The sequence below is a fragment of the Pseudovibrio flavus genome (genome assembly GCF_009711345.1).
Taxonomy (GTDB): Bacteria; Pseudomonadota; Alphaproteobacteria; order Rhizobiales; family Stappiaceae; genus Pseudovibrio; species Pseudovibrio flavus.
In genome coordinates this window covers 1-57,671 of record NZ_SMMA01000056.1, presented here as the reverse complement: position 1 = coordinate 57,671, position 57,671 = coordinate 1, and the positions used below count along the sequence as shown (strand labels likewise).

Below are 57,671 nucleotides of genomic sequence, written 5' to 3'. Positions count from 1 at the left end.
CTCCCCGCAGAGCCGTCAGAAAATCGCGCTTAATGTAGTGCGAAAGGTGAGGGCTACCCTCTACTATCACTGGTAGAGTAAATTTCGTCATGCATATGTTGCTGGGAAAGTAGGTTAATGCGGCCGCCTAGGCACCCTTAAGCACGGCGGGTAACACTTTTTTCAAGCTCTGAATAAATTTACTTAGGTATACTGAAAAAGTTGACCACTTTTTTTGAATACATGACTAATTTACTCAAGAAATGGAATGCCTAGGTTTTTCGCCGATTTTGGCATGGCGCATGCTCATTCGGAGGTTTTCGTAGAACCTATAGCGTGCATATAGGGAAATTTACTCGTTCTTGGGGTCTTGCCTATAAGGTGAGCCTAAGCTAATCGTGCGTTGCAGAGCGATTATCTTTGTCGGTTTGCGGGTGGCTTGTTACTATATTGGTCGATTAGCCAACGTAAAACCTGAGTATCGTGGGCCAATGTCGGCCCCACGCGTAAGGACGCGAATAACCATGGAAGACCTGCTTCGGGAATATATTCCCATTGTCGTCTTTATAGGTGTTGCCCTCGTTATTGGTCTGGCACTGCTTATCTCCCCGTTTATCCTCGCCTTTAAAAATCCGGATTCTGAAAAACTCTCCGCCTACGAATGTGGTTTCAACGCCTTCGATGATGCGCGAATGAAGTTTGACATCCGCTTCTACCTCGTAGCGATCCTGTTTATCATTTTTGATCTGGAAGTAGCCTTCCTGTTCCCATGGGCTGTTGCCTTTGGTGATCTTGGCTGGTTCGGCTTCTGGTCCATGATGGTGTTTCTAGCCGTACTTACAGTGGGCTTTGCTTACGAATGGAAGAAGGGGGCACTTGAATGGGATTGAGCTCCAACAATAACGGTCCGCTTATCACGCCGCAGCCAAAGGGCATTATTGACCCTGTAACTGGTCAGCCGATTGGTTCTGAAGACAAGTTCTTCTTGCAGGTGAACAATGAGCTGGCTGACAAGGGCTTTCTGGTCACATCAACCGAGAGCCTGATTCATTGGGCGCGTACCGGTTCCTTGATGTGGATGACCTTTGGTCTGGCATGCTGCGCAGTGGAAATGATGCAGATGTCCATGCCGCGCTATGATGGCGAGCGTTTTGGTTTTGCGCCCCGTGGCTCTCCGCGTCAGTCAGACGTGATGATTGTAGCTGGTACGCTGACCAACAAAATGGCTCCTGCGCTGCGCAAGGTGTACGACCAGATGCCAGAGCCACGCTATGTGATCTCCATGGGGTCCTGTGCAAACGGCGGCGGCTACTATCACTACTCTTATTCCGTCGTACGTGGATGTGACCGCGTTGTGCCGGTAGATATTTATGTTCCGGGCTGCCCTCCAACTGCTGAGGCGCTGCTGTATGGCGTTCTTCTGCTTCAGAAGAAAATTCGCCGTACCGGAACAATCGAACGTTAAGGTTTGCCAGCGAACCTGACGAATTAAGAGACACGCATAGGGACGTTGTCTATGGACGATACATTAAACGAACTGGGTGAGTTTCTTGAGCTTGCACTAGGCGAAAGCATCGAAGAATGGTCTTTCGCTTATGGCGAGCTGACATTGCGCGTGAATGCGCAAAAGATTGTCCCTGTCATTCGTTTTCTGCGTGATGATGCACGTTGCGGCTTTGTTGCGCTGGTTGATATTTGTGGCGTCGACTGGCCGGGGCGTGAAAAACGCTTTGATGTGGTCTACCACCTGCTTTCACCCAAGCAGAACCTTCGCATTCGCTTGAAGGTGTCTTGCGGTGTCAACGAGCAGGTTCCATCCGTTACGCCAATTTTCCCGGGCGCGAACTGGTTCGAGCGTGAAGCCTACGACATGTACGGCATCTTGTTCTCCGGCCATCCAGACCTTCGGCGCTTGCTGACAGACTATGGCTTTGATGGCCACCCACTGCGTAAGGACTTCCCGCTTACGGGCTACGTTGAGGTGCGTTACGACGACGAGCGCAAGCGCGTTGTGTACGAACCTGTGCAGCTAACGCAGGAATTCCGTAGTTTTGACTTTATGTCTCCATGGGAAGGAACAGATTATGTTCTACCTGGCGACGAAAAAGCATCGAACTGAGGCGACGATTAATGGCTGAGGCTCAGGTACGAAATTTCAATATCAACTTTGGTCCGCAGCATCCGGCGGCACACGGCGTTCTGCGCCTTGTTCTTGAGCTGGATGGCGAAGTGGTTACCCGTGTGGATCCGCACATCGGTCTTCTGCATCGCGGTACCGAAAAGCTGATTGAACACAAAACCTATTTGCAAGCTGTTCCTTACTTCGACCGTCTCGACTACGTCGCGCCGATGAATCAGGAACATGCTTTTGCGCTAGCAGTAGAGCGTTTGCTTGGCATCACTGTTCCGCGCCGCGGCCAGTTGATCCGCGTTCTCTACTCCGAGATCGGGCGCTTGCTCTCCCACCTGCTGAACGTAACAACGCAGGCAATGGACGTTGGTGCGCTGACGCCACCGCTGTGGGGCTTTGAGCCGCGTGAAGAGCTTATGGGCTTTTATGAACGCGCATGTGGCGCGCGCATGCATGCAGCCTATGTGCGTCCGGGCGGTGTACATCAGGACCTTCCTGAGGATCTGCTGAACGATATTGAGGCATGGTGCGATCCATTCCTTAAAACGCTCGATGACATCGAGGGGCTTCTTACCGACAACCGCATCTTCAAGCAGCGTAACGTCGATATTGGCGTTGTTAAGCTGGAAGAGGCGTGGGCTTGGGGTTTCTCAGGCGTCATGGTTCGCGGTTCTGGCGCTGCATGGGATCTGCGTAAGTCGCAGCCATACGAGTGCTACGAGGAAATGGAATTCGATTTGGCGATCGGCAAAAACGGCGATTGCTACGACCGTTACCTCATTCGCATGTTCGAGATGCGCGAGTCAGTTCGTATCATGAAGCAGTGTCTGGAGAAGCTGAAGGTCGAAAAAGGCCCGATTTCCTCCATCGACGGTAAAATTGTGCCGCCGAAACGCGGCGAGATGAAGCGCTCCATGGAAGCGCTCATCCATCACTTCAAACTTTATACAGAAGGTTACCACGTGCCAGCAGGCGAGGTTTATGCCGCTGTTGAAGCGCCGAAGGGCGAATTCGGCGTCTATCTCGTTTCTGACGGTTCTAACAAGCCATACCGCTGCAAAATCAAAGCGCCGGGCTTTGCGCACTTGCAGGCTATGGACTTCCTGACCCGTGGACACCTTCTGGCAGACGTTGCTGCCGTACTGGGTAGCATCGATATCGTATTCGGGGAGATTGACCGGTAATGAGTGTGCGTCGTCTTCATCACGAGCAGCCTGAGAGCTTTGAGTTCACACCGGAAAATCTGGAGTGGGTGAAAAAGACAATCGAGCGCTATCCTGAAGGTCGTCAGGCTTCTGCTGTAATTCCCGTCCTTTGGCGGGCTCAGGAGCAGAACGATGGATGGGTTTGTGAACCTGCAATCCGCGTCGTCGCTGAGTTGCTGGGTATGCCGAAAATCCGCGTTCTGGAAGTGGCAACTTTCTACACCATGTTCCAGCTTCAGCCGGTTGGCAAAAAGGCCCACATTCAGGTGTGCGGCACAACGCCTTGCCAGCTACGCGGCGCAGAAGATCTTATCCGCGTATGTAAGCGCAAGATCGCTGAGAAGGCTCATGACTTGTCCTCCGACGGTGATTTTTCATGGGAAGAGGTCGAGTGCCTTGGAGCGTGCTCAAACGCGCCGATGGTTCAGATTTTCAAGGACACATACGAAGACCTTGATATCGAAACCTTTGAGAAGCTCATCGACGATATCGCAGCAGGCAATCCAGTAACGCCGGGTCCCCAGAACGGCCGTCGTTTCGCTGCACCGCTTTCTGGTGCAACAACGCTTACCGACATTGACGACAGCACCGTTGGCGGCGATCCAAAACCGTTTATCGTAGATGGTAATGAGAAAGCCTCCCACGAGTACGCCGGAGCTGCAATCAATGATGGCGGTGAGGGCTACACGGGTGTGCCACGGCCAGCGCAGGAAGGCGTAAACGACTTCCATGCTGCATACGCCAAGGCAAAAGCTGAAAAATCAGAAAAAGGTGAGGGCTAGGATGCTGCAAGATCAGGACCGTATCTTCACCAATATCTATGGTCTGCATGACTGGGGCTTAGAGGGCGCGAAAAAACGCGGCTCTTGGTCTGGCACGAAAGACATCATCGTCAAGGGACGCGACTGGATCATCGACGAGATGAAATCCTCCGGTCTTCGTGGTCGTGGCGGCGCGGGCTTCCCAACCGGCTTGAAGTGGTCCTTCATGCCAAAGGAAAGTGATGGCCGTCCTGCCTATCTCGTCGTCAATGCCGACGAGTCCGAGCCGGGCACCTGCAAAGACCGTGAAATTCTTCGCCATGATCCGCATCACCTCGTAGAGGGCTGTCTTCTGGCGGGCTTTGCAATGGGTGCAATCGCAGCATACATCTACGTGCGCGGCGAGTTCATTCGCGAGCGTGAGCGCCTTCAGGCGGCGATCGATCAGGCATATGACGCCGGTCTCATCGGTAAGAACAACGTTCACGGTTATGATTTCGACATCTATGTCCATCACGGGGCAGGTGCTTATATCTGCGGTGAAGAAACAGCGCTGCTGGAAAGCCTTGAAGGCAAAAAGGGCCAGCCACGCCTGAAACCTCCGTTCCCTGCGAATATGGGCCTCTACGGCTGTCCAACCACAGTGAACAACGTGGAGTCCATCGCAGTCGCGCCGACCATTCTTCGCCGCGGCGCTGCATGGTTCTCCGGTCTTGGTCGTCCAAACAACGCCGGTACCAAGCTCTTCTGCATCTCCGGTCATGTTGAAAATCCTTGCACCGTAGAAGAAGAGATGGGCATTACCTTCAAGGAGCTTATCGAAAAGCACTGCGGTGGTATTCGCGGTGGCTGGGATAATCTCCTAACCGTTATTCCCGGCGGCTCCTCCGTTCCTTGTGTGAAGGGCGAGGATATCAAAGACGCCTATATGGATTTCGACGGCCTGAAGGATGTTGGCTCATCTTTGGGTACAGCTGCGGTGATCGTCATGGACAAGTCCACGGACATCATCAAGGCGATTGCCCGTCTTTCCTATTTCTACAAGCACGAAAGCTGCGGCCAGTGTACGCCGTGCCGCGAAGGTACCGGCTGGATGTGGCGTGTGATGGAGCGCATGGTCAAGGGCGAAAGCTCCTATGAAGAAATTGACATGCTCTTCAAAGTTACAAAGCAGGTTGAAGGGCACACCATTTGTGCGCTCGGAGATGCTGCGGCATGGCCAATTCAGGGTCTTATCCGCAACTTCCGTCCTGTGATTGAAGATCGTATTGACCAATACGTTGCCCGAAGCAAGGCAGCCTCAACACTGGCTGCGGAGTAAGGCTATGAAGAAAATTATTGTCGACGGCAAAGAAATTGAGGTTCCTGCGGATTACACCGTTTTGCAGGCCTGCGAGGAAGCAGGGGCGGAAATTCCGCGCTTTTGTTACCACGACCGTCTTTCAATCGCCGGTAACTGCCGTATGTGCCTCGTTGAGGTAAAGGGCGGCCCGCCGAAACCAACTGCTTCTTGCGCAATGAATGTGCGCGATCTGCGTCCGGGGCCGGAAGGTCAGCCGCCAGAGGTGCTGACCAAGTCTCCAATGGTCAAAAAGGCGCGTGAAGGCGTTATGGAGTTCCTGCTGATCAACCACCCGCTTGATTGCCCTATTTGCGATCAGGGCGGTGAGTGTGACTTGCAGGATCAGGCCATTGCATACGGCGTTGATACATCCCGCTATCACGAGAACAAACGCGCGGTAGAAAACAAATACATCGGTCCATTGATCAAAACGATTATGACACGCTGTATTCACTGCACTCGCTGCGTACGCTTTACTACAGAAGTTGCCGGTATCTCCGAAATGGGCCTCATTGGTCGCGGTGAAGATGCTGAAATCACGACCTATCTGGAAAGCGCGCTGTCCTCTGAATTGCAGGGCAACGTGATCGACCTTTGTCCGGTAGGGGCGCTGACTTCCCGTCCATACGAGTTCAATGCGCGTCCTTGGGAGCTTACCAAGACCGAGAGCATCGACGTTATGGATGCTGTGGGATCCGCAATTCGCGTTGATAGCCGTGGCCGCGAAGTGATGCGCGTCATGCCGCGTCTAAATGAGGCTGTGAACGAAGAGTGGATTTCTGACAAGACCCGCTTCATCTGGGACGGCTTGAAGACACAGCGTCTTGATCGCCCATATGTGAAGCGTGATGGCCGCCTACAGCCTGCAACTTGGGAAGAAGCGTTTGCAGCTATTGCCGAGAAGGCGCAGGCAGCAGAAGCTTCCGGTACAGCAGCGATTGCCGGTGACCTGTGTTCTGTCGAAGATATGTATGCGCTGAAGTCCTTGATGGATAATCTGGGTAGCGCAAACTATGACTGCCGTCAGGATGGCTCAGTGCTTGATCCATCCTTGGGCCGTGCGAGCTACCTCTTTAACACTTCCATCGAAGCTATTGAAAATGCTGATGCAATTCTGATCGTAGGTGCCAACCCACGTCTTGAAGCATCGGTTCTCAATACCCGTATTCGCAAGACATGGCGTGCTAAATCCCTGCCAATCGCCGTTATTGGTGAGCAGGTTGATTTGACCTATGATTACAAATGGTTAGGCGCTGGTCCTGAATCACTTTCTGAACTCTCCAAGGGTAAGCTGGATTTCTACAGCGCTCTTGAGAAAGCTCAGAACCCGCTGATTATCGTTGGTAGCGGAGCGATTGCCCGTGAAGATGGCGAGCACGTTTTGGCGCTTGCAAGTGGACTGGCCAAAAAGGTTGGTGCACTGCGCGACGACTGGAACGGCTTCAACGTTCTTCATACGGCAGCAAGCCGCGTTGGTGGTCTGGATATCGGTTTCGTTCCGCAGGAAGGCGGCAAGGGTACCGGTGCTATCCAGCAGGCTGCAGCCAGTGGTGAAATCAGCCTCGTATTCCTGATGGGCGCTGACGAGCTGGATATGGCTTCCTTCGGTGATGCCTTCGTTGTCTACATGGGTACCCATGGCGACCGCGGCGCGCACCGTGCGGATGTGATCCTGCCAACTGCGACCTACACCGAAAAGCCTGGGACCTATGTGAACCTTGAAGGCCGCGTGCAGTACGCACCTCGCGCAACATTTGCGCCGGGTGAAGCGCGTGAAGATTGGGCGGTGCTTCGTGCACTTTCCAGCCATCTCGGTGCACAGTTGCCATTTGATACGATCCAGCAGCTTCGTGCAAAGCTCTATGAGGCTCACCCTCATATGGCAATGATCGACGAGATCGTGCCGGGCAGCGCTTCAGACGTTGAAAAGCTCGCCGGCAAGACCGATGCCGCTCTCGGCGGTGCCTTCGTATCTCCGGTAAGCGATTTTTATCTCACCAACCCGATTGCTCGCGCTTCTGCGGTCATGGCCGAATGTTCGGCACTGGCTAAAAGCCGGCAAGCCGTGGCAGCAGAGTAGGGGGAGGCTATGTCTGTTTTTTGGAGTGATTACGGCCTACCTTTCATCATCATGCTGGCGCAGAGCGTTCTGCTCATGGTGGTGCTGCTGGTTGTTATCGCCTACATCCTTCTTGCTGACCGTAAGATCTGGGCAGCCGTCCAGATCCGCCGAGGCCCTAACGTGGTTGGCGCGTTTGGTTTGCTGCAAAGTTTCGCCGACCTTTTGAAGTTCGTACTGAAAGAGCCTGTCATTCCGTCTGGTTCTGACAAGGTACTCTTCCTTGCGGCCCCACTCATCACAGTGATGCTGTCTTTGGCCGCGTGGGCAGTGGTTCCAGTGGCAGAGGGTTGGGTAATCGCCGACATCAATGTCGGAATTCTCTACGTACTGGCAATTTCGTCTCTGGGCGTTTACGGCGTGATCATTGGTGGTTGGGCATCCAACTCCAAGTATCCGTTCCTCTCTGCATTGCGCAGCGCAGCGCAGATGGTTTCCTACGAAGTCTCCATCGGCTTTGTTATTGTTACCGTTCTGCTTTGCGTGGGTTCGTTGAACCTGACTGCAATTGTACAGGCACAGGAAACAGGGCTGGCGACACGTCTGGGCGTGCCTTGGCTGTCGTTCCTTAACTGGTACTGGTTGCCGCTCTTCCCGATGTTCGTGGTGTTCTTCATTTCCGCACTGGCTGAAACCAACCGTCCTCCGTTCGATCTGGCAGAAGCTGAATCCGAACTGGTCGCTGGTTTCATGGTGGAATACGGCTCCACTCCGTACATGATGTTCATGCTCGGCGAGTACGTTTCCATCGCCCTCATGTGCGCGCTCACCACCATCTTGTTCATGGGTGGCTGGCTTCCGCCGCTAGACATCGCGCCGTTCACTTGGGTACCGGGAATTATCTGGTTTACGCTCAAGTCGCTCATGGTGTTCTTCATGTTCGCCATGGTGAAGGCAATGGTTCCTCGCTACCGCTATGACCAGTTGATGCGTCTTGGCTGGAAAGTGTTCCTGCCACTGTCTCTCTTCATGGTGTTTGCAACCGCAGCCTTGCTGATGGCAATGGGCTGGGCACCATAAGGCGAGGGCTTTAGTTATGATCTCGGTGGTTGGAGCAATAGGCGCCTTGATCGGAGCATACATAGGGTGGTTGAACTGGCAGATGGCCGTTGGCCGGATACAGGCAACCATCTTGAAAAAGCAGGAGGCGGGACAAACGGTTCCGCTCTGGCTCGTAAAACACGAGAACCACCTGCGAGGAATTTTATTAGTGGCCTTGATGGGCGGTATCGCGCTCATCGGCTATTGGGCGGGCGCCGCGCTTTAAAAAGCGGGCATCCGGTTTATTCTGCCAAGGAGAGGCATCGTGGCTATGCGACTAGAACAAGCCGCCAAATCGTTGCTTTTGAAGGAGTTCGTTTCGGCGTTCGCTCTTGCCATGCGCTATTTCTTCAAGCCGAAGCCAACGATTAACTATCCTTTCGAGAAAGGGGCTGTCAGCCCACGCTTTAGAGGCGAGCATGCGTTGCGCCGTTATCCTAACGGGGAAGAGCGCTGTATCGCTTGTAAGCTGTGCGAGGCGATCTGTCCGGCGCAGGCTATCACCATCGAGGCTGGCCCGCGCCGCAACGACGGTACCCGTCGCACAACCCGTTATGATATCGACATGACCAAGTGCATCTACTGCGGCTTCTGTCAGGAAGCGTGTCCGGTGGATGCCATTGTCGAGGGACCAAACTTTGAATTTGCGACCGAAACCCGTGAAGAGCTGTTCTACGACAAGGAAAAGCTGCTTGAAAACGGGGCGCGCTGGGAGCGCGAGATCGCACGGAACATCGAAATGGATTCCCCTTATCGTTAAGGGAAGTCCGCTAGGATTCACCGAGCCTGTAGCATCAAGCTGATACGGCAGGCTCAAACCGACAGACAAAAGGCGACCCTTCATGGTTTTGCAGGCCCTTTTCTTCTACCTGTTTGCCGGCGTAGCCGTTGCATCGGCCTTTATGGTCATCGCGGCGCGTAATCCCGTGCATTCGGTACTGTTTCTCATCCTGTGCTTCTTCAATGCAGCGGGCCTTTTTGTGCTGATCGGTGCCGAGTACCTCGCCATGCTTTTGGTCGTTGTGTACGTGGGCGCGGTGATGGTGCTGTTCCTGTTCGTTGTGATGATGCTGGATGTTGACTTCGCACAGATGCGACAGGGCGTGTTGCAATACCTGCCTATTGGCGCATTGGTCGGCCTTATCGTGCTGGTCGAACTGCTGATGGTCGTAAGTGGATGGGTTATTGCACCTCAGATCGTGGGTGAGGGCGCAGCGCCTATTCCTCCGGCAGGCGAGATCCAGAATATCGAGGCGATCGGCCTCCTGCTTTACACGCACTACATCTATTTCTTCCAGGTTGCGGGCCTTATTCTGCTGGTTGCCATGGTCGGCGCCATCGTGCTCACACTGCGTCACAAGCAGGGCGTACGCCGTCAGGACATTTCCCAGCAGGTTGCACGTAACCCGCAGACCTCCATTGAAGTGGTCAAGGTCAAGAGTGGTAAGGGGATTTAAGTCCCCTTCAAATTACAATTCCTCTCCGTAGCCATTGGCAATGCGGAACAAACTTGAATTTGAGGGAGCACAGCGAGGCGCCCATGGAAATCGGACTTTCGCACTATCTATCGCTTGCAGCGATTTTGTTCACGATCGGTATTTTCGGGATCTTCCTGAACCGTAAGAACGTGATCGTCATTTTGATGTCCATCGAACTGCTGCTTCTGGCAGTGAACATCAATTTTGTCGCGTTCTCGGTCTTCCTGAACGATCTTGTTGGCCAGATCTTTGCGCTGATGGTGCTAACCGTAGCAGCTGCTGAAGCTGCAATCGGCCTTGCTATTCTGGTCGTTTACTTCCGTAATCGCGGCTCTATCGCCGTGGAAGACATCAACATAATGAAAGGCTGAGTGGCGAATGTATTCCGCAATCGTTTTCCTACCGCTACTAGGCTTTCTGATCGTCGGTCTTTTTGGTCGCGCGCTTGGCAACAAAGCTAGTGAGTACATCACCAGCGGTTTTCTGGTTATCGCAGCGCTGCTGTCGTGGGTCGCATTTTTCAGCGTCGGCATTGGCTCCGGTCCGGCGGTTCAGTACAACATCTTAAGCTGGATCCAGTCCGGCAATCTGGATATCAACTGGGCTATCCGCGTTGATACCCTGACTGTCGTTATGCTGGTGGTGGTCAACTCGGTCTCTGCTTTGGTGCATGTTTACTCCATCGGCTACATGCACCATGATCCTGACCGTCCGCGCTTCTTTGCCTACCTGTCGCTGTTTACCTTCGCGATGTTGGCACTTGTAACCTCCGACAACCTTCTGCAGATGTTCTTCGGTTGGGAAGGTGTGGGTCTTGCTTCCTACCTGCTCATCGGTTTCTGGTTCAAAAAGCCATCTGCAAATGCTGCGGCTATTAAAGCGTTCGTTGTCAACCGCGTGGGTGACTTCGGCTTTATTTTGGGTATCGCGGGTGTCTTCGTTATCTTCGGATCGACGGACTTTAACAGCATCTTTTCTACGGCCGGTGCGATTGCACAAGGCCAGACGCCAGTGCTGGAGTTCTTGGGCTACAGTTTGGATCCAGACACCGCACTGACTGTTGTTTGTCTTCTGCTCTTCATGGGCGCCATGGGTAAGTCTGCGCAGTTCATGCTGCACACTTGGTTGCCAGATGCGATGGAAGGCCCAACGCCAGTATCCGCACTCATCCACGCTGCGACCATGGTAACAGCAGGCGTGTTCATGGTTGCGCGCCTGTCCCCGATCTTTGAACTGTCTCCAACAGCTCTTACGTTCGTAACGCTCATTGGCGGTACTACCGCGATCTTTGCGGCGACTGTTGGCTGCGTACAAAACGACATCAAGCGCGTGATTGCCTACTCCACCTGTTCCCAGCTTGGCTACATGTTTGTGGCTTTGGGTGTGGGCGCTTATAGCGTTGGTATCTTCCACCTGTTCACACATGCGTTCTTCAAGGCGCTGTTGTTCTTAGGTGCAGGTTCCGTAATTCATGCCGTGTCGGATGAACAAGACATGCGCAAGATGGGCGGTCTTAGAAAGCACATTCCATACACCTACTGGACCATGGTGATTGGTACACTGGCGCTCACCGGCTTCGGTATTCCGTTCATTTACATTTATGGAATACCGCTTGGTACGGCTGGTTTCATCTCCAAAGATGCGATTATTGAAGCTGCCTATGTCGGCCAAAATGCCTTCGCAGGTTACGCGTTCTGGATGACCGTTTTTGCAGCGTTCCTGACCTCGTTCTATTCGTGGCGTCTGGTGTTTATGACCTTCTTCGGCAAGCCAAAAGCTTCTGCCGATGTCATGAGCCACGTTCACGAAAGCCCGTGGGTAATGGTTGTGCCACTTCTCATTCTTGCAATGGGCGCGGTTTTTGCGGGGCCAGTTTTCAAAACGTTCTTCGCTGGTGATGCCTACGACGCGTTCTGGAAAGGCGCTCTGTTTACATCTGATGCAAATCACATACTGCACGAGATGCACAACGTCCCGAAATGGGTTATTGCCTCTCCGTTCGTTATGATGGTTTTGGGCTTCATCGTTGCTTGGGTGTTCTATATCTCCAAGCCTGATATGCCGAAAGCTCTGGCAGCGCGCCACGATGTGCTCTACCGCTTCCTTCTCAACAAGTGGTACTTCGACGAGCTTTATAACTTCCTCTTCGTTCGTCCGGCCTTCAAAATCGGACGGTTCCTATGGAAGTCCGGCGATGGATCGGTCATCGATGGCTTCGGCCCAGATGGTGTCGCCGCTCGCGTCCAGCAGGTTACGGCTCGTGTCGTTAAATTGCAGTCCGGATATATCTATCACTACGCATTTGCCATGTTGATCGGTGTTGCTTTCTTCATCACCTGGTCCATGTTTGCGGGCGGGGGAGCCCTGTAATGAGCGATTGGAGCATTCTTTCCATAACCACCTTCCTGCCGCTCGTTGGCGTATTCTTCATCATGCTCGTTCGCGGTGATGATGAAGAAGCAAAAACGAATATCCGTCGCGTGGCTCTGATCACAACATGCTTCACCTTTGTGATCTCTCTGTTCATCTGGGGCGGGTTTACCTATGAAAACCCAGGCTTCCAGATGGTGGAGAAGCATGACTGGCTCGGCGGCGCGTTCTCCTACCACATGGGCGTTGACGGCATCTCCATGCTGTTCGTCATCCTCACCACTTTCCTGATGCCGTTCTGCATTCTGGCAAGCTGGACAAGCGTAGATAAGCGTGTGAAGGAATACATGATCGCGTTTCTGGTGCTTGAAACGCTGATGATCGGCGTGTTCTGTGCGCTGGATCTGGTCCTGTTCTACGTGTTCTTTGAAGCTGGCCTTATTCCGATGTTCCTCATCATCGGTGTTTGGGGTGGCCCGCGCCGCGTTTATGCAAGCTACAAGTTCTTCTTGTATACGCTAACCGGTTCGGTGCTCATGCTCATTGCTATCATGGCAATGTACTGGCAGGCCGGTACGCTCGATATTCCAACGCTGATGACCTACAACTTCCCGGCTGGCATGCAGACATGGCTGTGGCTTGCCTTCTTCGCAAGCTTTGCGGTGAAGATGCCAATGTGGCCGGTGCATACATGGTTGCCGGATGCTCACGTGGAAGCGCCAACAGCCGGTTCTGTCGTGCTGGCAGCTATTCTTCTGAAAATGGGCGGTTACGGCTTCCTGCGTTTCTCCCTGCCAATGTTCCCGCTGGCAAGTGAGTTCTTTACGCCGTTTGTCTTCACGCTGTCGGTGGTAGCGATCATCTACACCTCGCTTGTGGCACTGGCTCAGGAAGACATCAAAAAGCTGATCGCTTATTCTTCTGTGGCGCATATGGGCTACGTGACCATGGGTATCTTTGCAGCAAACGCTCAAGGTATTCAGGGCGCTCTCTTCCAGATGCTCTCTCACGGAATTGTGTCGGCTGCGCTGTTCCTGTGTGTGGGCGTGATTTATGACCGCATGCATACAAGACAGATTTCGGCCTATGGCGGTCTCGTCAACAACATGCCGAAATACGCTGTCGCCTTTATGATTTTCACCATGGCGAATGTGGGCCTTCCGGGAACCTCCGGCTTCGTGGGTGAATTCTTGACCCTTATCGGCGTATTCCGCGTCAACACCTGGGTAGCGCTGTTTGCTGCAACCGGTGTCATCCTCTCCGCCGCTTATGCGCTTTTCCTTTATCGCCGCGTCGTTTTCGGTGTGCTTGATAAGGAAAGCCTTAAATCCATGCTGGACCTTTCCAGACGTGAAAAGGTCATCCTTGTTCCGCTTGTTGTTCTAACCATCTTCTTCGGCTTCTATCCAATGCCGGTTCTTGATGTGACGCAGGCGTCCGTGGATGCTCTGATTACTCACTACGAAGCTGCTGTGGAGGCTGGCGTGAATGCCGGTCAACAAGCTGCAGCAGTCGTTCAGTAGAGCGGGGGATCTGAGATCATGCAGGCTGAAATGTTCCAGTTTTCTCAATTGCTACCGATCCTGCCAGAGCTTTTTCTGGCTGGCGGTGCCCTTCTATTGCTTCTGTTCGGCGCGTTTGGCGGAGAGCAGTCCACACCGGTGGTTACCGGACTGTGCGTGGCTCTCATCGCTGCTGCAGCACTCATTTTGCTGCTTAGCCCAAATTACGGCGTTGTCTTCAACGGTGCGTTCGTTCAAGACGCTTACTCGGTTTATCTGAAGATACTAGTGCTCGCGGGCTCGGGCTTTGCCATCGCCATGTCAGTGGCGTACGCGCGCTCGCAGAACTTTGACCGCTTCGAGTATCCGATCCTCATCGTTCTTGCGACCATCGGTATGATGCTGATGCTTTCTGCGGGCGATCTGATTGCCATGTATCTGGCGATTGAACTGCAGTCTCTGGCGCTTTACGTGGTTGCTGCAATCAACCGTGACTCGGTGCGTTCGACAGAAGCGGGCCTCAAGTACTTCGTACTGGGTGCCTTGTCCTCCGGTATGCTGCTCTACGGTATGTCCTTCATCTATGGCTTTACCGGCCAGACAGAGTTCTCCGCAATTGCAAGCACTCTGACCGAGGAACGCGCTTCTATCGGCCTAGTATTCGGCATTGTGTTCCTGCTTGCTGGTCTTTGCTTCAAGATTTCCGCTGTTCCGTTCCATATGTGGACTCCGGACGTTTATGAAGGCGCGCCAACACCAGTAACAGCGTTCTTTGCAGCAGCGCCAAAAATCGCAGCGTTCGGCATGCTGGTTCGCGTGCTTGTTGATGCGCTTGGCGGCGTCGCAACTGACTGGCAGCAGATCATCGTCTTCGTATCCATCCTATCCATGGTTCTGGGTGCGTTCGCAGCTATTGGCCAGCGCAACATCAAACGTCTGATGGCATATTCATCCATCGGTCACATGGGTTATGCGCTGGTTGGTCTTGCAGCTGGCACACCTGTTGGTGTGGAAGGTGTCATAGTATACATGACTGCATACCTTGCCATGACCCTTGGTGTGTTTGCCTGTATTCTTTCCATGCGCCGCAAAACCGGCATGGTGGAAGACATTCAGGACCTTGCAGGGCTTTCCCGCACCAACCTGCCAATGGCAATTCTGCTTGCGTTCCTCATGTTCTCGCTGGCTGGTATTCCTCCGTTCATTGGCTTCTTTGCCAAGTTCTATGTGTTCATTGCAGCGGTTCAGGCCCAGCTTTATCCACTCGCCATTATTGGTGTTCTGGCAAGTGTCGTCGGCGCATACTATTATCTTCGCATCATCAAGGTTATGTTCTTTGACGAAGCGAATGATGTGTTCCTGCCGATGTCTGGCGAAATGAAGATCGTTCTAGGGCTTTCCAGCGCTGTTGTGGTGCTGTTCTTTGCCCTGCCGAGCGGCCTCATTGACGCTGCCTCTACAGCGGCAAATGCACTGTTTTAAAGTGAACTGAATGAACTACGCGAAATTTAAAGGCCCGGTGCCAAGCGCGCCGGGCTTTTTCTTGGAACACTACGAAGAGCTGGGCTCTACTAATACGCTGGCAATGGAACGCGCAAAGGCGGGCCATACGGGCGATCTTTGGGTACGGGCCGATAAGCAGACACTCGGGCGGGGGCGGCGTGGCCGCGCTTGGACTTCTGAAACAGGCAACCTGTTTGCATCCGTACTGCTTCAACTTCCAAGGGATGCTGAGCGGCTCATGCAGATCCCGTTCGTTGCTGCGCTGGCATTGGCGGAGGCGGTTGAAAAGACCATTGGGCAGATCGGCGTTGTTTCGCTCAAGTGGCCCAATGACCTGTTGGTGGACGGTGCTAAGATCTCCGGCATTCTTCTTGAGAGCGTTCCTGCAAGCGATAAGACTGCCTATGTTGTCTGTGGTTTCGGTGTGAACTGTCAGCATCATCCCGATATTGAAGACTACAAAGTCACATCCCTCCGCTCTCTTGGCTATCAGGTTGACACAGACCGTGTCTTCTTGGAACTTGCAGCGAGTTTGCAAAGCTGGATCGGTAAATGGGAAAGCACTGAGGGCTTTACTCTCGTGCGTTCTGCGTGGCTGGACAAGGCAGTTGGTAGAGGCAAGGAAATTCGCGTCAGATTAAGTGCAAGCGAATTTAAAGGTATCTTTATCGACATAGATGACTTAGGACGCCTGATAGTAAAGCGCGAAGATGGTACAACCACGCTGGTAACAGCAGGCGACGTATTTTTTACCTGATAGGCAACTGGCATTAAGCGACCCGATATCTGGGTTTAAGGAGATTTGAATGTCGAGCACCTCCCAGCTCGTATTTCTGCCGCTCGGCGGCGTTGGTGAAATTGGCATGAACCTTGGCCTTTATGGCTGGGGACCGGAAGACGACCGCACATGGCTCGTCGTTGACTTTGGCATCAGCTTCGCTGGTCCTGAGCTGCCGGGCGTTGATCTGGTACTGCCTGATGTGCGTTATCTGGAAGAGATCAAAGACCAGATCGCAGGCATTTTGATTACCCATGCCCATGAAGATCACTACGGCGCACTGAGCTATCTCTGGGAGCGGATCGGCGCGCAAGTCTACGCGACACCGTTTACTGCACGTCTACTTGAAGCAAAGCTTGCAAGTGACTCTGACGGCTTGGAAATCCCGGTTACCGTTGTCAATCAGGGAGACCGCTTCGATGTTGGTCCTTTTGACATCGAGCTGGTGACTATGACCCACTCCATTCCGGAGCCATGTGCGATTGCTATCCGCGTTGGCGGTCATATGGCGCTGCACACCGGCGACTGGAAAATCGACATGCAGCCGGGTATCGGCAAGCCGATTGATCTGGACCGCCTGGCTGAGATTGGTCGCGAGGGTGTGGACGTTCTTGTTTGCGACAGTACAAACGCCGTTCGCGATGGAACCAGCCCGTCTGAAGCCGACGTTCAAAAAGAGTTGACCCGCCTCATTAAAGAGGCAAAGAACCGCGTCGCCGTAACCACGTTTGCCTCCAACGTTGCACGTATGCGTGCGGTGGCAGAAGCAGCCCGCGCAGCAGACCGTGAGGTTGTTGTCGTCGGCCGTTCAATGGCGCGTATTACGGAAATCGCACGGGACCTTGGCTATTTTGATGGCCTGCCGCCGTTTCGTGAAGAAGAAGCTTATGCTGTACTACCACGAAACAAAGTGGTGGCGCTGTGCACCGGTTCGCAAGGTGAAAACCGCGCGGCAATGGCTCGTATCGCGACAGACAATTACCGTCAGATCAGTTTGACAGCAGGTGATACAGTAATCTTCTCTAGCCGCACAATTCCGGGTAACGAGAAGGCGGTAAACAGCGTCATCAACAATCTGGTGGGGCAGGGGCTGAACGTCATCACTGACCGTGATGCACTGGTTCACGTTTCCGGTCACCCGCGCCGCGGTGAACTGGAACAGCTATACAAATTGCTCAAACCAAAGCGCCTTGTACCAGTACACGGCGAGCCTCTCCATCTGGCCGCTCATAAAGCCTTCGCTCAGTCGCACGGCATTAAGGACACGGCGATCATTCGCGACGGCGATGTGATCAAGCTGTTCCCGGGCGTGCTTTCTGTTATCGACGAAGCTCCTGTGGGCTTCACCGTTAAAGATGGCAAGCTTATCGGCACACCGGAAGAGATGGGCGTACAAGAGCGCCGCAAGCTCTCCTTTGCAGGTTCTATCGTTGTCTCATTGGCTGTCACAACCAAGGGTGACCTCTATGAGGACATTGATGTTGTGCTGATGGGCATTCCAGAAGAAAACCTTGATGGTGACCCGATGGAAGAACTGGTGCGCGAAGCTGTATATGGCGCAGTGATCTCCATTCCAAAATCCCGTCGCAAAGATGTGGAACTGGTGCGTGAAGCATCGCGCAGGGCGGCGCGCTTCTGCGTGCTGGAGCATTGGGGCAAAAAAGCCCAATGCAAGGCGCTTGTGCGTAAAATCTAGCGCATAACAACAAAAGCCTGATCCATAGTCGGATGGACACCCCCTACGGGATCAGGCTTATATACCTCCGACTAAGAGGAGGAGTGCGGGGATGATTGGCCGGTTAAACCACGTTGCCATTGCTGTTCATGACATGGATGCAGCGTTGAAGGTCTATTGCGGGGCCTTGGGCGGTAAAGCTTCCGATAAAGTGGCGCAGCCTGATCATGGCGTAACGACTGTATTTATTGAATTGCCCAACACCAAGATCGAGCTTTTAGAGCCGTTAGGTGAAAATTCCCCTATCACTGCTTTCCTTGAGCGTAACAGCGCTGGTGGCATTCACCACATTTGCTACGAGGTGGACGACATCATTGCCGCCCGCGATAAACTTGTCGCGGAAGGTGCCCGTATATTGGGAGACGGAGAGCCGAAAATCGGAGCTCACGGCAAGCCTGTGCTGTTTTTGCATCCAAAGGATTTTCTCGGCACTTTGACCGAGTTGGAAGAAGCCTAATAAGCGAGGGGAGGTATTCGTGTCACTGCCACTGGCAATTGCACTCTATTTTATGATGTGGTGGATCCTGTTCCTGGTGGTCCTACCATTTGGGGTGAAAGCGCAGCACGAGGAAGGCGAGGTCGTACCCGGTTCCTCTGAAAGTGCGCCTGTTAAACCCAATATGCTGAAAAAAGTGGTGGCTAACACGCTTCTTACATCGGTTCTTTTTGCCGGACTCTACGCGTTTTTTGAAACAGGCATGGCGCGCGATATGCTGCCTATGGTTGATCAGTTTATCTTTCCAAAGAGCAGCTAAGCCCTCTGGAAGCTAGCGTTTTCAAACTGCGGACGAAAAAAAAGCAAGGCGATCAGCCTTGCTTTTCAGTTAACGCGTTCATTTACCCCAATACAGCTTTTCAGCCGGGCAGCAGCCTTTTAAAGCGCGCCTAAGGGCCATCCTCCCAAGACTCAGACCGCGATTCGAGACGATTAAAAATGGTCTCGTGCTTTTTATTGAGGCGAACCGTACATGAGTGTCACGGATTTGTCATTAATTTGTACCGAATTGCATAAAATTTTTGCTTGCATATTTTTTTTGCGATAAGGCTCACGAACTCAAATAATCCTAGGGTATTCCGCCTACCTTGAAATATTGAAGGACCCGAATTGACATGAGGGCTTGTAATTTGTAGGCCGGTTTGCTTTCACTGCAACGAAAATTCGTGACTTATCGAACCACAAGAGACTTAAGCGAATGCGTCTATCCCGTTATTTCCTGCCGATTTTGAAGGAAACTCCGAAAGAGGCCGAGATCGTTTCTCATCGGCTCATGCTCCGCGCCGGTATGATCCGCCAGCAATCCGCAGGGATTTACGCATGGCTGCCGCTCGGCCACCGCGTACTTGGCAAGGTACAGAAGATCGTAGAAGAAGAGCAGAACCGCTCTGGCGCTGTTCAGCTGCTCATGCCTACCATCCAGTCTGCCGACCTGTGGCGCGAAAGCGGCCGCTATGAAGCATACGGCAAAGAGATGCTGCGCATCGTTGACCGTCATGACCGCGAAATGCTCTACGGTCCGACCAACGAAGAGATGATCACCGACATCTTCCGTTCTTACGTGCGCTCTTACAAAGACCTGCCGTTGAACCTCTATCACGTACAGTGGAAATTCCGCGACGAAGTACGCCCTCGCTTTGGCGTTATGCGTGGCCGCGAATTCCTCATGAAGGATGCATACTCCTTCGATCTGGATCAGGAACGCGCTCGTGAAGCCTATAACCGCATGTTCGTTGCGTACCTGCGTACTTTCGCACGTATGGGCCTCAAAGCAATTCCTATGAAGGCTGACACTGGCCCGATTGGCGGCGACCTGTCCCACGAGTTCATCATTCTTGCTTCTACCGGCGAGAGCGAAGTATTCCTCGACAAGTCCATCCTAGACCTGCCAATTCCGGGCGAAGACACCGACTTCAACGGTGACCTCTCTGAAATCGTAGATGCATGGACCACTCCATATGCTGCAACCGACGAAATGCACGACGAAGCAGCATTCGAAGCGCTGCCGGAAGAAACCAAGGTTTCTGCACGCGGTATTGAAGTTGGTCACATCTTCTATTTCGGCACCAAATACTCCGACGCTATGAACGCGAAGGTGACCACCGCTGAAGGCGTGGACATTCCTGTTCACATGGGCTCTTACGGCATCGGCGTATCCCGTCTTCTGGGCGGCATCATCGAAGCAAGCCACGACGATGATGGCATCATCTGGCCAACCGAAGTTGCACCGTTCCATGTTGGTCTTATCAACATGAAGCCGGGCGACGAGTGTGATCCGGTTTGTGACAGCCTTTATGAACAGCTTGAAAACGCTGGCGTTGAAGTGCTTTACGACGACCGTAAAACCAGCGCAGGCCAGAAATTTGCGGGCATGGACCTTATCGGTCTTCCATGGCAGCTCATCGTTGGCCCACGCGGCCTGAAGAGCGGCGAAGTGGAAATCAAGAACCGTAAGACCGGTGAGCGCGAAAGCATGTCCCCTGAGGCAGCTGTCGCCAAGCTTGTTGCTGCCCTTAAGGGTTAAACCTGTTAAAACAGCTGGAAAATTAGATTCGGCGGATATTTCCGCCGGATCTACCATATTTTTGCTGCTTATTATTGAAAGAAGGGCGCACAAGACTGCCCGAATTTCCAAAGGGCTTTTTGCGGGGATTTTTAAAAAATGAAAGCAAACGCCGCCGACGCAAATCTGGGTCGTACGCGCCCATTTGCAGCGTTTGAATGGATGCTGGCCGGACGATACCTGCGCTCCAAGCGCAAAGAGACATTCATCTCCATTATTGCGGGACTTTCTTTCCTCGGAATTGCCTTGGGTGTTGCTACCCTGATTATCGTCATGGCCGTTATGAACGGCTTTCGTACCGAGCTTCTAACCAAGATCCTTGGCATCAACGGGCACGTTTTGGTGCAGCCGATTGACAGCAAGCTGGACGACTTTGACGACATCACCGCAAAAATCGGCAAGCTTGAAGGTGTAGACTTTGCTCTTCCGTTTGTTGAAGGGCAGGCGATGGTCTCTGGTCCGTCTGCCGATCTTGGCGCACTGTTTCGCGGTGTTCGTAAAGCGGATCTCGATAAGCTTCCGCTCGTTAGCCAGAACGTTAAACTCGGCACTCTAGAGAATTTCGATAATTCCGATGGTATTGCAGTGGGCACCCGCTTGGCTCGCGCTCTCGGTGTAACCGTTGGCGATACCATTCGCGTTATCACACCGCGCGGCGCGATCACTCCAATGGGTATGACGCCTCGTGTTAAAGCCTATCCGGTGGTTGCTATCTTCGAGATTGGCATGAGTGAGTACGATGGTTCCATCGCATTCATGCCATTTGAAGAGGCCCAGATCTACTTCAATCAGGAAGGCATCGCCTCCGGTGTTGAGGTTTATGTCGATGATCCCGATGGCGTTGGTCCACTGCGCGCAGCGGTAGAAGAGGGCGCTGGCCGCCCGGTATTCGTTTCCGACTGGCGTCAGCGCAATATGACGTTCTTCTCTGCCCTTGAGGTGGAGCGTAACGTGATGTTCCTCATCCTGACGCTTATCGTGCTTGTTGCTGCATTGAACATCATTTCCGGTATGACAATGCTGGTTAAAGACAAGGGGCGCGATATTGCGGTACTGCGCACCATGGGCGCAACCCGCGGCGCGATCATGCGTGTGTTTGTGATCACTGGCGCAAGCATTGGCACCTTTGGCACAATCGCTGGCGTTATTCTGGGCACGCTTGTGTGCTGGAACATTGAGGGTATTCGTCAGGCGATTTCGTGGCTGACTCGTACCGAGCTGTTCTCGCCAGAACTCTATTTCCTTTCCAAGCTACCAGCAGACATGGATAGCGGCGAAACCATTATGGTTGTCGTTATGGCACTGGCGCTGAGCTTCCTTGCAACGCTTTACCCGGCATGGCGCGCTGCGCGTCTCGATCCTGTGGAGGCTCTGAGATACGAATGATGAAAGCGTCCAACACAGTAAAGTCCGCTGGTGCTGAGCAGGAAGAGCGCGTTGTCGCGCTAAGCCTGAGAGGCGTTTACCGCACCTTTAGCGAAGGGCATGGTCAACTCGAAATCCTGAAAGGCGTTGACCTTGACCTCTATGAGGGTGAGGTCGTGGCTCTTGTTGCGCCATCCGGCACCGGTAAATCCACCTTGATGCATATTGCTGGCCTTTTGGAAAAACCGGATGCAGGTGAGGTTTATGTTGGCGGTAAGGCATGTTCCAGCCTGACCGATGATGAGCGCACCTATATCCGCCGTAACGAAGTTGGCTTCGTTTATCAGTTCCATCACCTGCTGCCTGAATTCACCGCGCAGGAGAACATTGCTCTGCCTCAGATGATCCGCGGCCTCGGCAAGCCGGAGGCTGATGAACGAGCATTGCAACTGCTTAAGTACATGCGTTTGGAGAACAGGGCAGAGCATCGCCCGTCCGAACTGTCAGGTGGTGAGCAGCAGCGTGTGGCTATCGCTCGCGCAGTGGCTAACGCGCCGCGAGTGCTTCTAGCTGATGAGCCGACGGGTAATCTTGATCCGAAAACATCCCATTATGTTTTTGACGCGCTACAGGCGCTTGTTCGGGCATCCCGCGTTACGGCACTGCTTGCAACGCACAATCTTGAACTTGCAGCACTCATGGATCGTCGCATTACGATCAGCGATGGCAAAATCGTAGAGATCTAGGCACCTGCAAAATACCAGTTGATATAAAAGGCCGCTGTTACCCGTGTAGCAGCGGCCTTTTTCGTGTGGTCGCTACGTCAACGTTATCCACCTGTTAACCTTGAATGTCGCTGGTCAAAAAAAGGAGTTGCGAAAAGGGAACAAAAAGCGAATTATAAGAGAACAAAACAAGATCATATGTTGGGGTTTATAGATATGGTCCACTTCGCAAAAGATTTGATCGCCTTCGCATCCGTTTGCACATTTGCTACCTCTTGCTATGTCTGGCTGCAGGCATTAACTGCGGGTCTCTAGGTCTCCACCTGTGGAACGTCATGGCGAAAGCACGCCAAGTACTCGACACAGCTAAGGCACTGCTGGAGACTGCCAGAGTTTTCTTTTCTGCATTCGAGGAGTTCGGCCAATGGCTGGTCCGGGGTTTGTTCATCTACGCGTCCATTCCGCCTATTCGTTGCTTGAAGGCGCTTTGCCGGTTGGCAAGCTTATCAAGATGGCAATGGAAGATGAGCAGCCAGCGCTGGCCATAACCGACAGCGGAAACCTCTTCGGTGCGCTAGAGTTTTCCGATAAGGCCTACGGTTCAGGCATCCAGCCGATTATCGGGTCGCAGGTCACCGTTGATTTTGGTGATATTGAAGGCGGCGCAAATGACGAGGCGCTGTGTGATCTGGTTCTGCTTGCTACCAGTGAGCAGGGTTACGAGAACCTCATGGATCTTGTCTCTCGTGCGTTCTTGGATACGGAGCCCGGTCACAAGGCCAATGTTGGTGTGGAGCGTCTGCGCCTCAAAGGGCAGGGTGTTATCGCGCTCACAGGCGCTAGTGAAGGTCCAATCAACAAGGCGCTTGAAGCGGGAGCGCAACAACTCGCTAGCAGCCGCCTAGATACACTTCATGATATTTTCGGTGATCGCCTCTATGTGGAGGTCCAGCGTCACGGCATGCCGTCAGAAGTAAAGGTAGAAGCGGCGCTTCTGGACCTGGCCTATGCCAAGAACATTCCAATTGTTGCGACGAACCAGTGTTTCTTCCCGAAAGAAGATGACTACGAGGCGCATGATGCGCTACTGGCAATCTCCGAAGGCCGTGTTCTCATCGAGACTGATCGCCGTCAGCTAACGCCTGAGCACCGTTTTAAGTCCCGTGAAGAGATGATCGAACTCTTTAAGGATTTGCCGGAAGCGCTCGACAATACAATCGAGATAGCGAAACGTTGCCACTACCGTACTCCAAAGCGCGCTCCTATTCTGCCGCGCTTTGCCGGTGCTGATGCCGACGCAGAGCAGGCAGAAAAAGCCGAGGCGGAAGAGTTGGCTCGTCAGGCTAAGGAAGGTCTGCGTGCCCGCCTTGATGCTCACGGTACAGCGCCGGGCGTTGAGGAAGAGGAGTACTGGACCCGCTTGGACTACGAGCTGGGCATCATCACCCGCATGAAGTTCCCGGGTTACTTCCTCATCGTTGCGGACTTCATCAAATGGGCTAAGGAGCAAGATATTCCAGTTGGTCCGGGTCGTGGTTCCGGTGCGGGCTCGCTTGTCGCGTGGGTTCTGACCATCACGGACCTTGATCCGCTCCGTTTCTCCTTGCTCTTCGAACGCTTCCTTAATCCGGAACGCGTTTCCATGCCCGATTTCGATATCGACTTCTGTCAGAACCGACGTGAAGAGGTGATCCGCTATGTGCAGCGCAAGTATGGGCGCGAGCAGGTGGCGCAGATCATCACCTTCGGTACATTGCAGGCCAAGGCGGTGGTGCGTGACGTAGGCCGCGTATTGCAGATGCCATATGGTCAGGTCGACCGTCTATCCAAACTCATTCCGGGCAACCCTGCAAACCCTGTGACGCTCGCTCAAGCCATCGAGCAAGAGCCGCGCCTTCGCGAATCTGCGCGTCAGGAGGAGGTTGTAGACCGTCTTTTGACTATGGCGCAAAAGCTGGAAGGACTTTACCGCCACGCATCTACTCACGCAGCAGGTGTGGTTATTGGTGACCGTCCGCTGGAGCAGCTTGTACCGCTTTACCGAGACCCGCGCTCTGATATGCCGGTAGCACAGTTCAACATGAAATGGGTTGAACAGGCCGGTCTTGTAAAATTCGACTTCTTGGGTCTGAAAACCCTGACTGTGATCGATACCGCGATTTCGCTAATCAAGCGCCGCGGTATTGATATCGATATGTCTACGGTTCCGCTGGAAGATAAGCCAACGTACCGCTTGCTTGCAGCTGGTGAGACAGTGGGCGTGTTCCAGCTGGAAAGTCAGGGCATGCGCCGCGCCATCGCTGGTATGCGCCCCGACGTTTTCGAGGACATTATTGCGCTGGTGGCGCTGTATCGCCCAGGTCCAATGGACAATATTCCGATCTACAACGCCGTTAAGCATGGCGAGCAGGAGCCGGACTACCTCCATCCTCTCCTTGAGCCGATCCTGAAAGAAACCAACGGCATTATCGTTTATCAGGAACAGGTAATGCAGATCGCGCAGGTTCTTTCTGGCTACTCACTTGGTGAAGCGGACTTGCTCCGCCGCGCGATGGGTAAAAAGATCGCCTCGGAGATGGAAATTCAGCGTGCCCGCTTCGTAGAGGGTGCTTCCAAAAACGGAATCGAGACCAGCCAGTCGGGCATGATCTACGATCTCGTGGCAAAGTTCGCGAACTACGGCTTCAACAAATCGCACGCGGCAGCCTATGCACTCGTCGCCTATCATACCGCTTGGCTTAAGGCGAATTATCCGGTCGAGTTCCTCGCCGGTATCATGACGCTCGATCTTGGCAATACCGATAAGCTCGGCGATTTCCGTCAAGAAGCCCTGCGAATGGGTATTGAGGTTGTGCCGCCAAGTGTGAACCTGTCCACGGTGCACTTCGACGTGCAGGACGGTAAGATCATTTATGCTCTTGGAGCTATCAAAGGTGTTGGCGAGCACGCCGTAGAGCACATTGTTGAAGTGCGTGGCGATAAGCCTTTCAAGGACATCGCAGACTTTGCGAACCGCGTTAACGCTCGCGTTGTAAACAAGCGCACCTTGGAAAATCTCATTGCTGCTGGTGCGTTTGACGAGCTGAATCCTAACCGCGCCCAGTTACTTGAAGGTCTGGACCGGATCGTCGCGACCTCGCAGCGCGCTGCGGACAACTCGGCTTCTGGTCAGAACGAGCTGTTCGGCGGTGCTGATGCACCTGAACCTCTTATCCTTCCAGATACCGACCCATGGCTTCCGGCAGAACGCTTGCAGCGCGAACACAGCGCCGTTGGCTTCTATATTTCGGCTCATCCGCTCGATGAGTACCGCGCGCTGCTTGAAAAACTGCGTGTGCAGCTTTGGAAAGGCTTTGAGCAATCTGTAAAGGCTGGTTCTTCTGTTGGCCGTCTTGCTGGTACGGTTACCAGTAGGCAGGAGCGTAAGACGCGAACTGGCAACCAGATGGGTATCGTTCGTATTTCCGATCCTACAGGCCAGTATGAAGCGGTGCTTTTCTCCGAGGCGCTCAACAAATACCGCGACCTGTTGGAGCCGGGTAACTCAGTTGTTCTGCTCGTGCAGGCTGATTTGCGCGAGGAAGAAGTGAGTGTGCGAATCCAGCAGGTAGATCCGCTGGAAACTGTTGCTTCCCGCGTTCATAAGACCTTGCGTATCTTTCTTGATAGCGAGAAGCCGGTTCGCTCATTGAAAAGCCAGTTGCGCCCGGGGGGAGATGGCGAGGTGAGCTGCATCATGCTTCTGGAGCAGGGAAAACGGGAAGTAGAGGTTAAACTACCCGGCCGTTACCAATTATCTCCGCAGTTAGGCGGTGCATTGAAGTCAATGCAAGGTGTCGTTGACGTCCAAATGTCATAGTGATTGGCGGATATCGATAGGGCCTGATAAGCTTTGAACTGCGACCTTGATAGAATTCTCTACGGGCGCTGTTGATTCCTTTTTTGCAGCGCTTGATCTTCGGTCAAATGGACTCTATAAGGCGCACATCCCGCACGCAGGGCTGGAAATGCGTTCGCGCACCTTCCATCCGGTTAGACCGCAGCTACTGCTGTCGCCCTGCGGAGGATTAAACCGGAAAACCATAGGAGTTTAGGGCATGGCATTGCCTGATTTTACCATGCGTCAGCTGCTGGAAGCTGGCGTTCACTTCGGACACCAGAAGCACCGCTGGAACCCAAAGATGGGCAACTACATCTTTGGCGTACGCAACAACGTACACATTCTTGACCTCGGTCAGACTGTTCCGCTTCTTCACCAGGCTCTTAAAGCAGTGTCCGACACTGTTGCAGCTGGTGGTCGCGTTCTTCTGGTTGGCACTAAGCGCCAGGCTCAGGACTCTGTTGCAGAAGCAGCACGTCGTTCTGCTCAGTACTACGTGAACGCACGCTGGCTCGGCGGTATGCTGACCAACTGGAAAACCATCTCCCAGTCCATCCAGCGCCTTCGTAAGCTGGAAGAGATGCTCGGTGGCGAAGCAAGCCGCATGACCAAAAAAGAGCGTCTGTTCTTGTCTCGCGAGCGTGAGAAGCTTGAGCGTAACTTGGGCGGTATCAAAGATATGGGCGGTATTCCTGACCTTATCTTCGTAATCGACACCAACCGCGAAGCTATTGCTATTCAGGAAGCTCGTCGTCTGGGCATCCCTGTTGCAGCAATTCTGGACTCCAACTGCGATCCAGCAGGCATCACTTACCCAGTTCCAGGTAACGACGACGCAGGTCGTGCGATCAACCTGTACTGCGATCTGATTGCTCGCGCTGCTATCGACGGTATTGCACGTGCACAGGGCTCCATGGGCTTCGATCTCGGTGAATCCGAAGAAGTAATGGAAGAACCTGCACTGGCTGAAGACGTTGCTGTTGAAGGCGGCGACGCTGCTCAGGCCGACGCTTAATTGCTTTCGGGTCTGATCTAATCAGACCCATTCAATTTGATGTGACGGCCGTGGCTTTTTGGCATGGCCGTCACATTTGCATGAGATAGATCGTTTCTCCGAAAAGGGAAGTTGGAGTTACGATTTCAGATTTACAAACTCCCGTCCATGAGGCGTTCAATGAGCATTACTGCTGCGATGGTAAAAGAGCTCCGCGAGAAAAGCGGCGCTGGCATGATGGATTGTAAAGCTGCCCTGAAAGAAACAGGCGGCGACATGGAAGCAGCAATCGATTGGCTGCGCACCAAGGGTCTGGCAAAGGCTGCTAAAAAAGCTGGCCGCGTTGCTGCAGACGGTCTGGTTGCTGTAGCTGCTGGCGATAAAGCTGCTGTAGTTGTCGAAGTTAACTCCGAAACCGACTTCGTTGCACGTAACGAAGGCTTCCAGAAGCTGGTTAAGGAAATTGCAGAGGTAGCTCTGTCCGTTAATGGCGACGTTGAAAAGCTTGCTGCTGCTGCTTACCCAGGTACCGGCCGTAACGTTGACGAAGAAATCAAGGAAGCTGTTGGCACCATCGGTGAAAACATGACCCTTCGTCGTTCTGCAGGCCTTCAGGTTTCTGAAGGTGTTGTTGCAACTTACATGCACAACGCTGCAGGCGAAGGCCTTGGCAAAATCGGCGTTCTGGTTGCTCTGGAATCTGCTGGCGATGCTGACAAGCTCAATGCACTGGGCCGTCAGATTGCAATGCACGTTGCTGCGACCAACCCAATGGCACTCAACGTAGAAGAACTGGACCCAGAAGCTATTGAACGTGAACGCGCTGTTTACGTTGAACAGGCTCGTGAATCCGGTAAGCCAGAAGCTATCATCGAAAAGATGGTTGAAGGTCGTCTTCGCAAGTTCTACGAGGAAGTAACCCTCGTTAAGCAGGCGTTCGTTCTGAACCCTGACCTGACCGTAGAAGGCGCTGTTGAAGCTGCTGGTAAAGAAATCGGTTCCCCGATCAAGCTGGTAGGCTTCGTACGCTTCGCTCTCGGTGAAGGTATCGAAAAAGAAGAATCCGATTTCGCTGCAGAAGTTGCAGCTGCTGTCGGTAAATAATAATTTATTAGGGGCGTCGGTTTTTTGAGTCGGCGCCCTTAGTGCATCCAAATGAACGAGTTGAGGAACAAAAATGTCTGACAATCTGCGCTGGAAACGGGTGCTGTTGAAGCTTTCCGGTGAAGCCCTCATGGGGGATCAGGAATTTGGTATTGATCCAAAGGTTGTAGATCGCGTTGCCGGTGAGATTGCGGAAGCAGTCCGGCTTGGTGCTCAATTCGGTATCGTTGTCGGTGGTGGTAACATCTTCCGCGGCGTTGCAGTTGCTGCAAAAGGCGGTAACCGCGTAACCGGCGACCACATGGGTATGCTTGCAACCGTCATGAACAGCTTGACCCTTGCTGACGCACTGCGCCGCTTTGGCGTACGCGCACGCGTGCTGTCTGCTGTGCCGGTTCCATCTATCTGTGAAACTTTTACCCAGCGCGATGCTGAGCTCTACATGGAAGAGGGCGATGTTATCCTGTTCGCTGGTGGTACAGGTAACCCGTTCTTCACCACAGACTCCGGTGCAGCTCTGCGCGCCGCAGAAATGCGCTGTGATGCCTTCTTGAAGGGTACTCAGGTTGATGGCGTTTATGACGCAGACCCTAAACTTGTGCCGGATGCAAAGCGTTATGAAACGCTGACACCGGGTGAAGTTCTTGAAAAAGGCCTGAAAGTCATGGATGCGACGGCAATTGCTCTTGCCCGAGATAACTCAATTCCTGTAGTTGTTTTCTCCATTCGGACCTCTGGCAGCCTAATGAACGTCCTAAGGGGCAAGGGTCTATTTACAGTTGTCAAAGATTAAGGCAACAGTAAGAAATAATTTGTCAGTGTAGCCACCACTGACGTGTTTTAGAGGAGCTGTGCGCACTTTGCGCTTACAGCTCCGCTTAACAGGTAATGAGGAAACTATGTCGGAGCTGGACTATAACGACCTGCGTCGTCGCATGAATGGCGCTATTAGCGCATTTAAGACCGAACTTTCCGGTCTGCGCACTGGCCGCGCCTCTGCATCTATGTTGGATGCCATCACTGTAGAAGCTTACGGTTCGCCGATGCCTATCAACCAGGTTGCAACTGTTTCTGTTCCAGAGCCACGCATGATTTCCGTGCAGGTTTGGGATCGCTCCATGGTTTCCGCCACAGAAAAAGCAATCCGTGAATCCAGCCTGGGGCTCAATCCGGTTGTTGATGGTATGGTTCTGCGTTTGCCAATTCCTGAATTGAACGAAGAGCGCCGTGTAGAGCTTGCCAAGATTGCTCATAAACATGCTGAAAGCGCTAAGATCGCTATTCGTCACGTACGTCGCGACGGTATGGATCTGATCAAGAAACAGGAAAAAGCAGGCGACATGAGCGAAGACGACAGCCGTGTTGCATCTGATAAAGTGCAGAAGATGACCGACGAAATTATCGCGGAAGTCGACGTTGTACTTGCGAAGAAAGAAGCGGAAATCAAGCAGGTCTAAGGCCTGTCTGGTTTCGCGAGGAGGGGGATACTGATGGCGATAGAGCTTAAAGAAGATGCGGTTACGTGTGTCCAAAGCGCTAGGGAACCGGGTCTTCCAAGGCACGTCGCCATCATTATGGATGGTAATGGTCGTTGGGCTGCCGAACGGGGGCTGCCACGTACCGAAGGCCATCGACGGGGCGTAAAAGTTGTTCGCGACAGCGTAGAATTTGCGCGTCAGCGCGGTATCGAATACCTGACGCTGTTCAGCTTTTCATCAGAAAATTGGTCACGCCCGCCAGCCGAGGTTAATTTCATCCTCGGTCTGCTAAGATCCTACATCAAGAGCGACCTTGATGATCTGCGCGATGCTAATGTGCAGGTCAAAGTTATTGGTGCTCGTGCCGAACTGGCAGAGGATCTGAAGAAACTACTGGATCTTGCAGAAGAAAAAACGCGCGGCTGCACAGGCATGACCTTGGTTATCGCCTTTAACTATGGAGCGCGTAATGAGCTGGTGAGGGCAGTGCAGTGCCTCGTTGCAGACGTGCAAAGTGGCTTGCTCCGCGCAGAAGATGTTGGCGAAGCAAGTTTGAGTGCGCGGCTGGATACCAAAGGCATCCCTGATCCAGATTTGATTATTCGCACAAGTGGAGAGCAAAGGCTCTCTAACTTCCTACTCTGGCAAGCTGCTTATGCCGAGTTCTTTTTCTCTCCGGTCAACTGGCCGGATTTCGATAGCAAGGCCTTTGAACAGGCGCTATTTTCCTATAAAGATCGAGAACGTCGCTACGGTGGGCTTGCTGTTAAGGCCGTATAATGAATTCTGAACCTAGTCCCGGTCCTGAGAATCTATCTTGGCTCGGGCGCATTTTGAAAAAGAACCCGGACCTTCTAACCCGTGCTTGGTCCGCATTGCTTCTTGCTCCCGCTGTTCTGGCGGTCACCTGGTACGGTGGTCTGCTGTTTGCTCTGGTTGTTCTCCTAGGCTCTCTCGTTCTGTTTTGGGAGTGGGGTATCGTTACCCAGCAAAAGAAGAGCGGCCCGCTATCTCTTTTGGGTTTTGCACTGCTGGTTGGCATTGGCGCGGTGTACATCTTTGCAGGTACGCTCGCAGCCTTGGCGGCCGTTGTGGTAAGCGCAACGCTTCTGTTTATCGCTGAAAAGCTGACAATTGGCACCAGATGGTTTGCTGCAGGCCTCGTTTATAGCTCTCTTGCCTGTATTTCTATCGTTGCCCTGCGTGAAGGCTCTCACGGCCTTGCGATTTTTCTTTATCTCCTGTTTCTGGTGTGGGCATCGGATGTCGCCGCCTACTTCTGCGGTAGAACGTTTGGTGGGCCTAAACTCTGGCCAGCAGTTTCCCCTAATAAAACCTGGAGCGGCGCTATCGGCGGCGTGATCTTTGCAGCTCTTGCAGGGGCTTTGGTCGCCTACGCCATGGGCGCTGAACATCTTTTATGGCTGTTCGCTTTGGCAGCTCTTCTTTCTGCGGCATCTCAATTGGGAGACTTGTTTGAGTCCTCCCTGAAACGCCGCTTTAACGTGAAAGATGCAAGCCAGCTCATTCCGGGTCACGGTGGCCTAATGGATCGTGTGGACGGGCTTGTTTTTGCCGCGTTCGTAGCGCTAGTTATCGGCGTAATCTTCGGTGGAAGCTTTGCAGATCCGGGGCTTGGTCTGATGAGCGTTCGCGCCTCTTAAAAATCAAAGAGCTTCAGGTTCTGGAATTGAAGGCATCCATGATGCAAAAGAAAGTCACACTCCTCGGTGCAACGGGTTCTATTGGCGACAGCGCACTGGACATCTTGTGCGCTAATCCAGATCGCTTTGCGGTTGAGACGCTGGTTGCAAACCAAAGTGTGAAGAAACTTGCCCAAGCAGCTGTAAAGACTCACGCAAAGCGGGCGGTAGTTGCTGATGAGAGTAAATATCAGGAGCTGAAAGATGTACTTGCAGGGTCTGGTATTGAAGTCGCTGCTGGTCGCTCTGCGGTAATTGCTGCTGGCGCGGATGATGCGGATGTCATCGTCTCCGCGATGGTAGGGGCCGCAGGTCTTGAGCCAACTATGGCAGCTGTTCAGGCAGGGAAGACAGTCGCGCTCGCCAATAAAGAATCTATCGTTTGCGCAGGTTCATTGGTTCGCAAAGCCGTTGCGCAAACAGGGGCTACTCTGCTTCCGGTCGATTCCGAGCACAATGCCATCTTTCAGGTGTTTGATGCTAATGCGCCCGAAAGCATCGAGAAGGTGATCATCACGGCCTCTGGTGGTCCGTTTAGAACTGCCAGCCTTGAGGAAATGCGTGTTGCTACGCCTGCTATGGCTCTTAAACATCCAAACTGGTCCATGGGCCAGCGCATCACTATTGATAGCGCGACCATGATGAACAAGGGGCTTGAGGTTATCGAGGCTTCCCACTTCTTCCCTGTCTCGGTTGATCAGCTCGAAGTGCTTGTCCATCCGCAGTCTATCGTTCATGGCATGGTGCAGTACAAGGACGGTGCCTTGCTTGCCCACATGTCCCCGCCAGATATGCGTACGCCAATTTCTCATTGCCTCGGCTATCCTGAGCGTGTCGAGATCAATGGTGCGCGGTTGGATCTTGCTAAGCTCTCTACATTGTCATTTGAAGAGCCGGACTTGGTAAGATTCCCTGGTTTGCGTCTCGGCTTTGCAGTCGCTCGCATGGGAGATATGGCCGGTACGGTATATAACGGCGCTGATGAAGTTGCTGTGTCTGCATTCCTCAGCGGTCAGATTGGCTTTTTGGACATTGTTGCGACGGTGGAAGAAACACTGGAACACTTTGATTCTAGAGGCCTACTTGTAAAGCCGGGCAGTCTGGACGATATTCTGGAGCTTGATAAGCAAGTTCGCGTAGTGGCGGGTGAGTTTGCCAGCCAGCGTAGCTCTGTTCTGTAAGAGCCAAGTTTAAAATTCGGGTAGCGCAGTTCGTAGAGGCTGCGTCCCATGAAAGGTATTGATTATGGAATCATTCGGCTCTGGTCTGATGGCGTCTTTTGCAACAATCATTCCGTTTCTGGTGGTTCTAACGGTCGTTGTCTTTATCCATGAACTTGGACACTTCCTTGTGGCCCGTTGGTGCGGCATCCGCGTGCTCGCGTTCTCCATCGGCTTCGGGCCTGAGCTTTTCGGCCGAAACGACAAGCACGGCACACGCTGGAAGTTGAGCGCAATTCCTCTCGGTGGTTATGTGAAATTCGCCGGAGATGAAAGCGCCGCAAGTACGCCTGATCATGATGCGCTTCAAAATATGAGCGAGGAGGAAGCCAAAGGCGCCTTCCATATGAAGAATGTATGGCAGCGCGCAGCCGTGGTTGCTGCTGGCCCTATTGCCAATTTTCTTCTCGCTATTGTTCTTTTTGCCTGTCTGCTGGGCTTCTACGGCAAGATGGAGACTGTTCCACGCGTTGATAGTGTGCGTGATGGCAGTGCAGCGCAAATTGCTGGCATTATGCCAGACGATGTCATCGTTGCTATCGATGGGACCGAGATCAAGAGTTTTGGTCAGGTTCAACGCATTGTTTCCGCAAGTGCAGATATGCCTCTTCAAATCGAAGTGAGTCGTGATGGGCAACTAGTGACACTCTCAGCTACGCCAGCGCTTCAGGAAATCTCTGATCGTTTTGGAAATAAGCAGAAGGTCGGCATCCTAGGCATCCAGCGTGATACCAAGCAAGGCGACTGGGTTGTTAAAGAATATGGCCCGCTTCAAGCTGTCTGGGGCGGCGTTAGCGAAACGTGGTTCGTTGTAGAGCGCACCGGCGCTTACATCGGTGGTCTGTTTGTCGGTAAGGAAGATACAGACCAGATTGGCGGCCCGATCCGCATCGCACAGATGTCAGGGCAGGTGGCTTCAATCGGAATCGTGCCTCTCATCAACTGGATTGCCGTCATCTCCGTTAGCATCGGTCTGCTCAATTTGATGCCCGTTCCGATGCTCGATGGTGGTCATCTCCTTTATTATCTAGTAGAAATTGTAAGAGGAAAGCCTCTCTCCGAACGGGTTCAAGAGGTTGGGTTCCGGATAGGAATCACGCTACTATTGCTGCTAATGGTTTTTGCAACCAGAAACGATTTGCTGCATTTATTTTTCTCTGAGTGACACTGGGAACTTTACGGATGGGCATTTTTACATTGAAATCATCTGTCAAGCGGTTGATTTCACGCCAAAACCTAGTAAAAAGTTTTTAAGTGTTTCAGATTCTATCCATAACCTTGGGCAGTAGGGGGTACTGCGGCCTAAGGCAAGATATAAAGGCATAGCATTTCTATGCAGCGTTTTAAGAGCTTGTCTCGTGTTTCCCTGATGGCGCTCGCTATCACCGGCGCGGGTGCTGCGGTTCCAGAAACCGCCAATATTTTCGGGGCATCGGTCGCAGAGGCCGCAGTTGTGAGTCGCATTGACGTGCGCGGCGCGACACGCATCGAAGATGATACCGTTCGCAGTTATCTGACGATCCAGCCGGGTCGGAACTTTACAGCCCTTGATATCGACGAGAGCCTTACAACTCTCTATGCGACAGGTTTGTTCGCTGACGTCTCTATTGCCCAACGCGGCAATACCCTTGTGGTGGACGTGGTTGAAAATCCTGTAATTGGTCAAGTTTCCTTTGAAGGCAATAAGCGTCTCAACGACGATGCGCTAAAGTCCGTGGTTCGTTCTACCGAACGTTCCATGTTGACCCGTGCGCGCGTTCAGAGCGATGTGCAGAACCTTCTTGAAGCCTATCGTCGCTCCGGCCGCTACCGTGCGTCCGTCGAGCCGAAGATCATCGAGCGCGAAAACAACCGCGTCGATCTGGTCTTTGAAATCGATGAAGGTGACAAGACCGGTGTTGCTCGCATCAGCTTCATCGGCAATCAGGCATTCAGTGATTCCCGTCTTCGTGACCAGATCAAAACCAAGGAAAGTGGCCTGCTCGGCTGGCTGCGTACTTCCGATGTTTACGATCCTGACCGTCTTGAAGCAGATCAGGAATTGCTGCGTCAGTACTACTATCAGCACGGTTATGCGGATTTCCGCATCGTATCCGCTGTTGCTGACCTCGACCGTGAACAGAACATTTTCTATGTGACCTTCACTGTGGATGAGGGCGAGAAGTACAAGTACGGTGATATCGATATCGACACGTCTTTGACTTCTGTTGACCCTGAAACTCTTCGTTCGTTCATTCGCACTCGTTCCGGCAAAACATATAACTCTCTGGATGTGGAAAAGACCCTTGAGGATCTGACCATTGAAATGTCCAAGCAGGGCTATGCGTTTGCGCAGGTTCGTCCTCGCGGTCAGCGCGATTATGAGAACAAGACGATCTCTCTGGCTTACTTCATTGAAGAAGGCCCGCGTGCATACGTTGAGCGCATCAATATCCGCGGTAACGATCGTACCCGTGAATACGTTATCCGTCGTGAGTTCGATCTCGCTGAAGGTGATGCCTACAATCGCATTCTGCTTGATAAAGCAGAGCGTCGTCTGCGCAACACCCAGTACTTCGAATCCGTTCGTATCACCCGTCAGCAGGGCAGCGCTCCTGACCGTGTGATCATCAACGTTGATGTTGTTGAACAGCCAACCGGTGAAGTTTCCTTCGGCGTGGGTTACTCCACTTCAGACGGTATCATCGGTGATCTGTCTATCTCCGAGCGCAACTTCCTCGGTCGTGGTCAGTATGTTCGTGCATCCGTTGGCGGTGGTACCGACTCTCAGAGCTACGACTTCCGCTTTGTTGAGCCATTCTTCATGGGTCGTCGCATCTCCGCAGGTGTTGATGTCTATCGCCGTGTTTCTGATGAAACCAGCACACAGGCATATGAAGAAACAACAACCGGTGGTGGTCTGAACTTCGGTTTGCCGCTTCGTGAAGACGAACTGACGCTGAACCTGTTCTATAAGATCTACGAGACTGATCTTGCACGTAGCGACTCTACCAGCATCAATAACTGTGCTAGCGATGTATCGCTCGCAGTCTGTGACTCCTTGGGCAGCTACCTGACCTCTATGGCCGGTTACTCCTTCGTGTACAACACGCTGGATAATAACCAGAGCCCTCGTGATGGTATCTACAGCCGCTTCGAACAGCAGTTTGCTGGTGTTGGTGGTGATTCCCAGTACATCCGTAACGAGTTTGAGGCTCGCGCATATCATGAACTGCTGCCGTCCATCGGTCTTGTTGGTTCCTTGCGCGGTAATGCAGGCTTCATTTCGTCCATCGGTAACCGTCTGCGTGTAACCGATCAGTTCCAGGCTAGCCAGAACCTGATCCGCGGTTTCGAATCCAACGGTTACGGTCCACGTGATGCCGCAAGTGGCGATGCCCTCGGTGGTACGACCTACGTTGCTGCATCTGCTGAAATGCAGGCTCCATTCCCGTTCCTGCCGCCTGAACTCGGCCTGTCCGGTGCCGCGTTCGTTGACGCTGGTTCCCTGTGGGGCGTTGATGATGGCTTGAAAGACGTGATTGGTGCGTCCTCCACTATTGAATCTGAAGACTTTGAACTGCGCGCATCTGTTGGTGTAGGCGTTCTTTGGAAGTCTCCATTCGGTCCTCTGCGTGCTGACTTTGCTTGGCCGATCATGAAAAATGATGCCGACGAAACGCAGGTATTCATGCTAAGCGGTGGTACCCGCTTCTGATTGGATCAAAAAGCTCTTATAATTGGCCGCCGATCGTGTTCGGCGGCCTTTTTTGTTTGTGTGAAGGGATCAATGACAAATCCAAAGTTCTTTAGGGATGCAGCGCCGGTTACCGTCGCCCAGATTGCAGAATGGGCAGATGCGGAAATCGTACGCGGCGATAGCGAACAGCTCATTCATGGAGTGGCGCCGCTTGATGCAGGCGGCTCTGAAATGCTGGTGTTCATTGATAACCCGAAGTATGTGGATCAGTTGGAAACAACAGATGCCACCGCATGCCTTGTAGCAAAGAAGTACGTGGACCGCGTACCAGAGGGCGTAATTCCTCTGCTTACAAAGGAGCCTTACAAGGCTCTTGCGAAGGTTCTTGCAAAGCTGCACCCAGAAGCAATGAAGCCGCTGCCGGTTACCCGTGAAACGGAAGTCTCCGACAAAGCAGTGATTGCACCAAGTGCTGTGATCGAAGAGGGCGCTGTCATTGAAGCTGGCGCCGTTATTGGCGAGCATGTTTCCATCGGTGCTGGCACGCATGTTATGCCTAATGCCGTAATAGGTGCCAACTGTGCCATCGGCCGTGATAGCACCATCGGTGCAGGTGCGTCCGTTCAGCATACCCTCATCGGTGACCGTGTTATTTTGCATCCGAACGTTTCAATCGGTCAGGACGGCTTCGGCTTTGCGATGGGGCCGGGCGGTCATTTGAAGGTGCCGCAGCTTGGCCGCGTTGTCATTCAAAACGACGTTGAAATCGGCGCAGGGACTACTGTGGACCGCGGTGCGAACCGTGACACGGTTATTGGTGAAGGCACGAAGATCGATAATCAGGTCCAGATTGGACATAACGTTAATATCGGTCGTCACTGCGTTATTGTCTCGCAAGTTGGTATTTCCGGTAGCGCAACGCTGGAAGATTACGTCGTCATCGGCGGCCAGAGCGGTGTCGCAGGTCATGTCACTATTGGTATGGCTGCACAGATCGCAGCAGTCTCTTCGGTCAATGAAAACCTGAAGGGCGGCGGTCGTTATGGCGGTACGCCTGCAAAACCTGTCCGTCAGTGGTTCCGGGAGATAACTGCAATCAAGCGCCTTGCCGAGAAAGGTGAGGACAAAGCGTAAGCTGCGGCGGGTCTTTCAGGCCCGCTTGCACTGACGAATTGCCCAAGTATTGTAGATCCTTTAAGAGGGGCCATTATTTTGCAAAACCCCAAGGATCCACCCAGAGTTAAAACCTGAGGCTTTTGATAATGAGTGAAACTGAAAAATCTACGATGGACTCCGCCGACATTATGCGGGTTATGGAGCTGCTGCCACACCGTTACCCATTTTTGATGATCGATAAGATCGTCGACATGGACGGTGACAACTCCGGCATCGGTATCAAGAATGTTACGATCAACGAACCGCATTTTCAGGGTCACTTTCCAAAACAGCCTGTAATGCCGGGCGTTTTGTTGATTGAAGCGATGGCGCAAACCGCAGGTGCGCTATGCATCAACGCACGCGGTACTGAAGATAGCCCATCTTTGGTCTACTTCATGACAATTGATAAGTGTAAGTTCCGTAAGCCTGTTGTGCCAGGTGATCAGGTGCACTTCCACGTGAAGAAAATCCGTAACCGTGCAACCATCTGGAAGTTCGATGCAGTTGCAATGGTAGATGGTGTGAAGGTCGCTGAGGCAGAAATCAGCGCGATGCTTGTAGATTCCGACAACTGAGGAAAAAAATGCAACAGATACACCCCACCGCAATTGTTGAGGATGGGGCGGTTCTTGGCAACAACGTCAAGATCGGCCCTTACTGCATGGTGGGCTCAAAAGTTACCCTTGGTGATGATGTCGAGCTCGTCTCCCATGTAGCGGTTGCCGGGCGAACAATCATTGGTGCACGTACAAAAATCTTCCCGTTCGCGTCCATTGGCCATCAGCCGCAGGACCTGAAATATAATGGCGAAGATACACTGCTTGAGATTGGTGAAGACAACCAGATCCGCGAACATGTAACCATGAACCCGGGAACTGTTGGCGGTGGCGGTGTGACCAAGATCGGTGATCGCTGCTTGTTCATGGCTTCCACACACGTGGGTCATGACTGTCAGGTTGGCAATAACGTTATCCTCGCCAACAACGCGACCCTTGCAGGCCACGTTGAGGTTGAGGACTACGTGATCTTCGGAGGTCTGTCTGCTGTTCGTCAGTGGTGCCGCATTGGTGCGCATTCCATCGTTGGTGGTCTGACCGGCGTTGAGTTTGACGTAATCCCTTATGGCTCCGTAATCGGTGACCGTGCGCGTCTTGCTGGCCTCAATCTCATTGGCTTGAAGCGTCGCAACTTCTCTCGCGAAGAAATCCACGCACTGCGCAACGCCTACAAGGAAGTGTTCAACTCCGAAGAAGGTACACTGCGCGAGCGTGCAGCTATCGCCAAAGACAAGTATGCAAACTTTGAAGGCGTACAGACAATGACCTCCTTCCTTCTTCGTGAAGGTGAGCGTCGGTTCTGCACCCCTCGCAAAGGCTCAGCTGACTAAGAACGTTGGATAGCATGCAAACTGTAGCACCTATCGCGGTTATTGCTGGCGGCGGCCGCCTGCCTTTGCAGGTTATCGAAGCGCTGCGTTCCAACGGCCGTGACGTGGTCACTATTGCAATTAAAGGGGAGGCCGATGCCTCCCTTTTTGCATATAAGCCTGTGGAACTCGGCTGGGGCCAGATCGGCAAGCTCTTCGACACCCTAAAAAAAGAAGGTGTCCACGAGGTAATCCTCATCGGCTCTGTTACTCAGCGGCCAGACTTTACTTCCATCCTCGGCGACTGGGGTACCATGCGCCGCCTTCCTCGTATTCTTGCAGCCCTCGTGGGCGGCGATGACAGTCTACTGGTGAAAGTTATGGGCATTTTTGAAAGCGAAGGTCTGCGCATTGTAGGGGCGCATGAGGTGGCTCCGCAGCTTCTCGCTGAAGCTGGTGTGATGGCCGGACCAAAACCTTCAGAAGATAACTTGAAGGATGCTGTACTTGCCAAAAAGGCCGTTGATGCGCTGAGCCCGATGGATGTTGGGCAGGGTGTTGTTTGCGTTCGCGAACGTATTATCGCCGTTGAAGGGGCTGAAGGCACGGACGCTATGCTGGAGCGCTGTCAGTCTCTTCGTGAGAACGGACGAGTACGCGCAAAAGGTCAGGCGGGTGTGATCGTTAAATGCGCCAAGCTAACCCAAGACCTGCGCGTTGATTTGCCAACTGTTGGCCCTGCCACAATCCGCGGTGCTCATGCTGCAGGGCTTAGCGGTGTCGCAGTAGAGGCTGGACGGGTTCTGATTGCAGATAAGGAAGAAACTCTCCAGCTCTGTCAGTCTCTCGGTATTTTCCTTCTTGGCCTATCAAGTGAGAATGAGGGCGATCAATGACCGCTGTAGTGAAGCCTACAAAGCTCTATTTCGTCGTTGGAGAAGAGTCTGGCGATCAGTTGGGTGCTGAACTCATTAAAGCGCTGAAGCCGCGTCTAGGCGGCGCGCTGGAGCTTTACGGCGTCGGCGGAGAGCGTATGGCGGCGCAAGGCGTCAACTCGCTGTTCCCGCTTGAAGACATCGCAGTAATGGGCATTACAGCGGTATTAGCTCGCTTGCCGTCAATCGTTAAGCGCGTCTACCAAACCGTTGATGATGTGATCGCGGTAGATCCAGACGTTCTGGTCATCATCGATAGCCCTGATTTCACACACAACGTCGCGAAACGGGTTCGCAAAAAAGCGCCCCACATCAAAGTGGTTGATTATGTGTCTCCAAGCGTCTGGGCATGGAGATCAGGCCGTGCAAAGAAGATGTCAGCTTATGTTGATGAACTTCTGGCGCTCCTGCCGTTTGAACCTGCCATCCATGAAAAGCTTGGTGGTCCGCACACCACCTATGTTGGACATCCGCTCATTGAAAGGCTTGACGACCTTCGCCCGCGTGGCGCAGAACGCGGGGAAATAGGTGCAGGAAATCGGCGCTTACTGGTCCTTCCGGGTAGTCGCAGCAGTGAGGTTTCGCGCCTGATGGAGCCGTTTGGTGCCATTGTGGCTAATGTAAAAGAGCAGCTGCCCGATGTAGAGCTTCTGCTTCCAGTTGTGCCACACCAGAAGAAGCGAGTTCTTGAACATCTGGAGAGCTGGCCGGTCAAACCTGTTCTGGTTGAAGGCGAGCAAGCCAAGTTCGAGGCCTTTAGAAGCGCACATGCAGCACTCGCTGCTAGCGGTACCGTATCTCTGGAACTTGCTGTTTCCGGTGTCCCGTCTGTTGTTGCCTACAAGCTTGACTGGTTCTTGCGTCGCATCAAAGACATACACCGTGTCTATCCTATCGCGAGCGTTGACACGATGGTGTTGCCGAACCTCATCCTTAAAGAGAAGGTCATGCCTGAATTTCTGGATGATGATGTGACCGTCGAAAACATCGCGCCTCTGCTTTGCGATCTGCTGCAGGATACCCCGGCAAGAGCCAAGCAGCTTGAGGGACTCAAGGAAATCGATGACGCTATGCAATTGCCTGAAGGGAAAAGTCAGGCGGGAGCGGCGGCTGACGTTGTGCTGAACCTTCTTTCCCGATCTTGAAGTAGTCATCAGCTTATGAATCTGAAGAAGCCCCGTTTGGTTCGCCTGCGGGGCTTTTTGTTATCTGCGTGTCCTGCTCGGGGAACGGCATATACAGACAACAAAAAAGGGAGCCCGTGGGCTCCCTTAAAGACTTGCTTGTGACCAGCCTTAGCGACGCAGGTCAACAGGCACGTAATCGCGTGGCGCAGCACCTGTGTAGAGCTGACGCGGACGACCAATACGCTGGGATGGATCTTCAACCATTTCTTTCCACTGTGCGATCCAGCCGACGGTACGGGCCAGAGCAAAGAGCACGGTGAACATGGTGGTTGGGAAGCCCAGTGCACGCAGAGTGATGCCGGAGTAGAAGTCGATGTTCGGGTAAAGCTTCTTCTCAACGAAGTACTCGTCGCTAAGAGCGATACGCTCAAGTTCCATCGCCACTTCAAGTAGCGGATCATCTTTGTGGCCCAGTTCAGCAAGAACCTCGTGAGTGGTTTTCTGCATGATGCGGGCGCGTGGGTCGTAGTTCTTGTATACGCGGTGGCCAAAGCCCATCAGACGGAACGGATCGTTCTTGTCCTTAGCGCGGGCGATGAACTCCGGAATACGGTCAACGCTTCCGATTTCAGACAGCATGTTCAGCGCTGCTTCGTTAGCACCGCCGTGGGCAGGGCCCCAAAGACATGCAATGCCAGCAGCAATACATGCAAACGGGTTAGCGCCGGAAGAGCCTGCAAGACGCACAGTAGAAGTAGATGCGTTCTGCTCATGGTCAGCGTGAAGGATAAAGATGCGGTCCATAGCACGTGCCAGTACAGGGTTTACCTTGTAGTCTTCACAAGGAACGCCAAAGCACATGTGCAGGAAGTTGGAAGAGTAATCCAGATCGTTGCGCGGATACATAAACGGCTGGCCGATATGGTATTTATAAGCCATTGCCGCAAGTGTCGGCATTTTCGCGATCATACGCAGCGATGCAATCATGCGCTGGTGGGGATCGGAAATGTCGGTGGAATCGTGGTAAAACGCAGAAAGCGCGCCAACAGTACCTGTCATCACAGCCATTGGGTGAGCATCACGACGGAAGCCGGAGAAGAACCGGGACATCTGTTCGTGGATCATGGTGTGGTAGGTAACGCGGTGTACGAAGTCGTCCTTCTGTGCACGTGTTGGAAGCTCTCCGTAGAGCAACAGGTAGCAGGATTCTAAAAAGTCACCACGCTCGGCAAGCTGTTCAATCGGATAACCGCGATAGAGCAGTGTGCCGGCATCACCATCGATGTACGTAATTTTGGATTCACAAGAAGCTGTAGATGTGAAGCCCGGATCGTAGGTGAAGCAGCCTGTGTCTTTATAAAGCGAGGCAATGTCGATGACATCTGGTCCTACAGAGCCTTGGCGGACGTTTAGGTCCAGGTTCTCGTTTCCAACCGTCAGTTTTGCTGTTTTGTCGCTCATAAAGGCAACCCCCCAAGGTTCAAGTCTTCAGAGGCGAGAGGCTTAATTGTGTACCGGTGGATACACCCCGGAAAGAAAGCCCCCGGCATCTTGAAGAGTGTTGTCGGGAGTTTGCCTAACGCATTTGGAGCATTCAGGCAAGCATCAGCAACTTATCATTTAGGGCGATAGGCTCGCTACCGCAGCGCAACAAAGGCTTTTTGCGCAGTAGCGAGCCTAAAAATATCAGTGATCAAGCGGACTGATCGGCGATTCGAGCGATGGATTCAGCTTTTCCAAGCACTTCCAGAACGTCAAAAATACCCGGAGAAGTACCGCGTCCGGTAAGCGCTGCACGCAGAGGTTGTGCAACTTTGCCCAGTTTCAGTTCTTCTGCTTCCGCAAAAGTACGAACTGCCGCATCGGTGCTTTCAGCTGTCCATTCTTCCAGAGCTTCAAAGTTTGGCAGCAAACGGCCAAGCATAGCCTTGGAAGCATCGTCAAGAAGCTTGGTTGCCTTCTCGTCGAGATCAAGCGGACGCTGCGCCCAAAGGTAGCGAGCAGATTCTTGAAGCTCTACAAGGGTCTTGGCACGTTCTTTGAGGCCAGGAAGGGCAGCAAGGAACATCTTCTCGTTGTCACCTTCACCAAGCCATGCAAGTACGTCTGCGCCGCCTTCAGCATGTGGCAGGTAAACTTTGAACGCGTCCAGCAGCTCTTCATCAGCCGAAGTGCGCATGTAGTGACCGTTCAGGTTTTCCAGCTTTACGAAGTCGAAACGGGAAGGGGACTTGCCAATCGCGTCGAAGTCGAACCACTCGATCATCTGGTCGGTAGAGAAGATTTCTTCATCTCCATGGCTCCAGCCAAGACGAGCCAGATAGTTGCGCATTGCAGCAGGCAGATAACCCATAGCGCGGTATTGCTCTGCACCAAGAGCGCCGTGACGCTTGGAAAGCTTCTTGCCGTCTGGTCCGTAGATCAGCGGAATATGAGCCATTACTGGAATATCCCAGTCAAGAGCAGCATAAATCAGCGCCTGACGGGCAGCGTTTGTGAGGTGGTCATCACCGCGGATGATGTGGGTCACTTCCATGTCGTGGTCGTCAACAACAACAGCCAGCATGTAGGTTGGGGTGCCGTCAGAACGCAGCAGAACCAGATCGTCGAGGTCTTTGTTAGGGAACTTGATAGTGCCCTGAACTTTGTCTTCGATGATGGTTTCACCTTCAACGGGGGCCTTGAGGCGGATAGCAGGTGCAACGCCTTCCGGAGCTTCGGAAGCGTCGCGGTCACGCCAGCGGCCATCGTAGCGCGGCGGACGGCCTTCAGCCATCGCCTTTTCGCGCATTTCGGTCAGTTCTTCAGGTGTTGCGTAGCAGTAGTAAGCTTTACCAGCTGCAACAAGCGCTTCGGCAACTTCCTTGTGACGTTCAGCGCGGGCAAACTGGGAAATTGGCTCGCCATCCCAGTTCAGGCCCAGCCACTCAAGGCCGTCGATCAGGGCGCCAACAGCCTCGTCCGTAGAACGGGCGCGATCTGTATCTTCAATACGAAGCAGCATTTTGCCGCCGTGGCCCTTGGCATACAGCCAGCTGAACAGCGCTGTACGGGCACCACCAATGTGCAGATAGCCAGTTGGTGATGGGGCAAAGCGGGTGACGATGCTCTTAGTCATGGGAATTAAAACTCTTAGCAATGATCCGTTGAATACGGCGGGAGCCGTTTTCTCACGCGCTGTGTACCATAGAGGATGGTGTGGCCCAAGTGCCAGAATTAAGGAAAGCAAAAGAAGGTGCGCTCATCCTCAAACAAGTCCCAGTTTTGCGCCGGTAAAGTCGCTGCTTTGCCGCAAAGGCACACTGCGGACTTGAACTTGGCAAAACCGCTGCCTTGGCGGGTAGGTTTAAGTGGTGAGGGAGTGCAGGAGCGCATAAGCCGCTGGTGGGCCGAGCTTTGGCGCGATATCGAGGCTGATCTTGATTTCGGGTATGCTCTAGTGTGGAGCTTCCTAGCCTTCATCGCGGGCATAGCGCTTTATTTCGCGCTACCTGCGGAACCGTCACCCCTTGTCGGTCCGACCTTTGTTCTGGCAAGCGCTATTGCTCTCTATCGAGCTGTGAGAGCGATGAGGAAATATGCGATTACGGCAGCACTGCTTATGGCAGCCATCGGTTTTTCAATTGCTGACATGCGGACCGCATTGGTTGATAGGCCGAGACTGGAAAGGGCGTTAACCGCAGACCTTCACGGACGTGTAGCCGAGTTTCAGCAACTGGGCGATGAGGACGGGCGTATAATTCTCAAAATAGATCCAGGACTTTCGCGGCCTGAGTTCTCAAAAGGCTACTTTTTCCGCATCAAACTGCGAAACGTGGGTCGGTCGATTGAAGTTGGTGACGAGATTGCTGTTAAGGCGCGGATTAGTCCACCGCCTGGTGCGATCTATCCGGGTAGCTATGATTTTTCTAAGTATGCCTATTTTGCGGGGATTGGCGGAACGGGCTTCGCTCTCGGTCAGCCCAAACTCATTCAAAAGGCAGCTGGTGGTTCAATAAAGCGGGCAGTGGAAAGAACGCGAACGGCGATTGGTGAGCGGGTTGGTAACCTGATCGAGAATGAAGACCTACGCGCTTTAGCCATCGCACTTCTTAATGGTGATCGGGCAGGGCTGCGCGAAGAGATCAAGCAATCGCTAAGAACAGCTGGACTTGCGCACATCCTAGCAATTTCCGGCCTTCATATGAGCCTGTTTGCTGGTGCAAGTTATTTGCTTCTGTCTCGCGCGCTGGCGATCATCCCTGTGTTCGCACTTGCTGGCTGGGTAACACCTGTAAGCGCTATGGGGGCTATCGCGTTTTCGGCTTTCTATCTCGCAATCTCAGGCGGTGCGGTAGCAACGCAGCGGGCCTACCTTATGGTGCTGGTTGTACTAATCGGCCTTTGTATGGGGCGGCGCACAGCGACTTTGCGAACCTTGGCTTTGGCTGGCTTTGCCATATTGGCACTCAAGCCTGAGCTGCTACTAACACCGGGCTTTCAAATGTCGTTTCTAGCTGTTGCAGGGCTGCTGGCAATCTTCTCCCATGTTTCCGATTGGCAAAGGCAGAGCGAGATAAGCGGCAACTGGAAAAAACGTTTGGGAGCGCTTTATCGGCCTATGTACTGGCTGTTTGCATGTGCCCTAACGGCGCTGGTTGCTGCAGTCGCAACGGGGCCAGTTTCCCTCTACTTCTTTGGCCAGTTATCTCCCCTTGGCGTCGTGGCAAACCTTTTAGCCATGCCTGCCTTTTCGTTTCTAGTCATGCCCTCTGGCGTTTTGGCCCTTGCTTTTATGCCCTTGGGTTTTGAAGCGATCCCGCTAATGGTGATGAAGACAGGGCTGGAGTTGATCCTTAACATTGCAGAGCTGACTGAAAGTTGGACTGGTAACTCAGGCTTCTGGCCAAAGCTACCTAATGTTAGCTACCTGCTTTTTATCATAGCGCTTCTCACCGCATGTGTGTTGCCGCTGAAAGGGAAAGTGCTTGCAGCCCTTCCTGCCGTGGCTGGTGTCGCGGCGATGCTATGGATGCCGCCGCCAGACCTGATGGTTGATTCAAATGCAAATATCGTCGGGTTTTACGATGAACGCGGGAGCTTTAGAGTAACCGCAAAAAGGCGCGGCTACGTGGTGGAGAGCTTTCTCACGAAAATTGGAGTGCCTAAGAGCGCTCTTTCAAAACACAAAGCACCAAGAACTTTCTGTGACAAATCAGGCTGTGTTTTCCAAGTGTTCCCAAAGACAGGCAAAGGAGAGGGCTCACGCGGAGGCTTGGTGCTTGCGATGCCCAAGAAGCTACCGGCGCTTTTGAAAGATTGCGCTAGAGCCAACATCATCGTCACCAAGCTGCAAGCACCTAGAGGATGCCGAGCAGATGTTGTTGTAGACGCCAAGGCGCTAGCAGAACAGGGGAGTTATGCCCTTTGGTTTGGCGAGGACAGCGATGGGCGATTGTTGGTCAAAAAAGAAAAATGGGCCTACGCGCAAACGCGAAGACCCTGGTCGCCAAATCAACTTGATTGGTCGCGCGGATCAATACCGGCGAAATAGCGCAATCATCTTGCCCTGAATACGAACACGATCAGGCCCGAAAATACGGGTTTCATAGGCAGGGTTTGCGGCTTCAAGCGCGATGGACTCGCCCTTTTTACGCAGACGCTTCAAGGTAGCTTCTTCATCATCCACCAGAGCGACAACGATATCACCGGTGTCTGCGCTGTCACCCTGACGGATGAGCACCGTATCACCGTCCAGAATGCCCGCTTCGATCATGGAATCACCACGCACTTCAAGAGCGTAGTGAGAGCCACGGCCAAGCATATCTGCTGGCATTGCAATTGTGTGACTTTGATGCTGGATGGCCTCAATTGGCACACCCGCAGCAATGCGGCCCATTACTGGTATTTCCAGCGTTGGCACTTCATCAGTAGAAGGTACAGGTGCTGGAGCCTGCGGTGCCTTTGAAGAGAGATCACCCTCAATAACTTCCGGCGAAAAGCCTTTTGCAGGTCGTGAAGACGAGCTGGCAGGAGCCGAAGACTCAGGCATTTTCAAAACTTCAAGCGCTCGGGCACGGTTTGGCAGGCGGCGAATAAAGCCGCGCTCTTCCAAGGCAGTGATGAGACGGTGAATGCCAGACTTGGAACGCAGATCAAGCGCTTCCTTCATCTCATCGAAGGAAGGCGGAACACCTTGCTCTCTCAACCGTTCATGAATGAACATCAAGAGTTCATGTTGCTTGCGCGTAAGCATATTGCTCGTTCCCCGTCTTCAAATAGTGCCCGTGATCGTGCTTTGGTACAAAACACGAACATACCCTAGCCGTTCTTATTGTGTTCTGCAACTATTAAAGAACAATTGTGAGGCTGACACTGTTGAATTTAAAGGGGTCTCGGGGCTTAGAACGCCCCTAGTTGAACAATTTCGACAATTTCACCGCGTTTTGCAGGTTCGGCAAACGGTTTGCGAATGATCAAGGCATCTGAACGGGTGAACAAAGCCAGCATTGAGCTATCCTGCTTGCTAAATGGGGTCACGATTAGTGAGCCATCAGCCTTTTCCTCTAGGGTAGCGCGAATGTAGTCCTGCCTGAGGTCGTTAGCTTCCATATCCGCGCCAAGAGTGGCCAGCGTTATGTGACTTTGGGCGTCTTGAGCCCCAGTCAGTTTGCCAAGCATCGGCTGCAGGAAGAGAAGGGAGCACACAAGGCTAGAAACAGGGTTGCCCGGAAGACCCAGCACTTTCATAGGGCCAAGGCTACCTGCCATAAGAGGCTTACCCGGGCGCATAGCGATCCGCCAGAATTCAAGGTTCATTCCTGCATCGCCCAGCACGTCCTTGATAAGGTCATGCTCTCCAACGGAGGCGCCGCCGAGTGTCACAAGAATATCTGCCTTTGCAGCAATGGCCTGCGCTACTTTTTCGCCAATGGCCTGCTGATCGTCAGGGGCAATTCCAAGCATCAGGGTATCTGCGCCGCATGAACGGGCAAGCTCCGCAACACCCACTTGGTTAGAGGCGACGATCTGGTTCGGGCCGGGAATTTTGCCCGGTTCTACGAGCTCATCCCCGTTTGCAAGAATAGCGACAAGCGGCTTCTTGAAGACCGGTAATGCTGCATGGTTCATGGAGGCGGCGAGGGAAAGCTCTCTAAACCCCAGTTTCTGACCGCGAGCAAGAAGGGTATCGTCCTTGGAAAAATCAAGGCCCTTCGGGCGGATGAACTTATCTTTGCTCACCGGTTCATTGGCAAAAAGAGTGTCGCCGTCCCGCGTGGCGTTTTCCTGAATAAGAATTGCATCTGCCCCTTCAGGAACGGGCGCGCCTGTGAAGATCCGCAGCGCTTCGCCAGCTTTCATAGTGCCGGAAAAGGAGCTTCCAGCAGCAATTTCGCCAATGACCTTGATGGGATTTTTCGGGTCCAAAGTATCAGCTGCAACAACAGCATAACCATCCATTGCAGAGGCGGAAAAAGGAGGATGTGTACGGGTGGCCTTGATATCCTCCGCAAGTGTTCTGCCGCCTGCATCTGCAAGAGAAACCAACTCGCTGTCTTTCGTTGCCAAGCCGCCAAGTAGCTGCTCCAGCGCGTGCTCGATGCTAATCAAACCCATGACAAATCCCCCTCAAATTTGTTCAGTTATTTTGTGCCGCTTTCGCCCTCGGCCAAATAGTGGCCGGATTTTCCACCAAGCTTTTCAAGAAGTTTTACATCGGTGATTGTCATCGCCTTATCAACCGCCTTGGCCATGTCGTAGATCGTCAGACAGGCGATAGAAGCTGCTGTAAGAGCTTCCATTTCAACACCAGTTTGGCCGCTCGCCTTTGCTATTGCCTCAACGTGTAAGCCGGGAAGGCCATAATCTGCGGTGAACTCGACGGTGACCTTGGAAAGGGCGAGGGGATGGCAGAGCGGAATAAGCTCATGCGTGCGCTTGGCTGCCATAATGCCTGCGATGCGGGCACAGCCAAGAACATCCCCCTTCTTGGCGTTCCCTTGCATAATCATCTCAAGGGTTTCCCGCGCCATGATAACTTTGCCACCGGCGCGGGCTGTGCGGCTTGTAACCGCTTTTTCAGAAACATCCACCATGTGGGCAGCGCCGGTTTCATCAAGATGGGTGAGATTGGGTGCTGCGCTCATGGTCATTCCTTCAGTATTACTTTGTCAGCAGAGTACGGGTCGCTTGCTCCACGTCTTCCTGCCGCATAAGGCTCTCGCCAATGAGGAAGGTGGAGATGTTGACTGCTTCCATCCGCTTCAGGTCTTCATTGGTGAATAGCCCTGATTCACCTACGATAATTCTATCCTGAGGAATCATAGGGGCAAGTCGTTCACTCGTCTCAAGGCTTGTTTCAAAAGTTTTGAGATTGCGGTTGTTAATGCCAACAAGGCGTGAACGCAGCTTAAGGGCGCGTTCCAGTTCTTCCTCGTTGTGCACTTCGATGAGAACATCCATGCCCAGATCAAATGCAGCAGCTTCCAGATCAGCGGCGAGCTGATCATCAACGGCTGCCATGATAATCAAGATACAGTCGCCGCCCCATGCACGCGCTTCCAGCACCTGATAGGTGTCATACAGGAAGTCTTTGCGCAGAGCTGGCAGGCTGGTCGCTGCCCTTGCTTCGGTCAGATAAACCGGCTTGCCCTGAAAAGACGGTGTGTCGGTAAGAACTGAAAGACAAGCTGCTCCGCCAGCTTCATAAGCTGCAGCAAGGCGCGGCGGGTCAAAGTCAGCGCGGATCAAGCCTTTGGAAGGGCTTGCCTTTTTAACTTCTGCAATAAGCGCGTATTCGCCAGCAGCATGTTTTGCCTCAAGGGCTTTTAGAAAACCACGAGTTGGAGAGGCTTCGCGAATAGCTGCTTCAAGTTCACCAGCGCTGACAACAGCCTTTGCCTTGGCGATTTCTTCGCGCTTGTACGCTTCAATTTTCTTTAAAATGTCGGCCATTATTATCTCAGGCGTTGGATACTTCTACAAGTTTAGCAAGGGTTTGACGCGCTTTGCCGCTGTCGATTGCTTCTGCTGCAATTGCAACGCCTTCTTTAAGGTCGCTTGCTGCATCAGCCACAATCAAAGACGCAGCAGAGTTGATCAGAACGATGTCGCGATAGGCGTTTTTCTCACCGTCAAGAACACGCAGCAGCGCTGCTGCGTTCTCCTTAGGTGTGCCGCCCTTAAGGTCCTCAGAGCGAGCATAAGGCAAGCCAGCATCTTCCGGTGTAATGGTGAACTCTGTGATTTCACCATCCTTTAGCTCCGCAACCATGGTGGAGCCGGTGGTGGTAATTTCATCAAGTCCATCGCTGCCGTGAACGATCCAGACCTTCTCGCTGCCAAGGTTTTGAAGGGTTTTAGCAAGAGGTAGAACCCAGCGGCCATCGAATACACCAGTCATTTGGCGCTTAACGCTGGCAGGGCTTGCAAGAGGGCCAAGCAGATTGAAGATTGTCCGCGTACCAAGCTCCATACGAGCTGGGCCAACAAACTTCATTGCTGAGTGATGGTTGGGCGCGAACATGAAACCGATACCAGCCTCATCAATACAGCGGCTGATAAGTTCAGGGTCGATATCGATGTTGATGCCAAGTTCCACGAGCGCCTCAGAGGAGCCGGACTTGGAAGAGAGGGAGCGATTGCCGTGCTTTGCAACAGGCACGCCGCATGCCGACACCACAAGCGCTGTACACGTGGAAACGTTATAGCTGCCAGAGGCATCGCCGCCCGTACCCACGATATCGATGGCGCGGGCCGGCGCGCGCACGGGGCGCATTTTGGCTCGCATGGTATCAACGGCTGCGGAAATCTCGTCGATGGTCTCACCGCGCACGCGTAGCGCCATCAAAAAGGCTCCGATCTGGGCAGGCGTTGCCTGACCGCTCATGATGATTTCAAAGGCCTGACGGGCTTCGTCTCTACTGAGCGCAGTGCCTTCTGCTACTGCTGCCAGGAGCGGTTTGAGATTACTCACGATCCAAGTCCCCCGATAAATAATGTGATCATAAATGAATCGCCCGCTGGGTTTTAGAAAAAACGCAGCGGGCGAGGAGTTTCAATCAAAGAGCGGGAAGGGAGAGCTTATTGCTCTTCCCGTCCAATGCCGGAGAGCTGTCCCAGAAGGACCTGATTGACGCGTACACCTGCTTCACGCTGGATCTGAGTGGCGTACTGGTTGATCAGAGAGTTCTGAAGCTCGTTAGACATCTGCTTGTTGAGTGCTTCACTCGCAAAGTATACCGGCTCGATCACGTCCTTAACGGAGATCAGCAAGCGGTCAGAGTTGTTACCGTCAACTGCGCCGGAGGTTCCTTTCGGTCCGGTAAATGCAGTTTCGATAGCCGCAGCAGAAAGGACACCGTCCTGAGTGTTGCGGGTGATTGGTTTGGAGGTCTGCATGATTACCGCGTTGTCGCGAGCAATATCAGAAAGAGCCTTGCCGCCTTTAAGTTCTGCAAGAAGCGCTTCGGATTTTTCCTTCAGCAGTTCGGCAGTCTTGTTAGCAGTCCAGTCAGCAACCACTTTGTCGTGTACTTCTTCAAGCGCACGGTCGCGGTCAGCTTCTACTTCGTCAACTTCAAACCAGAGGTAACCAAGACGGCCAACTTCAAGCGGGTCGTTTTCAAGGCCAACGTCGCTTTCAAACACATCGCTCAGGAAGCCTTCTACCTGAGGAATGTCAGCTTTCGCTGCTTCCTTGTCATTGCCGCTCTGGTCGAATGCGACTGTCTTGGTCAAAGAAAGGCCAAGGCGTTCTGCAACTTCAGGAAGGGTGCTGCCGCCAGCGCGTGCATCTTCAATAGTGTCGTACATGTTCTGTACTTCAGATGCTGCGATATCGGTCGCAATTGCCTGACGCAGCTCGTCAGCAACTTCTTCCAGCGGCTTGGTGGAAGCAGGAAGGATGTCCTTCGCAAACAGCACTACGTTAGTGAACTGGCCTTCGACAACATCGCTGGACTTGCCTTTTTCAAGAGCAAATGCTGCTTCTGCGATCTTTGGATCGAGGAAACCGGACTTGCTCATGGTGCCAAGGTCAACGTCTGCTTCAGAAACGCCGCGCTCGCTCATAACTTCTTCAAAGGTCTTGCCGCCAGCAATTGCATCTACAACAGCCTGTGCTTCTTCCTTGGTAGGGAAGGCGAGCTGGAAAATGCGGCGCTGTTCGTCAGTCACGAAGTTGTTCTTGGTGCGCTCGTACTCATCTGCAATTTCGTCTTCAGAAACGTTGGATGGTTCGGCAAGTGTTTCCGGTGTTAGCTCGATGAAGGAAACAGTGCGGTACTCAGGGGCACGGTATGCCTGCTTGGTATCTTCATAAAAAGCTGCAAGCTCTTCCTCAGTCGGCTGAGGAATGTCGCTGAGAACTTCATCGGTCAGCACGATATAATCAAGAACGCGCTGTTCGTTCTGGTGGCGGTAAAATGCCTCCAGAAACGGCTTAGGCATAGAAACGTTGCCAACAAGCGCATCGATCAACTGCTGGCGTTCTGCCTGCTGGCGCTGAAGAACAACAAAGTCGTCTTCGCTGATTCCAACGCTGCGCAGAACCTGCAGAAGCTGGTTACGGTCAAAGCCGCCGCCCAGACCCTGAAACGCAGGGTTTTCCTGAATCGCCTTAATTACAGCTGCATCGGAAGCGCCAAGCTGAAGGGCTGTCGCTTCATCATTAATAGCAGCCTCGGTAATCAGGCTGGAAAGAACCTGGGTAGGAACGCCGAATGCGGCACCCTGTTCCATGGAAATTGGCTGGCCAATGCGGCGCGAAAGGCTATCAAGCTCACGCTGATAAGCCTCTTGAAATTGAAGGGCAGTAATTTCGGTCTTACCAACTTTGGCAACCGAATTGTTGCCTGTACCAAATAGTTCGTTGGAGACACCCCATACAGCGAAGCTCATCACCAGCAAGCCAATGAGAATTTTCGCAGCCCATGATCCAACGCTTTTGCGCAGCGCGTCCAGCATATTTATATCCGTTCTCTTGTTCGTGGCAGGAGGAAAACTCACGCCTTCCTGCTCATGCAAGGCCGACGGATCATAAAGTTCCTTTAGGGCTTGGGCAAGCGTAAGCAGGCGCTAGAAAGTCAGAAAGTTGGTGATCCACAAGGGCTTTTGCGGAAAAATTGTCGTTCTGGTAGAGGCAGGGGCGGGGATCACACCCATCTAAGAAGCCCTCATTGGCAAATTAGGGATTGCGGTGACGAATATTTTTCGGCGGAATTTTTATGATTCCGGGTGCCTTTTTAATCGTGCTTGATTTGAAAAGTTTGCCCTATGCTCTTTAATTTGCTTCTCTTTTTGCCAGAGGTGGTGTTAATGACACCAAGCGTTGCCCGAAAGAAATCGTTGAGTGCGCGAATTTTGCCTTAGTAAGAGGGTAGAAAGCTGAATGAAATTCGGCTAGAACGCCCCAAACTTAAATTTCGAGATCTACGGATACCTATGGAAACCGTTCTAATTGTTATCCACCTGATGGTCGTGCTTGCCCTTGTTGCCCTCGTGCTGCTTCAGCGCTCTGAGGGCGGTGCACTCGGCATCGGCGGTGGTGGCGGTGGTGGCTTCATGTCCAGCCGCGGAACTGCAAACGTTCTCACACGTGGTACCGCGATTCTTGCGGTCGCCTTCTTCGCAACTTCTTTGGGTTTGTCCCTGCTGGCTCGTTACGACGAGCGTCCAGGCTCCTTGATTGATGCAGTTCCAACTGCACCGCAGACTCAGGGTGAAGGCACCGAAGGCGCTGGTAATGGCCTTCTCGACCAGCTTCAGGGTTCTACCGAACCTTCTGGTCCTCAGGTGCCGACTGCACAATAAGCCTGCTTCTTAGCAGGAAACAGCAAGACTTATAGCAACGGCGCTGCGATGCATCGCAGCGTCCGTTGTTGTGCGTTTAACGACAACCCGATTAAAGTGCTTTCTCACGGCACTTTCTAGCAAAAATGGTAGCGATCTATGGCGCGTTACATCTTTATCACAGGCGGTGTAGTTTCTTCTCTTGGTAAGGGGCTTGCATCGGCGGCCCTTGGTGCTGCGCTACAGGCTCGTGGCTACAAAGTTCGCCTGCGCAAGCTTGATCCATATCTCAATGTGGATCCAGGTACCATGAGCCCATATCAGCATGGCGAATGCTATGTGACCGATGATGGCGCCGAAACCGACCTTGACCTTGGTCACTACGAGCGCTTCACCGGTCGCCCTGCAAACAAGCAGGACAACATTACTACCGGCCGTATCTATCAGGAAATCATCGCGAAAGAACGTCGCGGCGACTATCTTGGCGGCACAGTGCAGGTCATCCCGCACGTAACCGATGCTATCAAGAACTTTGTTCTTGAAGGTAACGAAGACTACGATTTCGTCCTCTGCGAGATCGGCGGCACCGTAGGCGATATCGAAGGTCTGCCGTTCTTTGAAGCGATCCGTCAGCTGGGTAACGAGCTGCCACGTGGTCAGGCTGTCTACATTCACCTCACTCTGCTGCCGTACATTCCGAGCGCTGGCGAGATGAAAACCAAGCCGACCCAGCACTCCGTTAAAGAGCTGCGTTCTATCGGTATCCAGCCGGACATCCTCCTTGTTCGCTGTGATCGTAAGATCCCTGAAACCGAGCGTCGCAAGCTGTCTCTGTTCTGTAACGTTCGTGAGCAGGCTGTTATTCCGGCATATGATGCACGTTCTATCTATGAAGTGCCTCTTGCATACCACGCTGAAGGTCTGGACACTCAGGTTCTGGAAGCATTCGGTATCACCGGCGCGCCTGCAGCTGATCTGTCCCGTTGGGTGAAGATCAACGAGATTCTGCAGAACCCAGAGGGTGAAGTCACCATTGCAGTGGTTGGCAAGTACACCGTTCTGAAAGACGCTTATAAGTCTCTCATTGAAGCTCTGGTTCACGGCGGCATCGCAAACAAGGTGAAGGTCAATCTTGAATGGATTGAGTCTGAAGTCTTCGAAAAAGAAGATCCAGCACCATACCTTGAAAACGTAAACGGCATTCTGGTTCCAGGTGGCTTTGGCGAGCGCGGTTCTGAAGGTAAGATCGCAGCAGCTAAATACGCTCGTGAAAACAAGATCCCTTACTTCGGTATCTGCTTCGGTATGCAGATGGCGGTTGTTGAAGCAGCTCGCAACATGGCTGGTATCAAAGACGCCAGCTCTACCGAGTTCGGCCCAACCGACGTTCCTGTTGTTGGTCTGATGACCGAATGGGAAAAAGAGGGCGGCAACAAAGAAACCCGTCGCGCTGATGGCGATCTGGGCGGCACCATGCGTCTTGGCGCATACAACGCTGTTCTGGCTCAGGGTTCCCGCATTGCTGACATCTACGGTTCCACCGAGATTTCCGAGCGTCACCGTCACCGTTACGAAGTGAACATCGGCTTCCGCAAGCAGCTTGAAGATGCTGGTCTGCAGTTTGCTGGTACTTCCCCAGACGGCGTTCTGCCTGAAACGGTAGAAATTGCCGATCACCCATGGTTCATCGGCGTTCAGTACCATCCGGAACTGAAGTCCCGTCCATTTGAACCGCATCCGCTGTTTGCGTCCTTTATCGCAGCAGCGCGTGACTACAGCCGCCTCGTTTAAGGGTAGCTGATACATGGTTCGGGGGAACGATCATGTTGTGTTTGCAGTCGCTTCGTTAGAAGCGGCTGCAGCAATCTGGGAGAAAGCGGGCTTCACACTCACACCGGTGGCAAACCACCCGTGGGGCACGCATAACAGGCTGGTTCAGCTCGACGGTTGGTTTCTTGAGATTTTGGGAATCGGCAATGCCGACCTTATTCAGGAAGCAGGCGAGGGTGAGCTTTCCTTTGGTGCATTCAATCGCGATTTTCTGAAAAAGCGCGAGGGCGGCTCTATGCTGGTACTTGATTCCGTTTCGGCGGAAGAAGATCGTATCGCTTACGAGCAGGCTGGGCTGAAACCATTTGCTCCGTTTTCTTTTGAGCGTATCGCAAAGGCTCCTGACGGTAGTGAGAAGAAGGTCGCCTTCGATCTTACGATCACCGCGGATCCGCTTTCCAGCGATAGTGCTTACTTCACTTGCCATAACAAATATCCTGAAAACTTCTGGAAGGAAGAATTCCAGAAGCACCAGAACACTGCGAAGGCTCTGTCCTCGGTCATTCTGGTTGCGGATAATCCGGCAGATCACCATGAGTTTTTGCGGAGCTTCATTGGTACGCGTGAAGCACGGCTGAGCTCACTCGGTCTGGATATTCCAACGGCACGCGGCTCGATCATCGTTCGTAGCCCGAGCGCTTTTGAGGCAATCTACGGCGTGAAGGCACCTGTAGGTGATGCTGGTTTGAAGATCGCCGCTGTGAGCGTGGAAGTTGATTCTATTCAGATGTTCAAGAACTGCGTGATCAGCCTTGGTGGTAAGGACCACAATGGCTTCCACGTTGTTGAAGCAGACGAAATGGGCGGTCTGGCACTTATCGCAACGCACTAACGTGCCGACTGCGAGATGACTTGCCGACGGACTTTTTTCCTCAAGCTTTCCTTTTTTGACAATAGGCGGGGCTCTTGCTCCGCCTTTATTGTTTTGGAGCATGCTTAGAGGAGGGCACTGATGCGAAACCGTAACTGCGCGTTGATGGCGAGCGCTGCCCTTCTAATTTCCTGCCAATTCGCGTCCGCATGGCCTGCGCGAAATACTCAGCCTCTCAATTTCAGAACTGGACCGGGAACCGGCTATCATGCCGTTCTCGTGATTCCCTATGGGCAGTATCTAGAGGTGAGAGGGTGCGAAGCATGGTGCCTTGTAACCTATGCAGGCCGCGATGGCTGGGTTAGCTCAAATTATATTGCGCCGTTGGAAGGTGGCCCTCCGCCAATTGTGACAGCACCACCAGTTACGCGCCCGCCATATTGGGGCATTCCAGTATTCAAGCGACGCATGCCTGTTGAACAGCAAATTCCTCCCGCAGGTATTCCGCGGGAGGATGTCAGTTTCTGGCAGCGCATGAAACGCACCTTTGACTGGTGATCTTTCCCCTAAGTGATCACCGCATCAGCTGTATCGGTAACGACTTTTAGCGCGTCTGATCCCTCACCAAACTGGTTATAAGCATCGCTGTTTTCGCCGTTGCTTGAACCCTCAGATGAACCTGCTCCATCACCTTCAGGTCTTGGTTCTTCGCCGGGTTCCTCTTGCGATTCCTGACCGAGCAATGCCCCTAGGTCTTCGGTGGGTTGTTGGCCATAGTCAGACAGCAACTCTCCTAGTGGCGGCGTATCTCCTTCGGGGCTGGAAGGCTGCGGGTTATTGTCTCCGCCGGTAAGTCGCACAAGTGCGGAGCTCAGATCTCCCTCTGGTACGCTTTGGGAGGAAAATGCTGCTATCAGCTGCTCCGGGCTACCACCGCCTTCGGTGTGTTGATTGTGTGAATCCCCAGAGCCTTCATCGCTACCGCCTGAGCCACCGTCGCCATCGCCATCGCCATCGCCGTCG

51 protein-coding genes are annotated in these 57,671 nt (G+C 53.0%); 42 read left to right on the top strand and 9 right to left on the bottom strand.

The window, feature by feature from the left end; translation table 11 throughout:
• Positions 1-503 precede the first annotated feature (503 nt).
• The 37 genes from E1162_RS05485 to lpxB all read left to right on the top strand — a co-directional run bounded on the left by E1162_RS05485 (position 504) and on the right by lpxB (position 41,254).
• A complete protein-coding gene (locus tag E1162_RS05485; RefSeq protein ID WP_155128019.1) occupies positions 504-869 on the top strand; it encodes an NADH-quinone oxidoreductase subunit A in 366 nt (121 codons plus the stop codon).
• Complete coding sequence (locus E1162_RS05480) at positions 860-1,444, top strand: NuoB/complex I 20 kDa subunit family protein (protein WP_155128016.1); 585 nt, start codon at positions 860-862, stop codon at positions 1,442-1,444. The genes E1162_RS05485 and E1162_RS05480 overlap by 10 nt, the downstream gene beginning before the upstream one ends.
• A gap of 51 nt (positions 1,445-1,495) precedes the next feature.
• On the top strand, positions 1,496-2,098 hold the full coding sequence (locus E1162_RS05475; protein ID WP_155128013.1) for an NADH-quinone oxidoreductase subunit C: 603 nt from the start codon (positions 1,496-1,498) through the stop codon (positions 2,096-2,098).
• 11 nt (positions 2,099-2,109) lie between these two features.
• Positions 2,110-3,294, top strand: a complete 1,185-nt coding sequence (locus E1162_RS05470) for an NADH-quinone oxidoreductase subunit D (protein WP_155128010.1) — start codon at positions 2,110-2,112, stop codon at positions 3,292-3,294.
• A complete protein-coding gene (gene nuoE / locus E1162_RS05465; RefSeq protein ID WP_155128008.1) occupies positions 3,294-4,097 on the top strand; it encodes an NADH-quinone oxidoreductase subunit NuoE in 804 nt (267 codons plus the stop codon). Before E1162_RS05470 ends, nuoE begins: the two co-directional genes overlap by 1 nt.
• Position 4,098: 1 nt before the next feature.
• Positions 4,099-5,397 carry an NADH-quinone oxidoreductase subunit NuoF gene (nuoF, locus tag E1162_RS05460; RefSeq protein WP_155128005.1) on the top strand — a complete coding sequence of 433 codons (1,299 nt, stop codon included), beginning with the start codon at positions 4,099-4,101 and terminating at the stop codon, positions 5,395-5,397.
• Between the two features lie 4 nt (positions 5,398-5,401).
• The gene (gene nuoG / locus E1162_RS05455; protein WP_155128002.1) at positions 5,402-7,498 is read left to right on the top strand and encodes an NADH-quinone oxidoreductase subunit NuoG; all 2,097 of its coding nucleotides are present in this window, start codon (positions 5,402-5,404) and stop codon (positions 7,496-7,498) included.
• A 9-nt stretch (positions 7,499-7,507) separates the two neighbouring features.
• A complete protein-coding gene (gene nuoH / locus E1162_RS05450) occupies positions 7,508-8,557 on the top strand; it encodes an NADH-quinone oxidoreductase subunit NuoH (RefSeq protein ID WP_155127999.1) in 1,050 nt (349 codons plus the stop codon).
• 46 nt (positions 8,558-8,603) lie between these two features.
• The gene (locus E1162_RS05445; protein WP_155127996.1) at positions 8,604-8,804 is read left to right on the top strand and encodes a hypothetical protein; all 201 of its coding nucleotides are present in this window, start codon (positions 8,604-8,606) and stop codon (positions 8,802-8,804) included.
• A gap of 45 nt (positions 8,805-8,849) precedes the next feature.
• Positions 8,850-9,338, top strand: coding sequence for an NADH-quinone oxidoreductase subunit NuoI (nuoI, locus tag E1162_RS05440; protein WP_155128260.1), 489 nt, complete (start codon positions 8,850-8,852; stop codon positions 9,336-9,338).
• A gap of 82 nt (positions 9,339-9,420) precedes the next feature.
• Positions 9,421-10,035, top strand: coding sequence for an NADH-quinone oxidoreductase subunit J (locus tag E1162_RS05435; RefSeq protein ID WP_155127993.1), 615 nt, complete (start codon positions 9,421-9,423; stop codon positions 10,033-10,035).
• Between the two features lie 83 nt (positions 10,036-10,118).
• Entirely contained in the window at positions 10,119-10,427 is a 309-nt protein-coding gene (gene nuoK / locus E1162_RS05430; RefSeq protein WP_155127990.1) for an NADH-quinone oxidoreductase subunit NuoK, read from the top strand.
• Between the two features lie 7 nt (positions 10,428-10,434).
• Positions 10,435-12,426 carry an NADH-quinone oxidoreductase subunit L gene (gene nuoL / locus E1162_RS05425; RefSeq protein ID WP_155127987.1) on the top strand — a complete coding sequence of 664 codons (1,992 nt, stop codon included), beginning with the start codon at positions 10,435-10,437 and terminating at the stop codon, positions 12,424-12,426.
• Entirely contained in the window at positions 12,426-13,949 is a 1,524-nt protein-coding gene (locus tag E1162_RS05420) for an NADH-quinone oxidoreductase subunit M (protein ID WP_155127984.1), read from the top strand. Before nuoL ends, E1162_RS05420 begins: the two co-directional genes overlap by 1 nt.
• An 18-nt stretch (positions 13,950-13,967) precedes the next feature.
• Positions 13,968-15,410: an NADH-quinone oxidoreductase subunit NuoN gene (gene nuoN, locus E1162_RS05415; RefSeq protein ID WP_155127981.1), complete on the top strand. Its 1,443-nt coding sequence runs from the start codon at positions 13,968-13,970 to the stop codon at positions 15,408-15,410.
• Between the two features lie 10 nt (positions 15,411-15,420).
• Positions 15,421-16,188 (top strand): biotin--[acetyl-CoA-carboxylase] ligase, encoded by a 768-nt coding sequence (locus tag E1162_RS05410; protein ID WP_155127978.1) that lies wholly within the window; start codon positions 15,421-15,423, stop codon positions 16,186-16,188.
• 49 nt (positions 16,189-16,237) lie between these two features.
• Entirely contained in the window at positions 16,238-17,905 is a 1,668-nt protein-coding gene (locus tag E1162_RS05405; protein WP_155127975.1) for a ribonuclease J, read from the top strand.
• A 91-nt stretch (positions 17,906-17,996) separates the two neighbouring features.
• Positions 17,997-18,401: a methylmalonyl-CoA epimerase gene (mce, locus tag E1162_RS05400; RefSeq protein ID WP_155127972.1), complete on the top strand. Its 405-nt coding sequence runs from the start codon at positions 17,997-17,999 to the stop codon at positions 18,399-18,401.
• 19 nt (positions 18,402-18,420) lie between these two features.
• Positions 18,421-18,699 carry a DUF1467 family protein gene (locus tag E1162_RS05395; RefSeq protein ID WP_371311818.1) on the top strand — a complete coding sequence of 93 codons (279 nt, stop codon included), beginning with the start codon at positions 18,421-18,423 and terminating at the stop codon, positions 18,697-18,699.
• A gap of 438 nt (positions 18,700-19,137) precedes the next feature.
• Entirely contained in the window at positions 19,138-20,463 is a 1,326-nt protein-coding gene (gene proS / locus E1162_RS05390) for a proline--tRNA ligase (RefSeq protein WP_155127969.1), read from the top strand.
• A 138-nt stretch (positions 20,464-20,601) separates the two neighbouring features.
• Positions 20,602-21,888, top strand: a complete 1,287-nt coding sequence (locus tag E1162_RS05385; RefSeq protein ID WP_257098688.1) for a lipoprotein-releasing ABC transporter permease subunit — start codon at positions 20,602-20,604, stop codon at positions 21,886-21,888.
• Positions 21,885-22,613 (top strand): ABC transporter ATP-binding protein, encoded by a 729-nt coding sequence (locus tag E1162_RS05380; RefSeq protein WP_155127967.1) that lies wholly within the window; start codon positions 21,885-21,887, stop codon positions 22,611-22,613. Before E1162_RS05385 ends, E1162_RS05380 begins: the two co-directional genes overlap by 4 nt.
• Before the next feature lie 403 nt (positions 22,614-23,016).
• On the top strand, positions 23,017-26,451 hold the full coding sequence (gene dnaE / locus E1162_RS05375; protein WP_155127964.1) for a DNA polymerase III subunit alpha: 3,435 nt from the start codon (positions 23,017-23,019) through the stop codon (positions 26,449-26,451).
• A 238-nt stretch (positions 26,452-26,689) separates the two neighbouring features.
• Positions 26,690-27,487, top strand: coding sequence for a 30S ribosomal protein S2 (gene rpsB, locus E1162_RS05370; protein WP_155127961.1), 798 nt, complete (start codon positions 26,690-26,692; stop codon positions 27,485-27,487).
• A 159-nt stretch (positions 27,488-27,646) separates the two neighbouring features.
• Positions 27,647-28,570, top strand: a complete 924-nt coding sequence (gene tsf, locus E1162_RS05365) for a translation elongation factor Ts (RefSeq protein ID WP_155127958.1) — start codon at positions 27,647-27,649, stop codon at positions 28,568-28,570.
• Between the two features lie 73 nt (positions 28,571-28,643).
• Positions 28,644-29,363, top strand: a complete 720-nt coding sequence (gene pyrH / locus E1162_RS05360) for a UMP kinase (protein WP_155127955.1) — start codon at positions 28,644-28,646, stop codon at positions 29,361-29,363.
• 106 nt (positions 29,364-29,469) lie between these two features.
• Positions 29,470-30,027: a ribosome recycling factor gene (gene frr / locus E1162_RS05355; protein ID WP_155127952.1), complete on the top strand. Its 558-nt coding sequence runs from the start codon at positions 29,470-29,472 to the stop codon at positions 30,025-30,027.
• A gap of 33 nt (positions 30,028-30,060) precedes the next feature.
• Positions 30,061-30,828 carry an isoprenyl transferase gene (locus E1162_RS05350; protein WP_155127949.1) on the top strand — a complete coding sequence of 256 codons (768 nt, stop codon included), beginning with the start codon at positions 30,061-30,063 and terminating at the stop codon, positions 30,826-30,828.
• Positions 30,828-31,712: a phosphatidate cytidylyltransferase gene (locus E1162_RS05345; protein ID WP_155127946.1), complete on the top strand. Its 885-nt coding sequence runs from the start codon at positions 30,828-30,830 to the stop codon at positions 31,710-31,712. The genes E1162_RS05350 and E1162_RS05345 overlap by 1 nt, the downstream gene beginning before the upstream one ends.
• Before the next feature lie 41 nt (positions 31,713-31,753).
• Positions 31,754-32,932, top strand: a complete 1,179-nt coding sequence (gene dxr, locus E1162_RS05340) for a 1-deoxy-D-xylulose-5-phosphate reductoisomerase (RefSeq protein ID WP_155128251.1) — start codon at positions 31,754-31,756, stop codon at positions 32,930-32,932.
• Positions 32,933-32,996: 64 nt separating this feature from the next.
• Complete coding sequence (rseP, locus tag E1162_RS05335; RefSeq protein WP_155127943.1) at positions 32,997-34,136, top strand: RIP metalloprotease RseP; 1,140 nt, start codon at positions 32,997-32,999, stop codon at positions 34,134-34,136.
• A gap of 168 nt (positions 34,137-34,304) precedes the next feature.
• Entirely contained in the window at positions 34,305-36,668 is a 2,364-nt protein-coding gene (gene bamA / locus E1162_RS05330) for an outer membrane protein assembly factor BamA (RefSeq protein ID WP_155127940.1), read from the top strand.
• Between the two features lie 72 nt (positions 36,669-36,740).
• Positions 36,741-37,784 carry a UDP-3-O-(3-hydroxymyristoyl)glucosamine N-acyltransferase gene (lpxD, locus tag E1162_RS05325; protein ID WP_155127937.1) on the top strand — a complete coding sequence of 348 codons (1,044 nt, stop codon included), beginning with the start codon at positions 36,741-36,743 and terminating at the stop codon, positions 37,782-37,784.
• Positions 37,785-37,912: 128 nt separating this feature from the next.
• Entirely contained in the window at positions 37,913-38,383 is a 471-nt protein-coding gene (gene fabZ, locus E1162_RS05320) for a 3-hydroxyacyl-ACP dehydratase FabZ (protein ID WP_155127934.1), read from the top strand.
• A gap of 8 nt (positions 38,384-38,391) precedes the next feature.
• A complete protein-coding gene (lpxA, locus tag E1162_RS05315; protein ID WP_155127931.1) occupies positions 38,392-39,195 on the top strand; it encodes an acyl-ACP--UDP-N-acetylglucosamine O-acyltransferase in 804 nt (267 codons plus the stop codon).
• Positions 39,196-39,209: 14 nt separating this feature from the next.
• Entirely contained in the window at positions 39,210-40,070 is an 861-nt protein-coding gene (locus tag E1162_RS05310) for an LpxI family protein (RefSeq protein WP_155127928.1), read from the top strand.
• The gene (lpxB, locus tag E1162_RS05305) at positions 40,067-41,254 is read left to right on the top strand and encodes a lipid-A-disaccharide synthase (protein ID WP_155127924.1); all 1,188 of its coding nucleotides are present in this window, start codon (positions 40,067-40,069) and stop codon (positions 41,252-41,254) included. The genes E1162_RS05310 and lpxB overlap by 4 nt, the downstream gene beginning before the upstream one ends.
• A 150-nt stretch (positions 41,255-41,404) precedes the next feature.
• Here the strand turns inward: lpxB and gltA are convergent, their stop codons facing one another.
• Entirely contained in the window at positions 41,405-42,697 is a 1,293-nt protein-coding gene (gltA, locus tag E1162_RS05300) for a citrate synthase (RefSeq protein ID WP_155127921.1), read from the bottom strand.
• A 232-nt stretch (positions 42,698-42,929) separates the two neighbouring features.
• A complete protein-coding gene (gene gltX / locus E1162_RS05295) occupies positions 42,930-44,354 on the bottom strand; it encodes a glutamate--tRNA ligase (protein ID WP_155127918.1) in 1,425 nt (474 codons plus the stop codon).
• A gap of 243 nt (positions 44,355-44,597) precedes the next feature.
• Here gltX and E1162_RS05290 point away from each other — a divergent pair, with 243 nt between their 5' ends.
• Positions 44,598-46,769, top strand: a complete 2,172-nt coding sequence (locus E1162_RS05290) for a ComEC/Rec2 family competence protein (RefSeq protein WP_371311817.1) — start codon at positions 44,598-44,600, stop codon at positions 46,767-46,769.
• Here the strand turns inward: E1162_RS05290 and lexA are convergent.
• From lexA to E1162_RS05260, 6 genes are all read right to left on the bottom strand, one after another.
• Entirely contained in the window at positions 46,752-47,471 is a 720-nt protein-coding gene (gene lexA, locus E1162_RS05285; protein ID WP_155127912.1) for a transcriptional repressor LexA, read from the bottom strand. The two genes, E1162_RS05290 and lexA, sit on opposite strands and share 18 nt — an antisense overlap.
• Before the next feature lie 146 nt (positions 47,472-47,617).
• Positions 47,618-48,832 (bottom strand): molybdopterin molybdotransferase MoeA, encoded by a 1,215-nt coding sequence (locus tag E1162_RS05280; protein ID WP_155127910.1) that lies wholly within the window; start codon positions 48,830-48,832, stop codon positions 47,618-47,620.
• 26 nt (positions 48,833-48,858) lie between these two features.
• Positions 48,859-49,362: a cyclic pyranopterin monophosphate synthase MoaC gene (gene moaC, locus E1162_RS05275; RefSeq protein WP_155127908.1), complete on the bottom strand. Its 504-nt coding sequence runs from the start codon at positions 49,360-49,362 to the stop codon at positions 48,859-48,861.
• 16 nt (positions 49,363-49,378) lie between these two features.
• Positions 49,379-50,170, bottom strand: a complete 792-nt coding sequence (gene trpC / locus E1162_RS05270; protein ID WP_155127905.1) for an indole-3-glycerol phosphate synthase TrpC — start codon at positions 50,168-50,170, stop codon at positions 49,379-49,381.
• Between the two features lie 7 nt (positions 50,171-50,177).
• Positions 50,178-51,191 (bottom strand): anthranilate phosphoribosyltransferase, encoded by a 1,014-nt coding sequence (gene trpD / locus E1162_RS05265; protein ID WP_371311816.1) that lies wholly within the window; start codon positions 51,189-51,191, stop codon positions 50,178-50,180.
• A 107-nt stretch (positions 51,192-51,298) separates the two neighbouring features.
• Positions 51,299-53,182: a SurA N-terminal domain-containing protein gene (locus E1162_RS05260; RefSeq protein ID WP_155127902.1), complete on the bottom strand. Its 1,884-nt coding sequence runs from the start codon at positions 53,180-53,182 to the stop codon at positions 51,299-51,301.
• A 477-nt stretch (positions 53,183-53,659) separates the two neighbouring features.
• On the opposite strand from E1162_RS05260, the gene secG reads away from it, so the two are divergent.
• The 4 genes from secG (at position 53,660) to E1162_RS05240 (ending at position 57,206) form a co-directional block, all read left to right on the top strand.
• Complete coding sequence (secG, locus tag E1162_RS05255) at positions 53,660-54,028, top strand: preprotein translocase subunit SecG (RefSeq protein ID WP_155127899.1); 369 nt, start codon at positions 53,660-53,662, stop codon at positions 54,026-54,028.
• Between the two features lie 138 nt (positions 54,029-54,166).
• Complete coding sequence (pyrG, locus tag E1162_RS05250) at positions 54,167-55,798, top strand: CTP synthase (RefSeq protein ID WP_155127896.1); 1,632 nt, start codon at positions 54,167-54,169, stop codon at positions 55,796-55,798.
• A 13-nt stretch (positions 55,799-55,811) separates the two neighbouring features.
• Positions 55,812-56,669, top strand: coding sequence for a VOC family protein (locus E1162_RS05245; RefSeq protein WP_155127893.1), 858 nt, complete (start codon positions 55,812-55,814; stop codon positions 56,667-56,669).
• 120 nt (positions 56,670-56,789) lie between these two features.
• The gene (locus E1162_RS05240) at positions 56,790-57,206 is read left to right on the top strand and encodes an SH3 domain-containing protein (RefSeq protein ID WP_155127890.1); all 417 of its coding nucleotides are present in this window, start codon (positions 56,790-56,792) and stop codon (positions 57,204-57,206) included.
• A gap of 8 nt (positions 57,207-57,214) precedes the next feature.
• Here the strand turns inward: E1162_RS05240 and E1162_RS19485 are convergent.
• Positions 57,215-57,671, bottom strand: a 457-nt coding sequence (locus tag E1162_RS19485) for a hypothetical protein (protein WP_257098686.1), incomplete at its 5' end; no start/stop codon positions are given.

What these genes read in the sequence shown, in the direction of transcription:
- pyrG (WP_155127896.1), top strand. Translation starts at nt 54,167, where the DNA reads ATGGCGCGTTACATCTTTATCACAGGCGGTGTAGTTTCTTCTCTTGGT.
- proS (WP_155127969.1), top strand. Translation starts at nt 19,138, where the DNA reads ATGCGTCTATCCCGTTATTTCCTGCCGATTTTGAAGGAAACTCCGAAA.
- E1162_RS05260 (WP_155127902.1), bottom strand. Translation starts at nt 53,182, where the DNA reads ATGCTGGACGCGCTGCGCAAAAGCGTTGGATCATGGGCTGCGAAAATT.
- E1162_RS05350 (WP_155127949.1), top strand. Translation starts at nt 30,061, where the DNA reads ATGGCGATAGAGCTTAAAGAAGATGCGGTTACGTGTGTCCAAAGCGCT.
- moaC (WP_155127908.1), bottom strand. Translation starts at nt 49,362, where the DNA reads ATGAGCGCAGCACCCAATCTCACCCATCTTGATGAAACCGGCGCTGCC.
- secG (WP_155127899.1), top strand. Translation starts at nt 53,660, where the DNA reads ATGGAAACCGTTCTAATTGTTATCCACCTGATGGTCGTGCTTGCCCTT.
- E1162_RS05245 (WP_155127893.1), top strand. Translation starts at nt 55,812, where the DNA reads ATGGTTCGGGGGAACGATCATGTTGTGTTTGCAGTCGCTTCGTTAGAA.
- nuoI (WP_155128260.1), top strand. Translation starts at nt 8,850, where the DNA reads ATGCGACTAGAACAAGCCGCCAAATCGTTGCTTTTGAAGGAGTTCGTT.
- E1162_RS05240 (WP_155127890.1), top strand. Translation starts at nt 56,790, where the DNA reads ATGCGAAACCGTAACTGCGCGTTGATGGCGAGCGCTGCCCTTCTAATT.
- E1162_RS05435 (WP_155127993.1), top strand. Translation starts at nt 9,421, where the DNA reads ATGGTTTTGCAGGCCCTTTTCTTCTACCTGTTTGCCGGCGTAGCCGTT.
- nuoG (WP_155128002.1), top strand. Translation starts at nt 5,402, where the DNA reads ATGAAGAAAATTATTGTCGACGGCAAAGAAATTGAGGTTCCTGCGGAT.
- dnaE (WP_155127964.1), top strand. Translation starts at nt 23,017, where the DNA reads ATGGCTGGTCCGGGGTTTGTTCATCTACGCGTCCATTCCGCCTATTCG.
- E1162_RS05480 (WP_155128016.1), top strand. Translation starts at nt 860, where the DNA reads ATGGGATTGAGCTCCAACAATAACGGTCCGCTTATCACGCCGCAGCCA.
- E1162_RS05280 (WP_155127910.1), bottom strand. Translation starts at nt 48,832, where the DNA reads ATGGGTTTGATTAGCATCGAGCACGCGCTGGAGCAGCTACTTGGCGGC.
- lpxD (WP_155127937.1), top strand. Translation starts at nt 36,741, where the DNA reads ATGACAAATCCAAAGTTCTTTAGGGATGCAGCGCCGGTTACCGTCGCC.
- pyrH (WP_155127955.1), top strand. Translation starts at nt 28,644, where the DNA reads ATGTCTGACAATCTGCGCTGGAAACGGGTGCTGTTGAAGCTTTCCGGT.
- frr (WP_155127952.1), top strand. Translation starts at nt 29,470, where the DNA reads ATGTCGGAGCTGGACTATAACGACCTGCGTCGTCGCATGAATGGCGCT.
- mce (WP_155127972.1), top strand. Translation starts at nt 17,997, where the DNA reads ATGATTGGCCGGTTAAACCACGTTGCCATTGCTGTTCATGACATGGAT.
- dxr (WP_155128251.1), top strand. Translation starts at nt 31,754, where the DNA reads ATGCAAAAGAAAGTCACACTCCTCGGTGCAACGGGTTCTATTGGCGAC.
- E1162_RS05380 (WP_155127967.1), top strand. Translation starts at nt 21,885, where the DNA reads ATGATGAAAGCGTCCAACACAGTAAAGTCCGCTGGTGCTGAGCAGGAA.
- bamA (WP_155127940.1), top strand. Translation starts at nt 34,305, where the DNA reads ATGCAGCGTTTTAAGAGCTTGTCTCGTGTTTCCCTGATGGCGCTCGCT.
- fabZ (WP_155127934.1), top strand. Translation starts at nt 37,913, where the DNA reads ATGAGTGAAACTGAAAAATCTACGATGGACTCCGCCGACATTATGCGG.
- nuoK (WP_155127990.1), top strand. Translation starts at nt 10,119, where the DNA reads ATGGAAATCGGACTTTCGCACTATCTATCGCTTGCAGCGATTTTGTTC.
- E1162_RS05405 (WP_155127975.1), top strand. Translation starts at nt 16,238, where the DNA reads ATGTCGAGCACCTCCCAGCTCGTATTTCTGCCGCTCGGCGGCGTTGGT.
- nuoF (WP_155128005.1), top strand. Translation starts at nt 4,099, where the DNA reads ATGCTGCAAGATCAGGACCGTATCTTCACCAATATCTATGGTCTGCAT.
- rpsB (WP_155127961.1), top strand. Translation starts at nt 26,690, where the DNA reads ATGGCATTGCCTGATTTTACCATGCGTCAGCTGCTGGAAGCTGGCGTT.
- E1162_RS05470 (WP_155128010.1), top strand. Translation starts at nt 2,110, where the DNA reads ATGGCTGAGGCTCAGGTACGAAATTTCAATATCAACTTTGGTCCGCAG.
- lpxB (WP_155127924.1), top strand. Translation starts at nt 40,067, where the DNA reads ATGACCGCTGTAGTGAAGCCTACAAAGCTCTATTTCGTCGTTGGAGAA.
- E1162_RS05410 (WP_155127978.1), top strand. Translation starts at nt 15,421, where the DNA reads ATGAACTACGCGAAATTTAAAGGCCCGGTGCCAAGCGCGCCGGGCTTT.
- nuoL (WP_155127987.1), top strand. Translation starts at nt 10,435, where the DNA reads ATGTATTCCGCAATCGTTTTCCTACCGCTACTAGGCTTTCTGATCGTC.
- E1162_RS05385 (WP_257098688.1), top strand. Translation starts at nt 20,602, where the DNA reads ATGAAAGCAAACGCCGCCGACGCAAATCTGGGTCGTACGCGCCCATTT.
- E1162_RS05475 (WP_155128013.1), top strand. Translation starts at nt 1,496, where the DNA reads ATGGACGATACATTAAACGAACTGGGTGAGTTTCTTGAGCTTGCACTA.
- tsf (WP_155127958.1), top strand. Translation starts at nt 27,647, where the DNA reads ATGAGCATTACTGCTGCGATGGTAAAAGAGCTCCGCGAGAAAAGCGGC.
- nuoE (WP_155128008.1), top strand. Translation starts at nt 3,294, where the DNA reads ATGAGTGTGCGTCGTCTTCATCACGAGCAGCCTGAGAGCTTTGAGTTC.
- gltX (WP_155127918.1), bottom strand. Translation starts at nt 44,354, where the DNA reads ATGACTAAGAGCATCGTCACCCGCTTTGCCCCATCACCAACTGGCTAT.
- trpC (WP_155127905.1), bottom strand. Translation starts at nt 50,170, where the DNA reads ATGGCCGACATTTTAAAGAAAATTGAAGCGTACAAGCGCGAAGAAATC.
- E1162_RS05420 (WP_155127984.1), top strand. Translation starts at nt 12,426, where the DNA reads ATGAGCGATTGGAGCATTCTTTCCATAACCACCTTCCTGCCGCTCGTT.
- nuoN (WP_155127981.1), top strand. Translation starts at nt 13,968, where the DNA reads ATGCAGGCTGAAATGTTCCAGTTTTCTCAATTGCTACCGATCCTGCCA.
- nuoH (WP_155127999.1), top strand. Translation starts at nt 7,508, where the DNA reads ATGTCTGTTTTTTGGAGTGATTACGGCCTACCTTTCATCATCATGCTG.
- E1162_RS05345 (WP_155127946.1), top strand. Translation starts at nt 30,828, where the DNA reads ATGAATTCTGAACCTAGTCCCGGTCCTGAGAATCTATCTTGGCTCGGG.
- lexA (WP_155127912.1), bottom strand. Translation starts at nt 47,471, where the DNA reads ATGCTTACGCGCAAGCAACATGAACTCTTGATGTTCATTCATGAACGG.
- rseP (WP_155127943.1), top strand. Translation starts at nt 32,997, where the DNA reads ATGGAATCATTCGGCTCTGGTCTGATGGCGTCTTTTGCAACAATCATT.
- lpxA (WP_155127931.1), top strand. Translation starts at nt 38,392, where the DNA reads ATGCAACAGATACACCCCACCGCAATTGTTGAGGATGGGGCGGTTCTT.
- gltA (WP_155127921.1), bottom strand. Translation starts at nt 42,697, where the DNA reads ATGAGCGACAAAACAGCAAAACTGACGGTTGGAAACGAGAACCTGGAC.
- E1162_RS05485 (WP_155128019.1), top strand. Translation starts at nt 504, where the DNA reads ATGGAAGACCTGCTTCGGGAATATATTCCCATTGTCGTCTTTATAGGT.
- E1162_RS05310 (WP_155127928.1), top strand. Translation starts at nt 39,210, where the DNA reads ATGCAAACTGTAGCACCTATCGCGGTTATTGCTGGCGGCGGCCGCCTG.